The sequence below is a fragment of the Streptomyces sp. NBC_01465 genome, assembly GCF_036227325.1.
Classification (GTDB): Bacteria; Actinomycetota; Actinomycetes; order Streptomycetales; family Streptomycetaceae; genus Streptomyces.
In genome coordinates this window covers 4754007-4809857 of sequence record NZ_CP109467.1, presented here as the reverse complement: position 1 = coordinate 4809857, position 55851 = coordinate 4754007, and the positions used below count along the sequence as shown (strand labels likewise).

Genomic DNA, 55851 nt, shown 5'->3' with positions numbered 1-55851 from the left:
CCCCGCTGCTTGACCTCCAGATGCAGCTCGAACGGCGTGACGACGGTGACGCCGAACACCGTGCCCAGTCCGGCGCGTGCCGTGGCGGTTCCCGTCGTGGTGGTCGTACCTTCCGGGGCGTCGGCCGCCACGGTGAGAGGGACGCGGTAGTCACCGGCGCCTCCCTGAGGGCGCGTGCAGGTGACCTGCTGTCCGTCCTGTGTGCAGTCGGGGGAGTTCTCCCGCACGCCTCGCGGCAGTTCGAACGCGAACGCGGGCGGGCCGACCACCCAGGCGCTGCCCCCGAAGGCGAGCGCGGACCCGAAGTCGGGTGTTTCGCCTGCCTCCGGCGCCTTGATCACCAGGGTGGGAGAGCCGGATGCGGCCAGGGACTGGGCGGTCCTGGGCCTCTCGGCGGCCGTGTACACATGCGTGTCGCGGCCGGCCGGGGTCACGGCGGTCACTGTGGACGTACTGCCCGCGGACCCTTCCGGCACGACGACCTGAGCCGTCACGACACGCTCCGAGGCATGCGGATCGCCCTGGAAGGGCGTGCACTTCAGCACCGCGCCCGTGACCGCGCAGTGGAAGAACGGCCCCGGGGAGACTTCTCCCCAGGACGCCGCCCCCGACAGCGTGTAGCTGTACGTGTCCTCAGCCGTGCCCCCGCTTCCGGCGAGCTGCGAGTACCGGGCGATGCTGCCCTCCGTCACGCTCACGTCGTACTGGGCTGCGGGGGCCGGGCCGGGGACGGCGCCGAGCAGAGGGACGGCGCCGAGCAGGGGGACGACCGCTGCCACGCTCAGCGCGAGGTTGCGGAGTGGACGGACATTCATGGACGACACCTCAACATTTGCGTGCGAGAAATCTAAATCTCACAGATATCAGGCATATCTCCTCAACCTGGAGCAACCGCCTTGGCGCCACGCCTGCCGAGGCGTGGGCCCGGTCATCCGCGAGGCCGACCGACGTCGGGGACGGGGTGACGGAGGTGGTCCGGAGCGAGAGGTCCAGCGGTCACGCCGACGGCGGCCGCACCCCGGGGGCGAGGCGTTCCCCGGCGGCGAGTTCGCGCCAGTAGCGGTAGACCGCGCCCTGGAGGATGTCGAGTCTCCCGGCAGCGATCAGGCAGGCTGCCGGGCGGGCGCCGCCCGCGTCCGCGTCGAAGGCCAGGACGACCGGTGGCGTCTCACCCAACTGGTCGGCGAGCAGCCGCACTTCGTCGGGTGCGGGGTCGCGGAAGACGGGGTCCTGGAAGGCGGCTGGACAGCTGACCCAGACGGGGTCGGTGAGCACCAGTTCCAGGTGATGGGCGTACGAGAGATCGTGCCCGGCGCCCAGGCACAACCGGCCCGCGTTCCACTCCACAACATCCCAGTCCCACCAGGACCCCTCGGGGAGGTGGATCATCACGTGCCGTCCTCGCAATGCGATCGGTGCCGGGTGGGGCCCGGGGGCCCGGTGGTGGGCTTCGGGTGCCCGACAGTCTGCGGGTTTCGTCTCGCGCCTCCGGCGCACTGAATCTGGCTACAGCAAACAGGTGGGGGGCGGGCGCGGGTTGCCGGTCGCGCGGGTCGGTTCGGTGCTGGTGTCACAAGATCTACGACGCTGCGCGTCGTAGGCCTCGCCCTGGGGGCGAGTCCGGCTGGCCGCTGCCGCGCGGTGGTTGCGGCATCGTGGACACCGCGATGCTCGTGCGGACCGGTAGGGCTGATCGGTTCGGCTGCGGGGCACTTCGGCGGGGAAGTTGCGGTTACAGCGTCCGGGATGGAGCTCCGCTCCCCGCGCCGGGGGCGGGTGTCGCACCACTTGCATGGGGCCGCCGGTCTCGGCTCGGCGCCAACGGGCCGCCGGTTGGCAGATGGCGTCCCACTGAGTGGTGTAGCCGGTCCCCGTTTCGGAATGCGCGGGTGTCTGCCCGGGGCGTGCGCCCGTTGCTGGTGACTGCTCCCTGACCAAGGGGCAGGCCATCGCGTAAGTCTCCCTGGTGAACGGCCAGTTCAACCGAGGAGGACGCGATGGCCTTGTCCCAGTCTGACCTGATGCGGCTACTGGAGTCACTACGTACGGCCGATGGAATCGAGTCGATCAGGGTGTTGTGCGAGCGGATCCTGCAAGAACTCATCGAAGCCGAAGCAACCGAAGCCATCGGGGCTGCCCCCGGTGAGCACTCGAGCGACCGTGTGGCCTGGCGCAATGGCCATCGCGACCGGCTGCTGACCTCGCAGGCCGGCGACTTGGACCTGAAGATTCCCAAGGTGCGGAGCGGGTCGTTCTTCCCCTCGTTGCTGGAACGCCGACGGCGTATCGACCGGGCCCTGTTCGCCGTGGTGATGGAGGCATACGTGCACGGTGTCTCCACCCGGTCGGTCGATGACCTGGTCAAAGCACTCGGTGCGGACAGCGGGATCTCGAAGTCCGAGGTGTCGCGGATCTGCGGCGAACTCGACGCGGAACTCACCGCGTTCAAAGAACGGCCTCTGGACCACACGGTCTTCCCCTACGTCTTCCTGGACGCGACGTACTGCAAGGCAAGGGTGAACCACCGGATCGTCTCGCAGGCGGTGGTCATCGCGACCGGGATCTCGGCGAGCGGGCACCGCGAGGTCCTTGGACTGATGGTCGGCGACAGCGAGTCAAAGCCGTTCTGGACCACGTTCCTTCGCAGCCTGCGCTCCCGCGGCCTGGACAACGTCCAGCTGGTGATTTCCGATTCGCACAGCGGTCTGGTGGCCGCGATCCGCACCGTGTTCCTCGGATCGGCCTGGCAAAGGTGCCGCGTCCACTTCGTGCGCGACGTCTTCTCGGTGATCGAAAAGGCTCCGGCGAGATGGTCGCGGCAACGATCCGCACCATCTTCGCGCAGACGACCGCCGAGACCGTCCGCGCCCAGCTCAACGTGGTGGCCGACATGCTCGGACGCCAGTTTCCCAAGGTCAAGGCCATGTTGCTGGAAGCCGCACCGGACATCACCGCGTTCGCGGACTTCCCGCCCGCGCACTGGAAGAAGATCTGGTCCACGAACCCGCTGGAGCGGCTGAACCGAGAGATCAAACGCAGGACCGATGTCGTCCAAGTCTTCCCCAACCCCGCCGCCCTCGACCGCCTCGCCGCCGCGGTCCTGGCCGAACTCCACGACGAGTGGCAGGTCTTCGACCGCCGCTACCTCTCCGAAGGCTCCATGGCCGAACTCTTCACCGACAAGCCCACACCGCAACGAAAGATCCCCACACAACCGGAACCCAACAAGCTCCACTGACTACACCACTCGGCGGGACACGACCGGTTGGCAGGTGTTCATGCCCCGCTGGTCACCGTCCGGTGGGTGGGTTGGTGGGGCGAGGGCCGTTACCCCGGGTTACTGTCGGAAACGGACAGGCGTAGCGGACATATGGGCCTGCCTGGTGTCCGCTTCCGGCCGTAACGGGGCAACTGGCCTCGACTCCGGCCACTGCGAGATACGGAGGTCCGATCCCACCGGACCTCCACATCTCGGAGTGGCAGCCATACTGCCCAAACCAGGCAAAGGGTGCACTGTGGGTGTCGCCGCCTCACCACCCACCGGGCGGTGACCAGCGGGGCATGAAGTCCCGCCGAACGAACAGTGGTTGACGCCGAGGCGGGAGCAACTGCCCCATGCAAAGGGTGCGCGAACCGGCGGCCCGCGCCGACCGCGTCCCGGACCCATCCTGGCCGGGGTGCTGTTGCGGGCGCAGCCCGCACCCGGGCACCGGCCAACCGCCCGCAGCCCCGGGCTCGCCCTCGCCACTCGCCGTTTCCGGTCCGGGCCGACCCCACCCCAGGCCCCCTCCCCACTGTGGCCAGGCCTCCCTGCCGACCGATAGCCGCCAACCCCAGCACTGGAGGGGCCGGAGTCAAGGGTGGAGCGAAGCGGAATCGGCGCAGCCGACGGCCGAAGGCCGCCCTTTACTCCGGACCCGGAAGCGCGCACACTCCCGGCGTCGGTCGACAGGGAGACCCACCAAACGAAGCCCCCGACCAGGGGAAACGGGTAGGAGCCCCACCAACCCCCGCCCCCACCCCAGGAGTTGGACGGGAGGCCGCCCCTCCGTACCCCTCTCCCCCAACCCGGTACTCCGTGCTACGTTGTACCAGTACTCGGTGCTGCTCAGTACTGGGCCGACGGGAGAGGACCGCCATGGAAGATCTGACGGAAATGCTGAAGGGCACCCTCGAAGGCTGCGTGCTTGAGATCATCGGCAGCGAAGAGACCTACGGGTACGCCATCACACGCCAGTTGAACGAGCTCGGCTTCACCGACGTCGTCGAAGGGACGATCTACACCATCCTGTTGCGGCTGGAGAAGAACGGGCTCGTCCAGGTGACCAAACGGCCGTCCGGTGTGGGCCCACCGCGCAAGTTCTTCGCCCTCAACGACGCGGGGCGCGAACAGCTCGCCGCGTTCTGGGCGAAGTGGCAGTACCTCTCATCACGAATCGACAAGCTCAAGGAGGGCGAGCGATGAGCTTCTGGGAATCCATTACGGGCAGCGACCTCTCGAGGGAATGGAAGACGTTCGAAACCCGGGCCGAGGCACTGCCGGCCGAGTACCAAGAGGTGTGGGACCAGCTCAAGGTGCAGATCTCCCCCTACGGGGACTTCACCGGCCGCAATCTGATGCCGATCCTCGACGGCGTCCTCGGCCTGCTCGAAGAGACCGCCGCGGAGGGGCAGAACGTCCACGACGTGATCGGTGACGACATCGCCGGCTTCTGCGCCGCGCTCACCGGCGGCGAAGGTGCTCGGACGTACCGCGACCGGTGGCGCGAGCAGTTGAACAAGAACGTTGCCAAGAAGCTGAGCCGGTTGGGGGGCTGACATGAGCATTCAGGACATCATTCAGGGCAAGAAGCAGTGGCGGGCCCACGTGGCACGGGTCGACGCGCTGCCACAGGACTACCAGATCGTCTACAAGGAACTGCAGAAGTACCTGTTCAAGGTCGGCCCTGTCGACCTGGCCGAAGGGAACCTGCTCTCCGAGATCGTCGACTTCTTCGAGGGCGGCGCAGCCTCCGGCAAGGGAGTCCTCGAACTCATCGGCACCGACGTCGCCGCATTCGCCGACGACCTGATCAAGGACTCGCGCACCAACGCGGACCTGCTCCAGGAGTCCATCAGCGGCAAGTAACACCCCTGCGTGATGTGGCCGGCGGCTCAGCTCAGTTCAGCTGAGCCGCCGGCCACATCCACGCCCCCGCCTCACATCTCCCGGTACGGGTCCGTCGCCAGCCGGGCGTGAAGGTGCTCGTCACGGAAGGCGCCCTTGTTGCCCGCCTCGAACATCGAGCCCCGGAGCGTGCCCTCGTACTCGTACCCCGCGCGCCCCGCGACCGCACAGGACCCCGTGTTCTCCACCGCGTGCCCCAACTCGATGCGGTGCAGGCCCCCTTGCTCGAAGGCCCAGCGCGAGCAGAGCTCCAGCGCGCGGGAAGCGACGCCCTTGCCCCGGTGTTCGGGGAGCGTCCAGTAGCCCACCGTGCAGCGCCGCATCGCGCGGAAGATCAACTGCAGGCCGACGTCACCGACGATCTCCCCCGTCGCCTCGTCGCACACCGCGAAGGCAACCGCCTCGTCGCGCTCCCGCGCATCCGTCCTCGCCGTGATCTTCTCGATCGCCCCTGCCAGGTCGGTGACCGGCTTCAGCGGGGTGTTCCAGCGGGTGAACTCGGGGTCGGTGACCCCGCGCAGGAAGGTCGGGGCGTCGTCGGCCGTCCAGGGTCGCAGCTCCAGGCCGAAGCCCTTCATGTCAGTCGTCATGAAGGCATTCAACACGGGGGCCGAAGACCGGCACCGCAAATTCCCCCTGTGCACGGACGGTGACCTGCAGTTCCATCCCGATCCGCAGTTCCGCCTCGGGCACCTCCACCACCTCCGTCATCAGGCGCGGCCCCTCCGCCAGGTCGACGACGGCGGCGACGTACGGGACCTTCTCGCCGAACGGCGGCAGGTCGTTCCGGTGCACCACCGACCAGGTGTAGAGCGTGGCCCGGCCGCTCGCCCGCTCCCACTCCACGCGCTCGCTCCAGCAGTACGGACAGAACTCGCGCGGATAGTGGTGCGCCCGCCCGCAGTCCCCGCAGCGGCGGATCAGGAGGTGCCCTTCGCGGGCCGCGGCCCAGTAGGGCTCGGTGAAGGCGTCCGCCTCGGGGAGGTCGAATCGTACGGTCGCGGGAGCGGTCACAGGAAGATCCCTATCGCGTGGTCGAGGGACCAGACCTGCCAGGACATCGCGAAGAAGGCGACCAGCGAGATCAGCGCCATCATCGCGTTCTGCCCCTGCTCGGCCCAGTCGTGGATCATCAGGACGAGGTAGAGGAGGTTGAGGAGGAGGCCGCCGATGAGGGCGATCGGCGTCAGGAATCCGACCACCAGGCCCAGGCCCAGGGCGAGTTCGGCGTAGACGACGATGTACGCCATCGCGCGCGGGCGCGGCTCCACGACCTTCTTGAAGCCCTTCCCCACCACCGGCCACTTGTGCTTGCCCGCGACGTCCGCCGCCCAGGCGATCCCCGTACCGCGCTCGAACCAGCCCTTCTTGTCCTTGTGGCGCCAGCTCTCCAGCCACCACAGACCGAGGCCGATCCGGAGGACAGCCGTCCATTCGGCGCCGCTGAGCCATATCGAGTGCATCCGGGGGTCCTCTCAGCACTTTCTGACGGTACGTCAGTTCAGCGGATCAGGGTGCTCCTGCGCAAGAGGCTGAGCGCCCTCGGACGCCGGCAGGCCGCCACCCGGCCACTCGTGATCAATTCGCAACTGCTTCTGCACTTGACCGAGACCGATCAAGCAACCAGGCGATTACTCTCCGGTTCATGAGCGACACCATCACTACCCACGACGACCGCCCCGTGTACGTCATCGGCGCGGGCCCCGGCGGCCTCGCCGTGGCCGCCGCGCTGCGCGAGCAGGGCGTACGGGCCGTCGTGCTGGAGAAGTCCGAGGACGTCGGCGCCTCCTGGCGCCGGCACTACGACCGCCTCCGGCTGCACACCACGCGCCGCCTCTCCTCCCTGCCCGGGCTGAAGATGCCGCGGTCGTTCGGGCGGTGGGTGGCGCGCGACAACGTGGTGCGGTACCTGGAGAAGTACGCCGAGTTCCACGAGCTGGAGGTCGTGACGGGGGTCGAGGTCACGCGCATCTCCCGTACGGAGGACGGCAATTGGCTGCTGCACGCCACCGGCGGGCGCGAGCTGACGGGGCGGGCGGTGGTCGTCGCCACCGGGTACAACCACACCCCGCGCATACCGGAGTGGGAGGGCGGCGACTCGTACGCAGGCGAGCTCATCCACGCCGGGGAGTACAAGAATCCCGAGCCGTACGCGGGCAAGGACGTGCTGGTCGTCGGCATCGGGAACACGGGCGCCGAGATCGCCGTCGACCTGATCGAGGGCGGAGCGGCCCGGGTCAGGCTCGCGGTCCGTACCGTGCCGCACATCCTGCGGCGCTCGACGGCCGGGTGGCCGGCGCAGGCGACGGGCATTCTCGTACGGCGACTGCCGACCGGGCTGGTGGACCGGGCGGCCGCGCCCATGGCCCGGATCTCCGTACCGGACCTGTCGGAGAAGGGCCTGCCGCGCCCCGACACGGGGCTCTACTCGCGCGTGCGGGCGGGGGCCATCCCTGTGCAGGACGTCGGCCTGATCGACGCGGTCCAGAAGGGCCGCGTGGAGATCGTCGCCGCCGTCGAGTCCTTCGAGGAGGGGAAGGTCGTGCTGGCCGACGGCGACCGCATCTCCCCGGAGGTGGTGATCGCGGCGACCGGCTACCGGCGGGCGCTCGAGGGCCTGGTCGGGGAGCTGGACGTGCTGGACGAGCGGGGACGGCCCGTGGTCCACGGCGGGCGGACGCCGAAGCATGCGCCGGGACTGTACTTCACGGGATTCACCAACCCGATCAGCGGAATGTTCCGCGAACTGGCCATCGATGCGCGCAAGATCGCAGCGGCGGTCGCCAAGCACTGACACCTGTTCGACCGCACGGCACGCACCCCATCCATTGATCCATTGCTTCAACGGAGGATGCACGTGGCACGTGAAAGAAAGCTCTCCCGGCGTTCGATACTCGGCGGGGCGGCTGCGACCGCGGCCGCCGCCGGGGTCCCCGCATTCGCCGCCTCCCCCGCCGCCGCTGCCGATCGCACCGCGTCCGTCGACGCCGTCGTGGTCGGCGGTGGGCTCGCGGGGCTGACCGCGGCCCGGGACATCGCCGCCGGAGGGAAGTCCGTACTGGTTCTGGAAGCGCGGGACCGGGTCGGCGGGCGCGTACTCAACTTGCGGTTGCCGAACGGGGGTTACAGCGAGGGCGGGGGCGAGTTCATCGGGCCCACGCAGGACCGGATCAAGGCGCTTGCGGACTCGCTGGGGGTCGCGACCTTCCCGACGTACAACACCGGCAAGAACGTCCTCTTCAAGGACGGCAAGCGCACGCCGTACGCGACCGACGGGCTGCTCGGCTCCGTGCCGCCCATCGACCTGGCGGGGCTCGCCAATGCCGCCGCCGTGCAGGCGCTGCTCGACGACATGGCCAAGAAGGTGCCGGTGGGCGCCCCTTGGACCGCCGCGAAGGCCGCCGAGTGGGATGCGCAGACCTTCGAGAGCTGGCTGCGGGCCAATGCCGTGATCCCGTCGGCGAAGTTTCTGTTCGACGTGGCGTGCACATCGATCTTCTCGGCCGAGCCTCGTGAACTGTCGCTGCTGTACGTGCTGTTCTACATCGCGGCCGCCGGGAACGAGTCCACGCCCGGCACCTTCGAGCGGCTCACCGAAACCGCGGACGGCGCACAGGCCAACCGTTTCGTCGGCGGTTCGCAGCAGGTGCCGCTGAAGCTGGCCGCCTCGCTCGGCGACAAGGTGGTGCTGAGCGCTCCCGTACGGCGCATCACCCAGGCCGGCGGCCGGCTGACCGTGACCGCCGACGGCATCAGCGTCTCCGCGAGCCGCGTCGTCGTCGCCCTGCCGCCGCCGCTCGCCGCGCGTATCGACTTCGACCCGCTGCTGCCCGCCCTGCGCGACCAGCTCTCGCAGCATCTGCCGATGGGGGCGATCGGGAAGGCGATCGCCGTGTACGACACCCCGTTCTGGCGGGCCGACGGGCTGAACGGGCAGGTCGTGAGCGACACGGGCGCGGTGCGGTCGACGTTCGACAACTCGCCGCAGGACGGGTCGTTCGGCGCGCTGATGGGCTTCATCGAGTCCGATGAAATGCGGGCGCTGGACGGGGCGAGCGAGGCGGAGGTGAAGGCGGCGGTCCTCAAGGACTACGTCGCGTACTTCGGCGCCAAGGCCGCGACGCCAACCGGTTTTGTACTGCAGAGGTGGGACAACGAGCGCTTCTCGCGCGGCGGTCCTGTCGCCTTCGGGCCGCCCGGATTCCTGACCCAGTACGGGGCCGCGCTGCGGACCCCGTCGGGGGCGATCCACTGGGCGGGGACGGAGACGTCGACGTACTGGAACGGATACATGGACGGGGCTGTGCGGTCCGGTGAGCGTGTGGCCAAGGAGGTCTTGGCGGCGCTCTGAGGCGGGTAGGTGGGCCGGGGCCGGGGGTGTTTATTCGCCTCCGGCCCCAGCCTTTGCCTGCACGACTGTTCCTGACGGGCCGTCAGTTCAGTAATCTGACTGAACGTCAGGAACTTTCGGCCATCGCACAGGAGTGGGCGGCAACGATGCTCGGATCGACTCACGGCACCCTCACCACCGACTTCCGCGCCCGCGTGGTGGCCTGCGGAGAACAGCCCCCCGTCGCGGTGCACGGGATCGCCGCAGCGGAGGGGGACGTCGACGTCAGCGGGCGCTCGCTGTACGCGGCCGTACCCGACCTCGACCGGTTCTTCCGGCCCGAATCGGTGGCCGTCGTCGGCGCATCGGACGCCGAGGGGCGGCCGAACACCGGCATCACGCGGCAGCTCATCGCATGGGCCGAGCGGGTGGGCGCGCGGCTTCACCCCGTACACCCGACGCGCGAGACGGTCTTCGGGCTGCCGTGCGTGCCGAGCGTGGCGGATCTGCCGGAGCAGGTGGATCTGGCGGTGCTGCTCGTCGGCGACCCGTTGCCGGTGATCGAGCAACTCGCCGAGTCCAAGGTGAAGTTCGCGGTCGCCTTCGCGTCCGGATTCGCCGAGACGGGCGAGGAGGGCGCGGCCGCGCAGGCGCGGCTGGCGACGGCGGTGGAGGGGTCGGGGATCCGGCTGCTCGGCCCGAACACCAACCTGAATGCTTTTGAGCGCTTCCGGGACGACCTGGAGGGGCCGGCCATCGCGCTGATCACCCAGTCCGGTCACCAGGGGCGCCCGGTCTTCGCCATGCAGGAGCTGGGGGTACGGCTCTCGCACTGGGCGCCGACCGGCAACGAGGCGGACCTGGAGACGTCGGACTTCATCTCGTACTTCGCCGGGAAGGAGGAGGTCGGGGCCATCGCCTGCTACGTGGAGGGGCTGAAGGACGGCCGCTCCTTCCTGCTCGCCGCGGACCGCGCGGCACGGGCCAAGGTGCCGGTGGTCGCGGTCAAGGTGGGGCGTACGGAGGCGGGCGCGCGGATGGCCGCCTCGCACACGGGGAAGCTCACGGGCGCCGATGACGTGGTCGACGCGGCGATGCGGCAGTTCGGGGTGGTGCGGGTCAACGGACTCGACGAACTCCAGGACACAGCAGCCTTGTTGGCGCGGGCGAAGAAGCCGGTGGGGGGTGCGGAGGGTGTCGTCGTCTACTCGATCTCGGGCGGAACGGGCGCGCACTTCTCGGACCTGGCGTCGGGGGCGGGACTGAAGCTTCCGGTGCTGTCGGACGCGAAGCAGGCGGAACTCCATGAGTGGATACCGGGCTACCTGAACGTGGCCAACCCCGTGGACTGCGGGGGGCATCCGGTCGGGGACTGGCGCGGGCGGAAGATCATCGACGCGATTCTGGCGGACCCCGAGGTGGGGGTGCTGATCTGTCCGATCACGGGCCCGTTCCCGCCGATGAGCGACCGGCTCGCGCAGGATCTCGTGGACGCGGCCGAGCAGACGGACAAGCTGGTGTGTGTGGTGTGGGGGTCTCCGGTGGGGACGGAGGACGCGTACCGGAAGGTGTTGCTGGGATCGAGTCGGGTGGCGACGTTCCGTACGTTCGGCAACTGCATCACGGCGGTGAAGGCCTGGGCCGACCACCACCGCTTCACGGCCTTGTACAGCTCCCCCTTCGACGAGGCGCCGCGCGTCCCGTCCCCGTCCTTCCGGAAGGCGCAGGCGCTGATGCGCCCGCACCAGCAGCTGAGCGAGCACGCGGCGAAGCAACTGCTGCGGGCGTACGGGATCCGGGTGCCGAGGGAGCAGCTGGTGACGAGCGCGGCGGCGGCGGTACGGGCGGCGGGGCAGGTCGGCTACCCCGTGGTGATGAAGGCGTCGGGAGCGCGGCTTGCGCACAAGACGGAGCTGGGTCTGGTGAAGGTCGGGCTGACGTCGGCGAGCCAAGTGCGGGACGCTTACCGGGAGTTGACGGACATCGCGCGCTACGAGGGTGTGGATCTGGACGGGATCCTGGTCTGCCAGATGGTGGAGCGGGGCGTGGAGATGGTGGTGGGCGTGACGCAGGACGCGCTGTTCGGGCCGACGGTGACGGTGGGGCTCGGGGGCGTACTGGTCGAGGTGATGGGGGATGCGGCGGTGCGGGTGCCGCCGTTCGGGGAGGACCAGGCGCGGGCGATGTTGGGTGAGTTGCGGGGGAAGGTGCTGCTGGAGGGGGTGCGGGGTGCGCCGCCGGCGGACGTGGACGCGCTGGTCGAGGTGGTGCTGAGGATCCAGCGGATGGCGCTCGAACTGGGCGACGAGCTGGCGGAGTTGGACATCAATCCGCTGATGGTGCTGCCGAGGGGGCAGGGGGCGGTGGCGCTGGACGCGCTTGCGGTCTGCCGGTAAAGCCATCCCCGAGAGAGGTCACCCATGCCTGACGTACCCGAAGTCCTGCACACGACCGAGAACGCGGTCACGCACATCACGCTCAACCGCCCCGAGGCGATGAACGCCCTCACCTGGGACCAGCGCGAACACATCATCGGCCTCCTGGCGGAGGCATCGGCGGATCCAGCAGTCCGGGCCGTGGTCATCACGGCCACCGGCAAGGGCTTCTGCGCGGGCGCGGACCTGCGCGGGGCGCCGTCGACGGGTGACCGGGTGGCGGGGGACGTGGCCCGTACGATCCGACGCGGCGCCCAGCGGTTCATCGCGTCGATCCTGGACTGCGAGAAGCCGGTGATAGCGGCGGTGAACGGGACGGCGGCGGGCATAGGCGCGCACCTGGCCCTGGCCTGCGACCTGGTGATCGCCGCGGAATCGGCGCGCTTCATCGAGGTGTTCGTACGGCGGGGCCTGGTGCCGGACGGCGGCGGCGCGTACCTGCTGCCGCGCCTGATCGGCCCGCAGCGGGCGAAGGAGCTGATGTTCTTCGGGGACGCACTGCCGGCGACGGAGGCGGAACGGCTGGGCCTGGTGAACCGGGTCGTACCGGACGAGGACCTGGCGAAGACGGCGCGCGAGTGGGCGGAGCGCCTGGCACAGGGCCCGACGAGGGCGCTCACGCTCACGAAGCAGCTGGTGAACGCGTCGCTGGACTCGGACAGGTCGACGGCGTTCGCGGCGGAGGCGACGGCGCAGGAGATCAACATGACGACGGCGGACGCGAACGAGGGAGTGGCGAGCTTCGTGGAGCGCCGCACACCCAAATACCGGGGTCTCTGAACTCCCCTGCACCCCTTCCAATCTGACGCCCCGTCAGCTCTAATGGGAGATGTGATGGGACACGCAGGGATGGCGGAAGCGACCATCCGATACCTCAGGTCAGCAGGCGCCCCGGCGACGACGGGCCCGGTGGACCCACTCCCCCGCCCGGACCTCCGAGCGGTGGGAGACGACGAACGCCTACCGGTGGACCCGTCCGAATTCCGCCGGGTACTGGGCCACTTCGCGAGCGGCGTCACGGTGATCACGGCGTACGACGAAGAGGGCCCGACGGGCTTCGCGTGCCAGTCCTTCGCGTCCCTGTCCCTGGACCCGCCCCTGGTGGCGTTCATGGTGGGCCGTACGTCCACGACATGGCCCCGCATAGCCCGCGCGGGCGCGTTCTGCGTGAACATCCTGGGCGCGGACCAGGGCCCCCTGTGCCGCGGCTTCGCGGTGAGCGGCGCGGACAAGTTCGCGGGGGTGGACCACACCCCGGCCCCGGTGACGGGCGCCCCGCGCCTGGCCGGCGTACCGGCGTGGATCGACTGCCGGATCCAGACGGTGCACACGGGGGGCGACCACCTGATCGTGGTGGGTCGGGTGGAGGCGCTGGGCGGCACGGAGGACGAGGAGTCGGGGCCGCTGCTGTTCCACCGGGGCAGGTTCGGAGCGTTCTCGGAGTAGTGCCGGCATGCACTCGTCCGGGTGACCCCGTCCCGCTCGGGCTCGGCGCCGGCGCCGGACCGGGACCCTGTACCCCATGAGTGCGCACAGCAGTTGGGCGGAGATGCGACGCGTGGCGCTCGCCGACCCCGAAGCCCGGGACAGCTACGAAGCCGCGCGGCAACAGTACGAAGACGCGGACGCCGTCCGCGAAGAGCGCGCCGCGCCTCCGGAATCGGACCAACCGGCTCAGGACACGTAAGCGGCGCTCGCAGTGAAGACCGAAACCCAGATCAGGGTACCGACGAGCAGCGTCCGCCCGAGTGTGGGGCCCGGGCGCGCCTCGCGCACGCAATGCGCCGCCTCCCGCGCCAGCAGCCTTGTGCGCACAGCACGGCGGCCAGGCGGTAGGGACGATCCCCACCCGGGTCACGCCGCCGCGGCCACCACCAGCTGAGCCGCCGGCTTGCGGCGGATGACCAGGGCCATCAGGGCCGCCGCCGCGCACAGCGCGCCCGAGGTGTACCAGACCACGTCGTAGTTGCCGAAGACGTCCCGCGCCACCCCTCCCAGGTACGCGACCACCGCCGCGCCCACCTGGTGCGACGCCAGGACCCAGCCGAAGACGATCGCGCTGTCGTCGCCGAACTGTTCGCGGCAGAGCGCGATCGTGGGCGGGACGGTGGCGACCCAGTCGAGTCCGTAGAAGACGATGAAGAAGACCATCGGCGGGTGGACGGTCGGCGCGAGCAGGATCGGGAGGAAGAGCAGCGAGATGCCGCGCAGGGCGTAGTAGACGGCGAGCAGGCGGCGCGCGTCGAAGCGGTCGGTGAACCAGCCCGAGGCGATCGTCCCGATGACGTCGAAGACCCCGATCACCGCGAGGAGCGAGGCCGCGGCGGTGATGGGCATGTGGTGGTCGTGGGCGGCGGGGACGAAGTGGGTCTTGACCAGGCCGTTGGTCGAAGCACCGCAGATCGCGAAGGTCCCGGCCAGGAGCCAGAACGTGCCGGTCCTCGAGGCCTTGACGAGCACGCCGATCGCACGGCGGGCGGCGCCCGTCACGGGCGGGGGCTTGGGGACGAAGACCTCGGAGCCGTACGGGGTGGTGCCCACGTCCGCCGGGTGGTCGCGCAGCAGCAGCCAGACGAAGGGGACGACCGCGAGGGCGGCGAGGGAGACGGTGACCGCGGCAGGACGCCAGCCGTGGTGCTCGACCAGCCAGGACAGTACGGGCAGGAAGATCAGCTGCCCCGAGGCGCCGGCGGCGGTGAGGATGCCGGTGACGAGACCCTTCTTCTCCACGAACCAGCGGTTGGTGACGGTGGCGGCGAAGGCGAGCGCCATGGAGCCGCTGCCTAGGCCGACCAACACGCCCCAGAACAGGACCAGTTGCCAGGCGGCGGTCATCCACACGGTGAGCCCGGACCCGATGGCGATGACGGTCAGCGCGACGGCGACGACCTTGCGGATGCCGAAGCGGTCCATGAGGGCGGCGGCGAAGGGGGCGGTCAGTCCGTAGAGGGCGAGGTTGACGGAGACGGCGAAGCCGATGGTGCCGCGCGACCACTTGAACTCGTCGTGCAGAGGCTCGATGAGCAGCCCGGGGAGCGAGGCGAAGGCGGCGGCCCCGATGATCGTCACGAAGGTCACCACCGCGACGAACCAGGCACGGTGGATACGGGGCCGGGGTGCGCGGGGCAGGCCGGTGCCGGCGGCGGGGAGGTCGGTTGTCTGCGTCACGTCAATCAGCATCGGGGACGGCGGCGCCACGCGGTGAGTGGCCCGAAGGACAGCTGTCGTTAGGATCGGGCCACGGGGTGCGGAAACCCCATGGCCGGCAGCCAGGCCGTCCCCGTATCGTCGGCGGCTCCCCCGACCAGCAGCGACGAGAGCGACCCCGATGACCACCCGCCAAGCAACGACAACCCTGTGGCGCCCGACCGGCCCCAAGGAGCTGGACCTGGTCAAGGAGCTGAACTGGCGCGCATGGCCGCCCCGTCTGCCCGAGCAGCCGATCTTCTACCCGGTCATGAACGAGGACTACGCGATCAGGATCGCGCGGGACTGGAACGTGAGGTTCGACGGAGCCGGGTACGTGACCCGCTTCGAGGTCGAGACGGAGTTCCTGCGCCGCTATCCGGTGCAGCAGGCCGGGGGCCGCACGATCCTCGAACTGTGGGTCCCCGCGGAGGAGTTGGACGACTTCAACGACCACATCGTCGGCGATATCGAGCTGGTCCACGAGTTCCGCTGAGCGCGGTCCCCTCACCCCTTCCGCCGAAGATTCCGCACAGCCGGCACCGCGAACAGCACCCCGCACACCCCCACGTTGATCACCGCCCCCGCGATCAACACCTGCTTCATGCCCACCGCCTCCGCCACCGGGCCCGCCAGGGCGCGGCCCACCGCCAGCATGATCAGGGAGCCCGCCACGTCGTACGCGTGGATCCTGTTCAGCGCCTCCTGGGGGACGTGCGTCTGGACCGTCGTCGACCACATCACCAGCCAGTACGCGAACGCCGCGCCCCCGATGAAGAACCCCGCCGCCATCACCCCGAGCGGCACGTCGTACGCCAGCACCAGCACATTCGCGACGATCCCGAAGAGGGCGAACGTCCCCGAGTACAGAGGGCGTTGAGGGCGCAGGCGCATCGCCAGCAGCCCGCCGACCGCGTTGCCCGCCCCGTTCAGCGTCATCATCACGCCGAACATCGTCGAGCCGTGCCGCTCGGTCACCACCACCGCCTCCAGGGGGACCAGGGGGCCGAGCACCGTCACTCCGTACACCGTCCAGACCAGGATCACGCCCCAGAGCCAGCTCCGCGCCCTGAACTCCCGCCAGCCGCCCGCGATGTCGGCGAGGAACGACTCGCCCCGGACCTGGGCCACCGGCGCCAGGCGGATCATGAAGAGGCAGATGCCGCTCACCGCGAACGTGCCCGCGTTGACCCCGAAGACGACCCCCGGGCCGCCGAATCCGACCAGCGCGCCCGCCGCCGCCGGGCCCGCCATCGTGGTCAGGGACTCGGCCACGTTCAGCATCGCGTTGCCGCGCTGCACGTCCGGGACCATCTGCGGCAGCATGCTCGCGACCCCCGGCTGGAAGAGTGCCGCCGCGAGGCCGTTGAGCGCGCTCAGCGCGAAGACCAGCCACAGCGGGGGCGCGCCCGCCGCGAAGATCAGTGCCAGTACGACCGTTGCACCCAGCCGCACCGCGTCCGCCAGGACCATCATCCGGCGCGGGGTGAAACGATCCGCCAGCACCCCGCCCACGATCACGAACCCGGAGAAGCACACCATCCAGGCGCCCAGCGCGAACGAGACCGACGACGCCCCGTGGCCCGCGTCCAGGAGCCCGGCCGCGAGCGCCACCGGCACCATCCCGTCGCCGAAGCGGGCGATGGTGCGGGCCGTGAAGAAGTAGCGGAAGTTACGGTTCCAGAGTGTTTGCCCCGCTTCCTCCACCGGCTCGGCTATCGGTTCGGGAATGGTCTGGCTCGGCGCGCGCTTATCGGTCACGATGGCGATGAATATCAAGGACTGGTCTGGACCACCAGCCCATTCCACATACCGGGAGGAGTCACCCATGCGCCGACACCGCGTCGTCGTCCTCGCCCTCGACGGCCTCCTCCCCTTCGAACTCGGCATCCCCCAAAGGATCTTCGGGCTGGCACGGGACACAGACGGCAACCGACTCTACGAAGTCGTCACCTGCTCCGTCCGCCCGCCCGGCCCCGTCCAGACCGACGCCGACTTCGCCGTCCTCGTCGAGCACGGCCCCGAAGCCCTGGCCACCGCCGACACGGTCGTCGTCCCGGCCTCGTACGAACTCGGCCCCGTCCACGAGGAAGGCAGGCTCACCCCCGAGCTCGCCGCCGCCCTCGCCCACATCCGCCCCGGCACCCGCCTGGTCTCCATCTGCACCGGCGGCTACGTCCTCGCCGCCGCAGGGCACCTCGACGGCCGGCCCGCGACCACCCACTGGGCCTCGGCCGACCACTTCCAGCGGCTCTTCCCGACCGTACGGGTCGACCCCGACGTCCTGTTCATCGACGACGGCGACGTCCTCACCTCCGCCGGGGTCGCCGCCGGGATCGACCTCTGCATCCACATCGTGCGCCGCGACTTCGGTACGGCGGTCGCCAACGACGTCGCCCGGCGCACGGTCGTGCCCCCGCACCGGGACGGAGGCCAGGCCCAGTTCATCCAACGCCCGGTCCCCGAGCCCCAGTTGGCCACGACCACAGCCGCCCGCGCCTGGGCCCTCGCCCGCCTCCACGAGCCCATCCAGCTCCGCGACATGGCCGAACAGGAGGCGATGTCGGTCCGCACCTTCACCCGCCGCTTCCGCGAGGAGGCCGGCATCAGCCCCGGCCAGTGGCTGACCCAGCAACGCGTGGAACGCGCCCGCCACCTCCTGGAGTCCTCGGACCTCACCATCGACCAGGTCGCCAGGGACTCCGGCTTCGGCACCGCCCAGTCGATGCGCGCCCACCTGCAGTCCGCGCTGGGCGTCCCGCCGACGGTATACCGCCGCACTTTCCGTACGGCGGGAAGCCCCGCAGCCTGACCTCACACAGCGTGACCGCCCTCGCGGTCGCTGCGCGAACGGCTGCCCGGAACCTCCGCCCGAAGTAAAGATTGAACTTCGGAGGCAAAGGATCCACTTCAGTCCCGACAGCCCTCAACTGGCTTCTGCGCAGCATGCGCACAGCACCTGCCCCCAAGGCGCCACTGGTCAGGAAACTCCCACACCCAGGAAATCCGACATAACAACAGATTCCATTACGGTGCACGCCCAGTAAAGATCACACCATGGATCTGAGGTTCCTTTGAGGGTCTCGAGAAGGCGTCACCCTGAGCAACAAAGCCGCCCTTGAAACTCCATTGAGCCCACTGTTAGGTTCCTTCACAGGAAACACGCCCCAGTCGCATTCATCGGGCATCGACCCGAGGGCTGCGTTTTGCAGGGACGGGAAATGTGCACGTTTCCCCAACCTTCTACGCGATCCGCGAGGGGGACCGGCGTGATTTCCGTCGGAAGGGCTGACCACTCTTCCGGACTCTCCGCAGAAAGTGCTGACCACTCTTTCTGGCTTCACCTCATTGATTGCACATAAGTCGTTGAGCTGTGTGCAAAACGCACCGTTTCGCGAGCGAATCGATTCGAACGGTCTCTTCATGTCCTCGCGGGGACCTCCCCTGCCCGGACACACTCCAACACACCTCAATTCCATACAGAAGGCGAGCAAAGTGAACGCCAAGCGTCTCATCACAGGGGCGGTCATCACCGCCATAGCCGCGACCGGGGCCGCCGGTCTCGGGGCGCCCAGTGCGTCGGCCACCTCGCTGCCTCAGCAGAAGGCAGCTGCCCAGCAGTCGGTCGCCACCGCGACCGTCGTCAACGACGGTGTGCAGCCGCAGTTCTGGCACGCCGTCGCCCAGAGCGTCGTCGCAGCAACCGCCATCAAGGCCACCGAGGCCGCGGTGAAGGTCACGACGAAGGTCAGGTCCTCATCCAGCGACTCGTCGTCCTCGTCGAGCGGCGGACCCGCCACCAGCCCGAACGGACTGCACGGGATCATCCCGGGCGACGCCCAGTACGACGCCAACTGAACGGCCCACCGGAGCCGACTGATCTGCCGGCTCCGGTAAGTAGGTCACGCACCACCTGAAAGCGTGCCCGGCGGTCTCCCCCGCCGTCGGGCACGCCGTCGCCCCGACTACAGGAAGACCCCCACTCAGAATGGAGGCGCCCCCATGAAGCCCTTCGGGCGATCCCCCAACAGCACAGGTGGCGGCCCGGCATCAGCACCCGAGTACGCGATATCGCCACGCCTGCGGATACTCACCGCTCTTGCGCTGATACCGGTAGCGCTGTACACGGTCGCCTGCCTCGCCTTCAACGCACCCGACTCACCGGTCAAGTCCCGCGTGCAGGGCCTGACCAACAGGGCCATGCAGCCCTACTTCTGGCAGGACTGGCAACTGTTCGGACCCACACCGGGCAGCAACAACGATCTGATCTACATGACCGTACGCATGAAGTCCGCAGGGTCGAACAAGATCGTGGAGACGACTCCCGTGGAGATCGAGGACGCGATCGACCGCACCCCGCGCAAGTTCCCGCTCAATCCGACCAAACTCCCCGGTCTTCCACTGGCATTCGATGCGGCAGCCAACCGCTACGCCGGCGCAGTGACGAACTTCAAGAAGCTTCCCGAGGCCGATCGCAAGTCAGCACAGGACCTTCTGGACAAGCAGTACGCACCGGAGTTCAAAGAACTCCAGCGATTTCTTTCCTCGCAGGCCGAGTCGATGTATCCGGACGCGCAGGTCATGTCGGTCCGGGCCACGTTCAAGGTCAAGGCGATGACCCCCTTCTCTGCACGATACGCAAACCCGAAGCCCAAGGAATCAGCGAAGGCCATTCTGGAGACGTCATGGATGAATTACGTTCCGGGGGTGGCCGGGTGATCCGCGGATGGACGGAGGCGGGCCTCGCGCGGGTGGATGCCGGACTGCTGCGCATGGCGAGCCAGAAGAATCGCCTGATTGGAATCGCGCTCCTGCGCATCGTAATCGGTCTTGCCACGGTCATGTACTGTCTTGCCGACTATGGAAACCGGCGATTCCTATGGGGACCCGATTCCTACAACTCGATCGAGACCGCGAAGGCAGCGCTGTCGCATGGGAGTTTCTCACTTTTCCTCGTCAGCCACTCCACAGTGTGGTTCGAGATCGTGTTCCACGCCACCATCCTGGTATCGGCCGTCTACATGGTGTACGGCGGCAGAGCGCTCACCTTCGTACAGGCCGTACTCATGTGGTCCTTGCACAACCGGAATCAGGATGTGCTCGAAGGCGGTGACAACCTCGCCCAGATCCTCATCATCTTCATGGTCTTCACGGTGTCCAACGCATACTTCGCCCCAGGTGCGAAGCAGCGCCGTTCCCGGTTGCTGGATCACACCGCCCCTTCCCTGCCGACAGTCCTGCACAACCTGGCGGCCTATTTGATCGTCTTCCAGACGGCCGTCCTCTATCTCGCTGCCGGCTATTGGAAGATCACGGGCAAAATGTGGCAGGACGGCGTCGCCATGTACTACATCAGCCGGCTCACCGGCTTTCAGATATGGCCTGCCTACGCCCACCTGATGAGCAACGCGTATGTCACCACCGCCGTCAGCTACTTCACCATCTTCTTCGAGCTGGCCCTCCCCTTCGCGATCCTGTCCGCGCGCGGCTGGGTACGCAAGGCCAACACCTTGGCGCTGGAGAGCATGCACCTGGGCATCATGGTCTTCATGGGACTCGTGTGTTTCGGCCTGTTGATGATCGGCGCAGACTGCACCTGTCTGCGTGACGAGGACTACCGGTCACTCAAAACGCGGGTCACTGCCCTCACTTCGCGCTTCGCCTCACCAGTACGTCCGACCGCACTGGCCGGAACCGCCACAGGCGTGGACACCGCCCTGGGGACAGGCGGACCTCACACCGGTGAAGCCGATGCGCGATCCTGACCACACCGAAGCAGCGCGCGCGCTGGAACGATTCCTGCGCGCCGATCCCGAGCAGTGGGACCGGGCGGCGCCTCTCGTCCTGGCAGCTGTCGGCGAGGAGCGGCTCCGCGCGATCGTGACGGCCACCAAGCACCAGGTGGGGAAGGTCGACAAGGTCGTCGACACCCCCGACGGACTGGTGGTGAACGGACAGGACGGGCAGGTTCTGGCCTTTGCCCAGGCGGACGAGGCCGGGACTCTGGTCCACCTGCGCATCGCCCCCGGGCCGTACCGGCCGCCCCGATTCCGCATCCCGCCGGGATGGCGCGGCGCCGCAGGATGGATCATCTGGTGTCTGCTGCTGTCCGCACGCATCGGGTCGTGCTGGAGCGCCCCGTCCGTGAGCGCCTGGGCTGCCGACGTCATCGTCGTGGGCGCCGCCTATGTGGTTCTGGAGGGCCTCTTCACGCCCGCCCGGTTGCCCTGGTGGATCCGCAGGCCGGTCGAAGCGGGAGCGCTGGTTGCGTTGCTGTCCGCAGGGCGTCTCCCGCAACTCCCCGCGGGCCGGGCGCATATGGATCTCGCCGTCTCCCTGGCCCTGTTGACGGCCTGCACCGGGTACCTGCTGTGGGCGCGCCGGTACCGCTGGGGCACGCCGTTGTCCGCACCTCTCCACTTCCCGCTGCGCGAGGGGAAATGGCTCATCGTCCAGGGCGGCGGCCCGGGTCTCAATCACCATCGGTCCCAGCCGGAGCAGCGCGGGGCTCTCGACGTCATCGCGATCGGAGCGCGAGGGGCACGGCTCCGGTCCGACACGTCGCCGGACTCGTACCGGATCTACGGCGCGGAGCTGTACGCCCCCTGTGACGGGGACGTGGTGTCCGCAGTCGACGGCTACGGGGACCAGGTCCCTGGAGCCGCGCGGTACGAACCCCCGTACGGCAACCATGTGTTCATCGATACGGGCAGTGAGCTGGTGAAGATCGCGCACATGCGGCCCGGCACCGTCGCGGTGTCCACCGGCGATCGGGTCCGCACCGGTCAACTGCTGGGCCAGGTCGGCAACTCCGGCAATACCACCGAACCGCATCTGCACATCCATGCGGAGCGCGACGGCGTAGGTCTTGACCTCAGGTTTGCCGGCGTATCCGGAACCCTCCGTCGAGGACGCGCGCTGCGCATCTGACGCCTCCACGCATTCACCGACCCGCGTGCTTCTTCATGATCTGTCGTCAACGACGGCACCTCCATGTCCGTTTCCCGGAAAGGCATTCCGTGTCATCCCACCCCCCGCACTTCCGAATACGTCCAGGCGCCCTCGCCGCAATGGTCTGTACGGCGCTCCTCGGTGCCGCCCTCGCCGGGCCGTCCGCGCGCGCCGATGCTCCAACCGTCCACCGCCACGTCCTGGCCGGCTCTCGGCCCGGATATGCCACCGCATCGGCTGACGAGGGGCCGGTCCCCAGCGAACAGCGCCTCACGGCCCGGCTCCATCTCGGTTCCCGCGACCCGGCAGGACTGGCCTCCTTCCTCAAGTCAGTGACCGACCCCAGGAGCCCCGGCTACCGTCGATTCCTCACACCCGACCAGTACCGCGGACACTTCGCCCTCGGCCCCCAAGAGCACCTGGCCATCGCCACGTGGCTCACCGGTGCAGGGCTCACCGTCACCCGGGACACGCCGCACTACATCGAGGTGTCCGGACCGGCGAAGTCCATGCAAGAGGCGGTGGGAAGCTCCTTCCACCGCTACAAAACTGCCCAGGGCGACATCGTCAGCGCCCCGACGGACGACATCAGTGTTCCCGCGGCCATAGGGGCCGACGTCGTCGCCGTTTCGGGACTGTCCGTCCCCTCGGCGGCCCACCCCCTGTCCACGCGTGCCACCGCGCCGGAAAGCACCTCCACCGCATGCTCCACGCACTTCGGACAGAAGCCGGCAGCTGGTCTGCCGTCCGCGTACGGCAGACCGACCACGTACTCTCCGTGCCCCTACGTGCCCGCGCAGCTCCGCCGCGCATACGGCGCTGGCGGTCCCGGCGCGTCCGGCAAGGGCACCACCGTTGCCATCGTGGACGCCTACGGGTCCTCCACCATGCCGGCCGACGCCGATCGCTTCGCCCGGTCCACCGGAGACCTTCCCTTCCGGCCCGGCCAGTACCGCCAGCAGGTCACACCGGAGAACTGGACCGGGGAAACGGCCTGTGCACCACCCGAGACCTGGGCCGGGGAGCAGGCTCTGGACGTGGACATGGCCCATGGACTCGCACCGGACGCCAACGTTCTCTACGTCGGCGCCAACTCCTGCCTGGACGATGACCTCATGGATGCGGAGGCCTCCGTCATCGACCACCGACTGGCCGACTCCATCTCCAACTCCTGGGCAGAGATCATCCATTCGGATCCCGGCCATCTGACACCGGACCTGGTCAGCGCCTGGAACCTGCTGTTCGAGCAGGCGGCAGCCGAAGGGATCGGCGTGTACTTCGCCGCTGGAGACTGCGGCGACTCATCCCCCGGGGCAGCAGAGACAGGAGTCAACTGCGATGCCAAGACCACGACGGCTCAGGCCGACTTCCCCAGCGGATCACCGTGGGTCACCTCCGTGGGAGGCACCACACTCGCCCTGGACCGGCGCGGAGAATACGCCTGGGAGACCAGCATGGGTGACGAGTTGTCGATCCTCACCGGCGAGGGCGACCAGCAGGCCTGGGGTCCCGTGCCCGGGGTATTCGCGTTCGGCGGCGGAGGAGGTCTCAGCGACTTCCCCGAGCCGTGGTACCAGCACGGCCGTGTCCCCTCCCCCGCCGTCGGCGCGCACGCTCGCAGGTCAACTCCTGACGTGGCGATGGAAGGCGACGGGGCCCTGCCCGTCCTGGTCGGACTGACCGACGCCGGACAGTTCCAGCTCGTGGGCTTCGGCGGCACCTCCGCGGCAACCCCGGCCTTCGCCGCTGTGCAGGCCGACGCGCAGCAGGAGGCCGGTCGTCCGCTCGGATTCGCGAACCCGCTGCTGTACTTCCTCGGTAGTTCGCCGGCCTTCCGCGATGTCACTGACCAACCACCAGCCGCGGGCCACGGGCCGCTTGCCGTCGTACGGGACTACGGTCCCTCCGACGGCGATCAGCAGCGCTACATCCTCTACACATTGGGCCGGGACTACGGCCTGCACGCCGGCCCGGGCTACGACTACGCCACGGGGCTCGGTTCTCCCTCGCCCGCATATCTCCAGAGGTTCCGGCGCACTGGAAGGCATGCGCAATGACCGAGGACGCGATCGTGGTCGGCGCCGGCCCCAACGGGCTGGCCGGCGCCGTGGCCCTGGCCCAGCAGGGGCTCTCGGTCACCGTGCTGGAGGCAGCCGACACCATTGGCGGAGGCGTTCGCACGAGTGAGCTCACTCTTCCCGGACTCCTTCACGACCACTGCGCCGCCGTCCACCCCATGGCCACCGCTTCCCCCTTTCTTCGATCACTCGCACTGGAGCGGCACGGGCTTGAGTGGCGCCGAGCCGAGATCGACCTGGCGCACCCACTCGACCGAGGCCCTGCAGCAGTGCTGCAACGTTCGCTGGACGACACCGCACGCGGTCTCGGCCGAGACGGAGCCGCATGGCGGCGTCTCTTCGCTCCGCTGTCGCATCATTTCGACGCCCTGGCCGCCGAGTTGATGGGACCTCCGCTCCACCTGCCCCGACACCCCGTGGCTTTCGCCCGTTTCGGCGTCCTCGCCCCTCGCACCGCGACCGCGGTCGCGAACCGCTGGGACGCTCCCGGGACTCGAGCCCTGTTCGCCGGCGTCGCCGCGCACGCGGTGCGCCCGCTGTCGGCACCCGGAAGCGCCGCCATCGCGCTCATGCTCATAGCAGCCGGGCATCGCTTCGGCTGGCCAGTTGCACACGGCGGCTCTCAGGCTGTCGCCCATGCCCTGGCTGCCCGCCTGCATGAACTCGGCGGGACCGTTCAGACCGGGGTCAGGGTACGCACCCTGAGCGAACTGCCCCCCAGCCGTGTCACCTTGCTCGACACAACCCCGCTCGCCGCTCTCTCCCTGTGCGGCGATCGACTGCCCGTGCGTACTCAGCGCGCTTACGCCCGCTGGGCACACGGGCCGGCGGCCTTCAAAGTCGACCTGGCCGTCGAGGGTGGAGTGCCGTGGCGTGACGAGGCCTGCCGACGCGCCGGGACCGTGCATCTGGGTGGCACGTTGGAGGAAGTTGCCCATGCGGAGTGGGCCGTCGCGCACGGCCGCATGCCCGAACGCCCTTTTGTTCTTGTCTCTCAGCAGTACCTCGCCGACCCCGTACGGTCGTTCGGAAACGTCCACCCCGTCTGGGCCTACGCGCACGTACCCCACGGCTACACCGGTGACGCCACCGAAGCCGTATGGGGACAATTGGAACGCTTCGCGCCGGGAGTCCGCGAGCATGTCCTCGCTCACGCAACCATGTCCCCCGCTCAACTGGAGTCCTACAACGCCAACTACGTCGGCGGGGACATTCTCAATGGCGCCAACACCATCCGGCAGATGACGCTGCGACCGCGCGTCGCACTGGATCCCTACAGCACTGGAATACCTGGGGTCTTCCTCTGCTCTGCGGCGACCCCACCCGGCCCCGGCGTCCACGGAATGTGCGGCTACCACGCCGCTCGTTCGGCCTTGCGTCACCTTGGCCTGCCGAAGCTGCCCGCAGAGCACCCCTGAGGGGCGAGCCGCACCCGTCCCCGGCCGGCGTTGCATCACCCCAGCAGCTGCACCCCCGGCCGGTCCGACCGCACCCGCAGGCGGGCCAGCGTGCTCGCGGTCGCCGTCGGCTGCACCACCGTCGAGACGATCCGGACCTGCGCCTCCACCGACATCCGGCCGATGTCGAAGAGGTGGTAGCCGCGGTGGGCGTCGATCAGTTTCCAGTGCGGGTTGTCGGGCTTCAGCGGGTTCCAGTACGCGTCGAACGCCGCCAGGTCCTGGTCGCCGTTGCTGGAGATGGACGTCCCGACGAACTCCGCGCCGACGACCGCCGACGACGGGTCCGCGTAGTCCTTCTTCAGGTCGCTGATCATCGTCAGGTGGCGGTCGCCGGAGAGGACGAGCGGGTTGCGTACGGACTGGAAGTCGGCCAGCAGCGCGTTGCGTTCGGTCTGGTAGCCGTCCCACGCGTCGTAGAACCAGAGCTTCCCGTCGCCCTGCTGCAGATCCGTCTCGGCCATCATGATCTGCGAGGCGATCACGTTCCAGCGGGCGGGCGAGCGGTGCAGGCCGCGCAGCAGCCAGTCCTTCTGCTCGGCGCCGAGCATGGTCATCAGCGGGTCCTGCGCGCCGGCCTGTGTGGTGGCCTGGTCGCTGCGGAACTGGCGGGTGTCGAGGACGTTGAGGCGCACCAGGCGGCCGTAGTCGAAGCGCCGGTACATCTGGATGTGCGGGCCGTTGGGGATCGCGCTCGCGCGGACCGGCATGTGCTCGTAGTACGCCTGGAAGGCCGCGGTCATGCGCGCCACGAACGCGTCGTGCGGCTGCTTCGTCGGGTCCTGCGGGACCTCGCCCGCCCAGTCGTTGTCGACCTCGTGGTCGTCGAAGGTGACGACCCAGGGGGCGTGCGCGTGCATGGCCTGGAGGTCGGGGTCGGTCTTGTACTGGGCGTAGCGGTTGCGGTACTGCTCCAGGCTGTACGGCTCCCCCGTCCCCTCGTGGACGCGGACCGATGCGGCGGCGGGCGCGGACTCGTAGATGTAGTCGCCGACGAAGAGGACGAGGTCGGGGTTCTGGGCCTTCATGTCGGCGTACGGGGTGAAGAACCCGTTCTGCCAGTTCTGGCAGGAGGCCAGCGCGACGCGCAGCCCGCTGCCGGAGGAGTACGGGTGCGGGGCCGTGTGGGTGCGGCCGGTGGGCGAGATCTGGCCGTCGCAGCGGAAGCGGTACCAGTACTCGCGGCCCGGCTCCAGGCCGCGCGCGTCGGCGTGCACGCTGTGTCCGTACGCGGGGAGCGCCTGGGCGACGCCTTGGCGGACGATGCGCCGGAAGCGCGAATCGGCGGCGACCTGCCACTCAACGGCGACGGGGGAATCGGGCATCCCGCCGCCGTTCAGCGGGTCGGGCGCGAGGCGGGTCCACAGCACGACGGCGTCGGGCAGCGGGTCGCCGGAGGCCACGCCGAGCGTGAACAGGCCGTCCGGGAGGGCGGGTTGGGCGGCGGCGTACGAGGTGGTGGCGAGCGGAAGCGTCGAAACGGCCGCCACCCCGAGGGCGGCGGCCGATCCGGCCAGGAAACGGCGGCGGTCGCCGCCTCTTGCACCTCTTGCACGTATGTCGGACATCCGGGACAACTCCCTTGTTCCGTGGGCCTCTTGGTGCGCAAGAGGCTCACAGAACCACGGAGCCCTCCCGTTGAACAACGCGTGTACAGGACATGATGCCTGCCGCAATGAGTCGATTCAGTCCAGACGATTCAGTCGGTGTGCGCGACCGGGCAGCCGCCCGTCATCTGGCCGAGGAACGCGTTCGGGTCGTAGAAGTGCTCGACCTCGAGGAGCTTCAGCTCGTCGCTCACCTTGGCGATGGAGACGCCGAACATCTCGATCTTCTTGCCGTCGGGCTGGAATCCCTTGTACTCGCCCTCGAAGGAGCCCCAGTGGCGCCACTTGAAGGCGACGACCGGCGGAGGCGAGAGGACCTCGAGCACCTCCCAGTAGAAGCCCTCGGGGAAGGCGGTGTGGAAGACGTGGTGCGAGGACTCGAAGGTCTCCTCGCCGTAGAAAATGCTGTCCCCGATGAGGATGTTGTAGCTGCCGCGGTCCACGATCTCGGCCGCGTCCGCCCAGGCACCGCCATTGATCCGGGTCCGGAACTTCTCCGTGACCATGGATACCCAGGTGGCTGGATCCGCCTTGTGCGAGACCTCCATCTCGAAGACCTGCACGATCGATTCGACGATCGCCTCCAGCGACCCGGGGGCGTGCTCGGTCGTCCGCTGCCCGGGCATCACCGTGTGCGAGAGGTGATAGTCCGGGACTTCTTCGCGCCAGTCGTCGGGGGACGCGGCGGCGATGACCGCGTCGCGTCCCTGGAGCCACAGAGGAGTCGGGGCCTGAGTCATGGAGAGGATCCTCACCCAGTCAACCTTTGGCCACAAGTGCACGTTTGGTAATGGGTCTTCCCCGACTCCCTTATGGATCACATGAATTGAGGGTGCATCAGGGTCACCCGAAGGTGAGAACCCCCCTGGCCACACGCCCGTGCTCGGCGTCGTCCGCCGCCTTCGCGAAGTCCTCGATCGGATATGTCTCGGTGACCAGCTCGTCCAGGAGCAGGGCTCCGCTCCGGTACAGCTCCGCGTAGAGCGCGATGTCGTGCTGCGGGCGCGAACTCCCGTACCGGCAGCCGAGGATGGACTTGTCCAGGAACATCCCGGCAGGGAGGAACGACGCCTCGGCGGTCGGCGCCGCCATCCCGAGGAGGATCGCCTGACCGCCCCGGTCGAGCAGGTCGATCGCCTGCCGTACGAGCGCCACATGGCCCACGCACTCGAAGACATGGTCGGCGCCGGTGGGCAGCACGTCCCGTACCGCATCGGCAGAGGGAAGGAACTCCGTCGCCCCGAACTGCCGGGCCACCGCCTCCTTGGCCGGATTGTTGTCGACGGCCACGATCCGGGTCGCGCCCGCGATGCGCGCGCCCTGGATGACATTGAGCCCGATGCCGCCCGTCCCGATGACGACGACGCTCTCGCCGATGGCGACCTTGGCGCGATTCAGTACGGCACCGACCCCGGTCAGCACCCCGCAGCCGATCAGCGCGGCCGACGTCAGCGGGATGTCGGACGGGATCTTCACCGCCTGCACGGCCTTGACGATCGTGCGCTCGGCGAAGGAGGAGTTGGAGGCGAACTGGAAGAGCTTCTGCGCGCCGCGCGAGAAGGGCTGCCCCGGCATCCCGATCGCCTTGCGGCACATGGTCGGCCGCCCGCGGTCGCAGTCCGCGCACGCGCCGCAGGCGGCGAGCGTGGAGAGCGACACATGGTCCCCCGGCGCCACGTGCGTCACGCCGGCGCCGACGGCCTCGACGACTCCGGCGCCCTCGTGCCCCAGTACGCAGGGCGCGGGGAAGGGGATCGTCCCGTCGATCACCGACAGGTCGCTGTGGCAGAGGCCGGCGGCGGCGACGTCCACGAGGACCTCGCCGGGTCCCGGGTCACGTATCTCCAGATCGTCGACGACCTGGGCCTGCTTGCCGTCGAAGACGACACCCCTCATCTCGGCTCCCTCGGTAGGCCGAGCACGCGCTCGGCGATGATGTTGCGCTGGATTTCGTCCGAGCCGCCGTAGATGGTGTCGGCCCGGGTGAAGAGGAACTGGCGTTGCTGTGCGTCGAGTTGGTACGGGTGGTCCGGGCTCCAGTCGGCGGGGCCGACGGCGGCACCGGCTCCGCGGACCTGCATCGCGAGCTCCCCGAGACGCTGGTGCCAGCCGCCCCAGAGGAGCTTGGCGACGCTGGGGGCGCCAGGGTCTCCGGCGTTCCCCAGGGTGCGGAGGGCGTTCCAGCGCATGGTGCGGAGTTCGGCCCACTGGCGTACGAGACGGTCACGGAGGACGGGGTCGTGGGTGGCGCCGGTGGATACGGCGGTGGTGATGACCTCGTCCAACTCGGCTGCGAAACCGATCTGTTGGACGAGGGTCGACACGCCGCGCTCCAGCGCGAGGAGCCCCATGGCGACCTGCCAGCCGTTGCCTTCGCCACCGACGACGCTTTCGGCGCGGGCGCCGTCGAAGAAGACCTCGTTGAACTCGGCGGTGCCGGACATCTGGCGGATGGGGCGTACGTCGATGAGGCCGGCGGGCTGGTCCATGGGGACGAGGAGGAAGGAGAGGCCGTGGTGGCGGGTGCTGCCCTTCTCGGTCCGGGCCAGCACGAAGCACCAGTCGGCGTCCTGGGCGAGGGAGGTCCAGATCTTCTGGCCGGTGACGCGGAAGGTGCCGTCGCCGTCTTTTTCGGCAAGGGTCCGGACGCTTGCCAGGTCGGAGCCGGCGCCGGGTTCGCTGTAGCCCTGGCACCAGAGTTCGTCGCCGCGGGCGATGGGGGGAAGGTAGCGCTCCTTCTGGGCGTCGGTGCCGTAGGCGATGAGGGTGGGGGCGAGGAGGTTCTCGCCGATGTGGCCCATGCGGGCGGGGGCGTGGGAGCGGGCGTACTCCTCGGCCCAGACGACCTGTTGGGTGAGGGTGGCCCGTCGGTTGCCGAAGCCGTCCTCGTTCCAACCGATGCCGATCCAGCCGCCTGCGCCCAGCTCCTGTTCCCAGCGGAGGCGGAGGTCGCCGGCTTCGTGTTCGCTGCCGGGGCCGCCGATGCCAGCTGCGCCGGCGAAGTCCCCGGTGAAGTGGGCTTCGAGCCAGGCGCGGGCTTCGGCGCGAAAGGCGACGTCCTCATCCCCGAGGGCGAAGTCCATGCTGGACCTCCTTCCGCTGCGCGGAGCCATGTCCCCAACCCCGCCCCTTCCCGAAACTCGGGGCGTCGCCCCGAGGCCCCACTGGGGCTCCGCCCCAGACCCCGCTCCTCAATCGCCGGAGGGGCTTGATTTTGCTGGTGAGAGCTTTGCAGGTGCGGGTACAAACGGCCGGTATGCAATCGGCTCGCGCGCAAACAGGCCGCGCACGAACAGCCCGCACTTTTGAGCCCACCTCAGGCAAATCCAGCCCGTCGAGGGGGTCCCCCCTGCTCGAGCGAAGCCGAGAGCTTGGGGGAGATTGAGGACAAGCGGCCGAAGGTCGCTTACGGGGTGCAGGGCCGGAGCCCCGCGAGCGGGGGCCCAGGGGCTCGCCCCGGTTCGCCCCACCCCTGGCAAGGGGGTCCGGGGTGCAACCCCGGTTTCGGGAAGGGGCGGGGTGGGGGAAATGCCCCGCCCGCCCCGCCACCGGCAAGGCCGCAGGGGCGCCGCCCCCGCTGCGGACAGGGGCGGGGTCAGCCATTGGGCCGCTCCTTCGCCGCCGCCGCCCGCGCCATCTCCTCCAGCCGCGCCAGCATCGGCATCGGATCGACCCCCACCGTCCCCGGCAGGAAGTCCGCGATCCGCTCCGGAGTCCACGCACCCCCCTCCGCGTACCCCGCCCGAAGCTCCCTCGGCTGCGCCCACACCGCGATCTTCGGACCCGCGATCGTGTAGACCTGCCCGGTGATCTTCTCCTCCCGAGCCCGCTCGCTCAGCAAATAGGTCACGAGCGCCGCCACATCCTCCGGCTCCCCGATCTCCTTCAGCTCCATCGGTACGTTCGCCGACATCCGCGTCCGCGCCACCGGCGCCACCGCATTGGCAGTCACCCCGTACTTGTTCAGCCCCAGCGCCGCACTCCGCACGAGCGAGATGATCCCGCCCTTCGCCGCCGAGTAATTCGCCTGGGCAACGCTGCCCTGGTGGTTGCCGCTCGTGAACCCGATCAGCGTCCCCGTCCCCTGCTTCCGCATCACCGCAGAAGCCGCCCGGAACACCGTGAACGTCCCCTTCAAGTGGGTGGCGACGACCGGATCCCACTCCTCCTCCGACATGTTGAAGAGCATCCGCTCCCGCAGAATCCCCGCAACGCACACCACCCCGTCGATCCGCCCGTACTCGGCGAGCGCCACGTCAACCACCCGCTGCCCGCCCGCCATCGTCGAGATGTCGTCCGCGACGGCAACCGCCTCGCCCCCCGCCGCGACGATCTCCTTCACCACCGACTGCGCGATCTCGCTCTCCGGCTCCCCGCCCTCGATCGAGACCCCGTAGTCGTTGACGACGACCTTGGCCCCCTCCGCCGCCGCGGCCAGCGCAACCGCCCGCCCGATGCCCCGTCCGGCACCCGTGACGGCGACCACCTTGCCTGCCAAGAAGTTCCCCATGCCCAGCCCTTTCCACGGTTTCTGACGGACCGTTAGATTTTACGGGCACGCCGACAGCCGAGCACAAGCCCCCCGGAGGACCGATGTCGATATCACCGCCAGCGCTCCCGCCCGAGTTCCACGACATCGCCAAACGCGTGAACAACTGGGGCCGTTGGGGAAAGGACGACGAGATCGGGACGCTCAACCTCGTCACCGACGACGTCGTACGCGACGCCGCCCAGTCCATCCGCACCGGCCGCCGCATCCCTCTCGCGCTCCCGCTCCAGGCCGACGGCGTACAGACGGGGATGATCCCGGGGCGCGTCAATCCCCTCCACGCCATGGTCCAGATCAACCAGGAGCTCTTCGGGCCCGGCACCGTCGCCACCAGCGACGACGCCGTGACCATGGGGCTCCAGGCGGCCACACACTGGGACGCCCTCACCCACGCGTCCCACTCCGGCAAGATCTACAACGGCCGGCCGGCGTCCACGATCACGCCCCACACCCGCGCCGAGTTCAGCGGGATCGACAAGGCCCGCCATGTCGTCTCACGCGGCGTACTCCTCGACGTTGCCCGTGCGAAAGGCGTCGACCGTCTCGAAGGCGGGCACGCCGTCACGCCCGAAGACCTGGACGAGGCAGCGGAGTTCGCGGGGGTCACCGTCCGCGCCGGCGACATCGTCCTCGTCCGTACCGGGCAGATCCAGGTCTACTTCACCGGCGACAAGCACGGCTACGGATACCCGTCCCCGGGCCTCTCCGTCCGCACCCCCGAGTGGTTCCACGCCCGCGACGTCGCCGCGGTCGCCAACGACACCCTCACCTTCGAGATCTTCCCGCCGGAGATCGAGAACCTCTGGCTGCCCGTGCACGCCCTCGACCTGGTCGAGATGGGCATGCTCCAGGGCCAGAACTGGAATCTCGAAGAACTGTCCACAGCCTGTGCAGAAGAGAAGCGCTACAGCTTCCTGCTCTCCGCGATGCCGGAACCGTTCGTCGGCGGTACGGGAACACCCGTCGCGCCGGTGGCCGTGCTCTGAGAAAGCGAGGGGGATGGTCGGGTGGCGGCGTTCGGCTGCCGCCACCCGAGTCCGGCACTGACACTGCTCCCCTGCCCTGGAGGAGCCGGCGCCGAGACACGACCCGCACTCGCCGAGGCGTCCGAGCCCTCGGCACCCCTCGACGTCCCCTCGCAACGAATCGCACCAACCAGGGTGATGAGGCGGCCACGGCCCGTCAACGCCTGGGCAGAGCTATGCGAGTTATACCCGATTTGTGACGGCGCACGAGGGCTCGTACGCCCCGGCCCCGAATGCCTCTTCTGCGCCCCCGACCGCGGGCGCGCCGCGATCGACCTCGCACCAGATGGACTTGCCCGCACCCTCGGGCTGCCAGCCCCACCGGTCCGCGAGCCCGTCGACCAGTTCCAGGCCGCGCCCGTTGGTGTCGTCGCCCTCCGCGTGCCGCGGCCTGGGCGGCCTGTCGCTGGTGTCAGCGACCTCCACCCGCACCGTCCCCGCTTCCGCTCCACCGGGCCCCGACGGGCCGAAGAGCATGCGCAGTACGGCCGGACAGCCCGTGTGGACCACCGCATTGGTGACCAGTTCCGAGATCAGCAGGATCAGCGTCTCGGCAACCGAATCATCGACCTTTATCCCTGACCCGTCGAGCCGGGAACGCGCCCACCTACGGGCCCGCCCCACCTCCGCGGGGTCGGCCCCGACCTCCAGCTGAACTTGAAGCACCTGCACCGCTCACACCATCCGAACCGGCGGACACATCGCCTCTCGCCTCCAGGGAGTCACGGAACGTGATTCCCTTGGGAGACAGCATGGTTGACGTTCAGTCACCGCAACAAGCGCTTCAGGCATATTCCAGCGCGAAGGAGTAAGCGTGGTGCATACTGTGCGACGCTCGCTGCGGGGAGTCGAACGAAGGGGTTTTTCGCACCCCCGTACGGTGCGAGCGGCGCGCATTCCACGCCCCGGAGTCGCCGCACTGGCAACACCGGGACAGCTGCGCATCAGAGCCACTCGCATCCAACGGAGCGTACCGGAGCGAGGACCCGACTCCGGCCCGTGACGACCCGCTCACAGGACACAACCCGATATCGACGCAGGGTGACTCCTTACAAGGGCCCCCGCAGCGCTGCGGCGAAACGGTCCTCCACCTGCGCGGCAGTCGGACCCCGTCCGGCGCGCACCCACGCCCGTTTGAGGTGGAGGTGAACATCTGCTTCCCAGGTGAATCCCATTCCGCCGTACACCTGCAGACAGTCCCGGGCGTTGCGTACGGCCGCGTCGTCCGCCAGCAGCTTCGCGCCCGCCGCCTCCAGGCCCTCGCCGGTCACCGCGGCCGCGTACACGGCGGCGCGCGCCAGTTCCGTCCGTACGAGCATCTGCGCGCACAGGTGCTTCACCGCCTGGAAGGCGCCGATGGGCTGCCCGAACTGCTCGCGGGTCTTCGCGTATTGGACCGCCATCTCCGTCGTACGGCCCGCGCTGCCGAGCTGGAGCGCCGCTGTGAGGAGTACGGCGGCGTCGGGCATCTCCTGGGCGTGCGCGACCCGGTGCAGCGGCGTCAGCGGGTCCACGGAGCGGATCTCGCGGGCGGCGCTCGCGTCGCCGCGTACGTGGTCGGACTCGGCCAGCCACTCCACGACCTCCCCGTCGACGGCGGTGACGACGCTCTCGCCCGTGTCGGCGCCCTTCACCACCCCCGCGGCCAGGTGCGTCGCCACGAGCGGTCCGGGGAGCAACGCCCGTCCCGCCTCCTCGAAGACGAGCACCGCCTCCGGCAGTCCGAGGCCCACCCCGCCGTCCGCCTCCGGCAGACAGAGCCCGAAGAGGCCCGCGTCGCCGAGCTCCTTCCACAGGCCGCGGTCGAGGCTCCCGCGGTCGACCGCCTCCCGCAGCGCCTCGCGCCCGAAGCGCCCGGCGAGCAGGTCCCGGAAGCCGTCTCTCAAGGCCCGCTGATCGTCGCTGAGTTGAAAGTCCACGGGTCGCGCTCACCGTCCCTTCGGGAGGCCGAGGATGCGCTCGGCGACGATGTTCTGCTGGATCTGGGAGGTGCCGGCGGCGATCGTGTACGAGAGCGAGGACAGCCGGTCCGCGGTCCACTCCCGGTCGAGGTCGAGCGAGTCCGGGCCGAGGACCTCGGCGGCCGTCTCGTACAGCTCCTGACGGGCGTGCGAGTAGCGGAGCTTGAAGACGGAGCCGCCGATCCCGGGGACGCCGCCCGAGCGCTGCGCCTCACTGACGTTCCACTGGGTGAGCCGCCAGAGCGCGCCGAACTCGGCGCTGAGGCGGCCCAGGCGGCGGCGCAGCGCGTCGTCGTCCCAGCGGCCGTTCTCCCGTGCTGCGTCGGCGAGTTGGCCGAGTGTGCGGCGGCACTGGACGACCTCGCCGACGAAGGCGGTGCCGCGCTCGTACGAGAGGGTCACCATCGTCACCCGCCAGCCGTCGTTCTCCTCGCCGACCCGGTTCGCGACCGGGATGCGTACCTCGTCGAGGAACATCTCGGCGAACTCGGCCGATCCGGCGAGGGTTCGCAGCGGGCGGACCGTGATCCCGGGGGTGTCCATGGGCATCGCGAGCCAGGTGATCCCACGGTGCTTGGGGGCGGTCGGGTCGGTCCGTACGAGCAGCTCGCACCAGTCGGCGACCTCCGCGTGCGAGGTCCAGATCTTGGAGCCCGTGACGACGTAGTGGTCGCCGTCGCGGACCGCTTTCGTACGGAGGGATGCCAGGTCGGAGCCCGCGTCCGGCTCGCTGAACCCCTGGCACCAGGCCTCCTCGCCGCGTACGACGGGCGGCAGCCAGCGCTCGCGCTGGGCGGCCGTGCCTTCGGCGGCGATCGTGGGGCCCGCGTGGAGCAGGCCGACGAAGTTGGCGCCCACGTAAGGGGCTCCGGCCTTCTCGGTCTCCTCCAGGTAGATGAGGTGCTGGGTGGGGGTCGAGCCCCAGTGGACCTCGCCGTACCCGGCGTCGTAGAGCCTGCGCTGCCAGCCCAGGTCGTACGTGCGGCGCGCGGGCCAGTCGAGCGGGTCGGGCTTCGGCGGGAGCGTGGGGAGGGTCCGGGCCAGCCACGCCCTCAGCCGGAGCCGGAAGTCTTCCTCCTCCTCGGTGTAGGTGAGGTCCATCAGCGGCGGCGGTCCCGGTCGAAGTCGAGGTCCAGCATGCGGATCGCGTTGCCGCGCATCAGCTTGTAGATCGTCTCGTCGTCGAGGCCCTTGACGTGGTCGAGGGCGACTTCCTTGGTGTTCGGGAAGGTCGAGTCGACGTGCGGATAGTCGGTCTCGAAGGTGGCGTTGTCGCGGCCGACGACGTCGATCGAGGCGACGCCGTGCTTGTCGCGGAAGAAGCAGCAGAAGATCTGCCGGTAGTAGTACGTCGAAGGCGGCTCGGGGATCAGATCGCGCACCCCGCCCCACGCCCGGTGCTCCTCCCAGACGTCGTCGGCGCGCTCCAGGGCGTACGGAATCCACCCCATCTGCCCCTCGCTGTAGGCGAGTTTGAGCCTCGGGAACTTGACGAGGACCCCGCTGAAGAGGAAGTCCATCATCGACGCCATGGCGTTGTTGAAGCTGAGCGCGGCCTGGACGGCGGGCGGGGCGTCCGGGGACGCGGCCGGCATCTGCGAGCTGGACCCGATGTGCATGTTGACGACCGTCCCGGTCTCCTGGCAGATCGCGAAGAACGGGTCCCAGTAGCCGGAGTGGATGGACGGCAGCCCGAGGTGGGTCGGGATCTCGGAGAACGTCACGGCCTTCACGCCGCGCGCCGCGTTCCGCTTGATCTCGGCGACCGCGAGGTCGATGTCCCAGAGCGGGATGATGCAGAGCGGGATGAGTCGGCCGCCGCTGCCGCCGCACCACTCCTCCACCATCCAGTCGTTGTAGGCGCGCACGCAGGCGAGCGCGACCTCCTTGTCATGGGCCTCGGCGAAGGTCTGCCCGCAGAAACGCGGGAAGGTGGGGAAGCAGAGCGAGGCCTCGACATGGTTCATGTCCATGTCCTTGAGCCGCTCGACCGGGTCCCAGCAGCCGCGGCGCATCTCGGCGCGGGTGATGCCCTCCAGGGTCATCTCGTCGCGGTCGAAGCCGACGGCGGCGATGTTCCGCTTGTACGGGAACTTCAGGTCCTCGTAGATCCACCAGTCGGTGGGCGGACCATCGGGGTCCATGGTGATCTGGTACTTGCCCGCCACGTACGCCAGTTCACCGATTCCCGCGGTGAGCGGCTGGGGTCCGCGGTCGCGGTATTTCGCCGGCAGCCACGTCTCGAAGAGATGAGCCGGCTCGATCACATGGTCGTCGACGCTGATGATCCGAGGCAGTTCGGTCATGGTGGCTGTCCCCTCCGGCATTTCTGATGGACCGTCAGAAACAGGCTAGCCCCGCGACCTCTGGACCGACAAGGCGCGGGCCTCTACGCTCTCGACACGATCTGACTACCCGTCAGCTACCTGGCGTCTACGAGGGAGTTCGGGGCATGTCCAATTCAGCAGTGGAGACCGCATACGAACTGGGCGCATCCCGCACCCTCTGGGAACTGATCGCCCGCCGCGCCGACCTCACCCCGGAGCGCCCCGTCTTCCTCCAGGGCGACCGCTCGCTGACCTTCGGCGCCCTGCGGGACCGCTGCGAGCGGGTGGCCGCGGGGCTGTACGGGATGGGGGTCCGCCCCGGCAGCGTCGTCGCCTGGCAGCTGCCGACCCGGATCGAGACCGCACTGCTCTCCTTCGCGCTGGCGAGGCTCGGCGCGACCCAGTCCCCCGTGATCCCCTTCTACCGCGACCGCGAGGTGGGCTTCGCGCTGCGCGAATCGGGGGCGGACTTCTTCGCGTCGCCCGGGACGTGGAAGGGCTTCGACCACACCGCGATGGCCGAACGCCTGGGCGCGCGCGGGGTCTTCGAGGCGTACGACGACCTCCCCGACGGCGACCCGTCGGTCCTCCCCCCGCCCCCTTCGGACGGCGAGGCGGTCCGCTGGATCTACTGGACCTCGGGCACGACCTCCGACCCCAAGGGCGTGCTCCACACGGACCGTTCACTGATCGCGGGCGGCTCCTGCCTGGCGCACGCGCTGCACCTCACCCCCGACGACGTCGGCTCGATGGCCTTCCCCTTCGCGCACATCGCGGGCCCCGACTACACGGTGATGCTGCTCCTCTACGGCTTCCCGGCGGTAATGTTCGAGCAGTTCGCGATGCCCGGCGCACTCCCCGAGTACCGCCGCCACGGCGTCACGGTGGCGGGCGGCTCGACGGCCTTCTACTCCATGTTCCTCACGGAGCAGCGCAAGGCCCCCGCGGAGGAACTGATCCCCACCCTCCGCCTCCTCGCCGGCGGCGGCGCCCCCAAGCCGCCCGAGATCTACCACGCGGTGGTCCGCGAGATGGGCATCCAGCTCACCCACGGCTACGGCATGACCGAGGTCCCCATGATCACGATGGGCGCCCCCGACGACACGACGGAGAACCTGGCCACGACGGAGGGCCGCCCGCCCGCCGGAATGGAGATCCGCATCACGGACGAGTACGGCAAGGAGCTGCCCCCGGACACGGACGGCGAGGTCAGGCTGCGCGGGGAGGCGGTCTGCCAGGGCTATCTGAACCCGGCCCAGTCGACGGACGTCTTCGACGCGGACGGGTTCCTGATCACGGGCGACGTGGGCCACCTCACGGTCTCCGGCCATCTGGTCCTCACCGGCCGCCTCAAGGACATCATCATCCGCAAGGGCGAGAACATCTCGGCGAAGGAGATAGAGGACCTCCTCCACCAGCACCCTTCGGTGGGCGACGCGGCGGTGATCGGCCTGCCGGACCCGGAGCGCGGGGAGCTGGTCTGCGCGGTGATCGAGCAGCCGGCGAACGCGGACGAGCTGACGCTGGCGGAGATGACGGCGTACCTGCGCGGCGAGGGCCTGGCCACATACAAGCTGCCCGAGCGCCTGGAGGTGGTGGACGCGCTGCCGCGCAACGACGCCCTGCGGAAGGTGCTGAAATACCGGCTGCGTGAGCGGTACTCCTGAAACGGATATAACGTACAAAGTGCCTATGTGCGGCCAAGGAGGCACTGATGTCCGAGCTCATCGTCATCGGCTACGAAGACCCATCCGTTGCGAAACAGGCCTTCAAGGCCGTTCAGCAGCTGAAGAAGGACTCCGTGGTGGACTACACGGGCCTCGCCGTCGTCTCGGTGGACGAGCAGGGCGAGACCCACGTGGACACCCCCCGCAAGGACGAGAAGGTGCCGATCGCGGCGACCGCGGGCGCCCTGTGGGGCCTGGTCATCGGCATGTTCGTGCTCGTCCCCGTCCTCGGCGTGGTGGGAGCGGCCGTCGGCGGCCTGGCCGGAAAGCTCAGCCAGATGGGCCTGGACGCCAAGTTCCGCGCGAAGGTCGACACCCTCCTGAAGCCCGGCTCGGCGGCCGTCGTGATCATGACGCCTGCGCCGGGTGACGCGATCTCGGAGGCGATGGCGAAGTTCGGCGGCGAGGTCCTGAAGACGTCGCTCCCCGAGGACCAGGAAAAGGAACTCTCGGAGCTGCTCGCGGGCGACGCCGCCTAGGGGGTGTCCGGCGGATCAGGTCGCCCTTGCTTGGCGTTGAGCCTTTCACTGCGGGTGAGCGGTGGTCTGGTGCGTGCAGCTGCAAGGCGGAGGAGGGAAGCAACGCGGAGCGTTGTTGACCGACGACAACGCCGCAGATGTGCGTGCCAGACCGGCGCGACCGCGGCATGATCCGCCGGACACCCCCTAGGGCTTATCCGATGGCGTAGTACGAGGCGAACGCGGCCAGGATCTCGTCCTCGGTGATGCGGCCGTCGCCGTCGCCGTCCAGGGCGCCCGCCACCTCCTGTGCGATCTCCGCCGGGACGCCGAGCGTGCGCAGGACGCGGTCCGCCGCCGCGGTCGTCGGGCCCGCGCCGTCCTCGTCCGCCACCGCGATCACCGCGTGGAGGAAGGGGCGGGCGATCTCCGCGAAGCGTGCGGGGTTGTCCTGGAGTCTTTTCACCGCGCCCGAGACGAATTCCGGGCGCGTGATGCGCTGGTCGCCGTCCACGTCCGCGATCCCCGCCATGCCCTGCCAGAAGGCCTCCGCCCCGGCGTACAGGGCCTGGCCCTTGTCGCACCGCGCCGTCGTGGAGAACTCCGCGAGCAGTGCCTTCGCCGCCGCGCTGAAGTCCTCGCGGTCGATCCAGCCGTTGCCGTCCTGGTCGAACGTGGCGAACCGGGACGCTGTCTTGCGCTCGTACTCTGCGCTGTCCATGCAACGGAGCGTACGACTCGTCGAGGCCTGGTGGAGGGGTTACGCCGACAGCGGCTGTGCGTCGTCCTCCGTGGCCGACGACACGTCCCCGTACACCTCGAAGAGGCGGCGGACGCCGAGGGCTCCGAGGACCTTGTTCACGTGCGAGCCCTCGGCCGCGCCCTGGGCGGGCAGGATCAGGCGCAGGCGGCCCTGGCAGGAGCGCAGCAGGCGGCGGGCGGCGATCAGGACGCCGACGCCGCTGGAGTCGCAGAACAGGACGTCGGAGAGGTCGAGGACGACGTCGTGGCAGCCTGCGGCCACCGCGTCGTGCACCCGCTGGCGGATCACGGGCGAGCTCACCATGTCCAGCTCGCCGGAGATGCGCAGAACGGCCCACTCGCCCTGCTCGGCTTCGACCACGTTCAGCACCACGCGACTGGACCTTCCCGTTCCGGTTCTTGCCCCCGCTGTGCGCAACGGCTGCCCCGCAGCCCTCTCATGAAACACCGTTGTCATGAGCCACACACCGACGGTTTCGGACAGAAGCGATCATATTTGGTCGACGAGGCTGACAGGTTCTTTATCATCGCGAGCCGTCCGCCGGGCGCACTTACCGCAAAGGCGCCTGCATTGTCAGCGCCCCCCACTACATTCGAAGAGGTAGAGGGGCACAGCTTGGGGGCCGTATGCCGAAGGACGCACCACCCCGGTGGGACCGCAGGATGCAGCAGCGACTCGCGCGCGGCGAGGCTGCCGCACTCGGCGAGCTCTACGACCGGTTCGCGTCGCTCGTGCACAGCCTTGCCCACCGCGTGCTCGACGACGACGAGGCCGCCGACCGCATCACGCGCGAGGTGTTCGGGTATGTCTGGGAAAACCCCGATGCGTACGACCCCAAGCAGGGGTCGATGAGGTCATGGGTGGCCACGCTCGCCCACCGCCAGGCCGTGCACCGCCTGCGCCAGACCGAAGCCGCCGCGCTCGCGGCGGGCGGCGAGGGCACCACCGAAGAACTGGAGCAGAAGGTACGGGAAGCCTCGACGGCCGCCCGCGCCGACTACATCGTGACGTCCATGCCCGCCCCCCTGCGGGCCGCACTCGAACTCGCCTACTTCCAGCGCAGGGACTACCGCCAGACCGCGGCCGACCTCGGCGTCACCGAGGACGAGGCACGGCGCCGGCTGCGGCTCGGGCTGCAGCTCCTCTCCACGGCCAACACCCGCCCCGTGAGCGGCTCTTCGGTCCCTCCCGGCTCGCCCGGCTACGGACGTGCGCTGTGAACGGCCCGGCGGAGGACGCCGTGCACGGCCCCGACGAGGAACTCCCGCCGCGGATACCGGCTCAGCGCGAGGCCGCGGACGCCCGCGACGAGCTGCCGGCCGCGCCCCTCGCGCTGACCCACAAGGTGCTCAAGTCCCTGCTCGGCGCCTGGGCGCTGTCCGCCTGCTCGCCCCCGGAGACCGAGGCCGTGGAGGCGCACCTCACCACCTGCGCCGCCTGCGCGGACGAGGCGCTGCGGCTGCGCGACGCGGTGGGGCTGCTGCACGCCGAGCGGAGCCTGGACCTCGACCCGCTGCTGCGGTCGCGGGTCCTGCAGGGCTGCCTGGCCGGGCGCCCGGCCCGTATCCCCGTCCCGGACTGGGCCGCTCCGTACGATGCGGAGACCGCCCGACTGGACGCCCTGCTCAATGACTTCGGGGATGCGGAGTGGCACGCCCCGGTGCGGCTGAAGTGGTTCGAGAGCGAGCAGCCGGTGTCCCGGCGGACGACGGTCGCGGGCGTCATCGCCCACCTCCTGTCCGTGGACGCGCTGGTCGCCCTGGCCCTCGGGCTCGACGACCCCCTCGGCGCCGAAGCCCCGCGCGAACCCACCGAGCGCACCGACCACTTCTGGCGCTCCTCGCACTTCCCGCCGACCCGCGCGATCCGCGAGCCGTGGCGCGACCAGGGCCACGACCTGATCCGTACGGTGTCGTTCGCGGGCCGCGGCGTGGCCGAACTGGCCGTCCCGTACGGCAACTTCAGCCTCCCGCTCCAGGATTCGCTCCTGGACCGGGCCTTCGAGTGCTGGGTGCACGCGGGCGACATCGCGGAAGCGGTGGACTACCCGTACGACCCGCCGTCGGCGGCCCACCTCCACACGATGATCGACCTGGCCGCCCGGCTGCTCCCCACGACCCTCGCCGAACGCCGCCGCGCCGGCCTGGCCGCCCCCGCCCGCCACCTCGTCTCGGCGGGCTCGCCGGGCCGCAGCCTGCGCCTGGAGATCGAAGGGGTGGGCGGCGGCGACTGGTACATCTCCCTGGACTCCCCGGCGGCGCTCGCGTCCCCCGACCACACGGTGGCCCATATCGCCCTGGACGGCGTGGAGTTCTGCCAGCTGGCCGCGGGCCACGTGCCTCCGGAGGAGGCGGCCGTGGGCCAGGACGGCGACCGCGAGGCGATCAGAGACGTACTGTTCGCGGCCGCGTCCATGAGCAGGCTGTAACTCAGGGGGTGTCCGACGGGGCCTGCCAGCTGGGCTGCACCGCCATCATCTTGGCGGTCTTCGACGCGTCGCGGTCGATCAGCCCGGCGAGGATTTGGTCTACGGCGCGCAGCACCTCCTGGTCGAGCCGCACCCCCGCGGCGGCGGCGTTCTCCGTCACCTGTTCGGGGCGCGAGGCCCCGATGACCGCGGACGAGACGCCCTCCTGCTGGAGGACCCAGGCGACGGCGAACTGCGCCATCGACACCCCGGACGCCTCCGCGAGCGGACGCAACTCCTGGACGCGCTCGATCAGTTCGGTGCCGAGCACCCGGCCGATGAACCGCGGCGCCCGGCCGCCCGCAAGGGCCCTGGAGCCGGCCGGCGGCTGCTGACCGGGGCGGTACTTTCCGGTCAGTACGCCCTGCGCCAGCGGCTGGAAGGCGAGCTGGCCGATGCCCTCCTTGCGGCAGAGCGGGAGCACTTCGGGCTCCACCACCCGCCACAGCATGCTGTACTGCGGCTGGTTGGAGACGATGCGGCTGCGCAGCCCCAGCTCGTCCGCGAGCCGCAGCGCGGCGTCGATCTGCGGGGCGGTCCACTCCGAGACGCCCAGGTAGAGCACCTTGCCCTGGCGGACCAGGTCGTCGAAGGCGACCAGGGTCTCCTCCAGCGGGGTCCGGTCGTCGAACCGGTGGGCCTGGTAGAGGTCGACGTACTCCGTGCCGAGCCGGCGCAGCGAGGCGTGCGCGGACTCCATGATGTGCTTGCGGGACAGGCCCCGGTCGTTGGGGCCTTCCCCGGTGGGCAGACAGACCTTGGTGGCGATCTCCACCGAGCTGCGCCGCACCCCGGCGAGTGCCTGGCCGAGGAGTTCCTCGGCGGCGCCCTGGGCGTACACATCGGCGGTGTCGAAGGTGGTGATGCCGGCGTCGAGCGCGGCACGCACACAGGCCAGGGCGGCGTCGCCGTCGACGGACTCGCCGTGGGTGAGCCAGTTTCCGTAGGTTATCTCGCTGATCATCAGGCCGCTGCGGCCGAGAGAACGATGTTCCATGGCGAGACCCTAAGGGATCTCGCTCAGGCGAAGACGACCGTACGACGCCCGTTCAGCAGAATCCGGTGCTCCGCATGCCATTTCACGGCCCGCGCCAGCGCCTGGCATTCCACGTCGCGGCCGACCGCCACCAGCTGGTCCGGGGTGACCTCGTGGCCCACCCGCTCGACCTCCTGCTCGATGATCGGGCCCTCGTCGAGGTCGGCCGTCACATAGTGGGCCGTCGCGCCGATCAGCTTCACGCCGCGCGCGTGCGCCTGGTGGTACGGCTTGGCGCCCTTGAAGCTCGGCAGGAAGGAGTGGTGGATGTTGATGATCCGGCCGCTCAGCGCCTTGCAGAAGTCGTCCGACAGCACCTGCATGTAGCGGGCCAGGACGACCAGCTCGACGTTCTCCTCGCGTACGAGATCGAGCACCTGCGCCTCGGCCGCTGCCTTCGTCTCCTTCGTCACCGGGATGTGGTGGAAGGGGATGCCGTACGTCCCGACCAGCTCCGCGAAGTCCGTGTGGTTGGAGACCACGGCCGCGATCTCGACCGGCAGGGCGCCCGTCCGCGAGCGGAAGAGGAGGTCGTTCAGGCAGTGGCCGAACTTCGACACCATCAGCACGATCCGCATCCGGTCGCCGTCCCCGGCCCGGTGCAGCTGCCAGTCCATCGTGAACGAGTCGCCGACCGCCGCGAAGCTCGCCCGCAGCTTCTCCAGGTCCACCGGCGCCTCCGCCGAGAAGTGGACCCGCATGAAGAAGAGACCAGTGTCACGGTCGCCGAACTGCTGACTGTCCTCGATGTTGCAGCCCGTGATGAAGAGGTACGAGGACACTGCGTGCACAATGCCCTGCTTGTCCGGGCAGGAGAGCGTGAGGACGTACTGGTCGTTCATGCCGGACAGGGTGCCACAATCCGCCGAGGTCAGGCGGCCCTGGTCAGAATGCGGAGCACCTCGAGCGTGCGCGGGGCCGCGTCCGGGTCGTCGCCGTCGGCGGCCGCCAGCCGTACGTGCGCCTCGCGGGCCGCCCGTACCGCCTCCGGCCAGCCGTGATGGTCCATATATACGGATACGGGGGCATCCGGACCGACCTGGTGCATGATGCGCAGCACCCGCAGTACGGCGGTGTCGACCAGGGCGGCCTCGCCCGAGTCGCGGAAGATCGTCCCGACGTACTTCTCGGCGGACCAGTTGTCGAGCCAGGTGTCCTCGACCAGCCGGTACACGGCGTCGGTGACATCGCCGTACCCCTCGAGGCCGGCCAGCCAGCACTCCTGGTGGAAGGCGGGGTCGGAGAGCATGTGCAGCGCCGAACGCACATTGGCGCGCCAGCGCCACCACGGCATGTCGTTGAGTGGCATGGAGCCCATGGTGGCGGTGCGGCGGGGTCGACGGGAAGGGGTTTCGGAAGAAGCTGACACGATTTCGATCGTACGTTCCCCTCTCGCGCCTCCGTGCCCGCCCCCGCTATTCACCTCGACGTCACCCAGCGTTGAGCGAAGGCCACCGCCCCGTTACCCATGAGGCGGAAATGTGCATGCCCATGACCGGTGCGCGACGCTCCACTGCCTTCCTCCTCGCTCTCACCACGGCGGTCGGAGCCTCGCTCCTCACCGGGTGCGGTGTGCTCCCTGGGATCGGGGGATCCAGGGAGCCTCTGACGGTGATGACCTGGGCGCCAGAGGGCACCCAGGCCACCAACATGGCGGGCATGCCCGCCATGGCCCTCGCCTTCTCCCGCTGGGTCAACGACAACGGCGGGATCGACGGGCACAAGATCAAGGTCCTCACCTGCAACGAGCAGAACACCAACATCGGCGCCGGCAACTGCGCCCGGCGGGCGGTCAAGGAGGGCGCGGTCGCGGTCGTCGGTTCGTACAGCCAGTTCGGCACGGCCTTCATGTCGCCGCTGGAGCTCGCTGGCATCCCGTACATCGGCGGATACGGCATCTCCGGCGAGGAGTTCACCTCCACCGACTCCTACCCCGTCAACGGCGGGCAGGCCGCACTCCTCGCCGGCAACGGCAGACAGCTCGCCCGCAACTGCAAGCGCGTCGCCCTCGTCCGCCCCGACACCATCGACGGCGACGACCTGCCCCCGCTCATCGATGCCGGCCTGGCCGCGGGCCACCGGCACGAGGCGGCCGACCTGCGGGCCGCCGACGACGCGGGCGACTACAGCTCGGTGGCCGCGCAGGCCCTGGAGCGGGTCGGCGCGGGGCCCCAAGTCCCGGCGCAGCTAGGGAAGTCGGCGGCGCGGGAGCAGGCCGCCGACGGGTGTGTCACGGCCGTGCTCGGGGAGCGTACGGAAACGTTCCTCGACTCCTTCCGGCGCGTCGAGAGCGAGGACCAGAAGGTGCGGATCTCCTCCGTCGTCGGCAGCGTCGGCCAGGCGCTCGTCGACTCCACCGGAGGCAAGAAGGGGCCCTTCGAGGGCGCGTACGTCACCGGCTGGTACCCGGAGTCCGGCGATGCGCGCTGGAACACGATGCGCGGGGTCATCGACAAGTACGCCTTCGGGGACGACCGGCTCGACGCGGACGACGCGGGCGTGCAGACGACCTGGGTCGCGTACACCGTGCTGAAGCAGGCCGTCGAGTCCGTCCACCAGGACTCCGTCTCCTCGCGCGACCTGTCCGAACGGCTCGTCCACGGGACGCCGCTCACGACGGGCGGGCTCACTCCGGCGCTGCGGTGGGACTACGGGTCGATGCTCGCGTCGGCGGACTTCCCGCGGCTGGTCAACCGCTCGATCACGTACCAAGTGGTGCGTCAGGGGCGGCTGGTAGCGCAGCAGAAGGGGTTCGTGGACGTGGGCCCGACGCTGGAGAACGCGCGCGCGTCGGGCTGAGGCCCCGGTGCCCTAGAGCTGGGTCGCGCCCCGCTTGGTCAGGCCGTACTCGGCGGCGAGCGTGTTCCAGAGGCCCGACGCCTCCTTCTTGGCGTTGCTGGCCTGACCGCTCGCCGCGTCGCCCTGGCCCGCCTGCGAAGTGCGGCGCGCGCGGCCGTCCTTGCAGCCGTGCTTCTTGGCCTTGGCGACCTGGTCGGCCCAGGCGGCGTAGTGCTCGTCGGCGGACGCGGAGGCATTCCACGCCCTGGTGAGCGAGGCCGCCAGGGCGTCGTGGCCCGCCAGCTTGTCGAGCTGGAGGGTCTTCAACTGGGTGACGAGGCCGTGCCGTTGGTTGGCGGCACCGCGCAGGTCGACGGCCGCCTGGCCGAGGTTCTGGCAGCCCCTGATGTTGCCAACGGCGTTGATCACTGCGGTACGGCTGCTGCTGCTCCCGGCGAGCAGCTTGTCGAGCTCCACGGCCTGGGCCTTGCCCTCGGCGTCGACGGCGGGCTTCTCCGAGCTCTTGGCCGGGGCGGACGAGGAGGAGGCGACGGGCTGCTTGTCGTCGTTCTTCTTGGAGTCGCCACCACTGCTCATCAGGGCGCCGACGCCGACGCCGATGACGGCGCAGCCGACGACCACGGCGGCGATGAGGGGGGTCTTGGAGGAGCGGCGGCGCGGCTCGGGGTGGTGGTCGTCGGGGTCGTAGCCGTACTGCTGGTGCTGCTGCGGGGGCTGGTACTGCTGCTGGCGGTACTGCGGCTGCGGCTGCGGCTCGAAGCGGGGCAACTGCTGGGTCTCGCCCGCCGGTTGGGGCGGACTGTCCGTACGGAAGAGGCTGTCGAACTCGGCCGGCGGCTGGCGGTCCTCGGGGGCTCCGGGGCGTATGCCGTACGGCGCGCTGTCGGGGGCGGACGGGACCGGCTGGATGAACTGGGTGGCCTCGGCGTCCTGGCCCTGCGGGGCGTACTGCTGCGGTTGCTGCGGTTGCTGCGCCTGCTGCGGTGCGTAGCCCAGGAACTGGGTGGAGTCGGACGCGGGGACCGGCGCGATGTACTGCGTCGCGTCGGCGGCACCGTGAGGGGACTCCGGGGGCAAGGGCTGGGCGTAGGGCTGGGGTTCAGGCTGCGCCTGATAGGGCTGCTGGTACGGGAGTTGCTGGGGCGGCTGCTGGTACGGCAGCTGCTGCGGCTGCGGCGAACTCTGCTCGGGGCCCCAGGGCTGACCCCACGGCTGACCGCCGGCCGGGACGGTGTGCCCGCCGGCAACGTCCGGTATCACCGGCGCACTTCCGTCCGCGGGCAGCACAACGCCCTCGTGCGCGGGCCGCACAGCGGGAAGCTGCGGCTCGTCGCCCTGTCCGTTCTGCGTCACCGGGACTCCTACTGCACGTCGACCTACGGAATCGTCGGTTCACGCTACCGGGTGACGTGGGGGCGTTGCCACGTGCGGAGGGGTGAGCGTGAGGGATGTAACGCGGGGCGCGCGTGCGGCGCTGTTAATGGGGCTGGGGTGGCATTTCCAGCCCGTCCGGCGATTGAGGACAAGCGGCCGAAGGTCGCTTACGGGGGCGCAGGGGGCGAAACCCCCTACGCCGCAGCCACCTCCAGCCGCGCCCCGAACTCCCGTACCGCCGACTCCTCCCCGTACGGCTCCAGCCTCGCCTGCAGGTCCTCCAGATAGTCCGACCCCCGGTTCGACCGCACCGTCGACAGCAGCTCCACCGCCCGCGTCCCCGTCGCGCACGCCTGCTCCACCTCGCGCTGCTGCACCTGCGCGGTCGCCAGCAGAATCAGGCCGATCGCCCGCCGCCGCACCTTCCCCTCCGGCAGCGCGGCGAGCGCCTCCTCCGCCCGGCGCGCTCCCGCCTCCCCCTGGCCCAGGTCCCGGTGGCAGTGCGCCAGTTCGTCCGCCAGGTACGCCGCATTGAAATGTCCGATCCATGATGGATCGTCCCCGCTCTCCCCCTCCCCCTCCGCCCGGTCCATCGCCGTCAGCGCCTTCCCCGCCACCACCTGCGTCGTCCGCGCGTCCCCGAGCAGCGCGTGTCCCCGCGCCTCCGCCGCGTAGAACATCGCCTCCACGCGCGCCGTGACCCGGCCCCGGGCGCCCTCCTGCGCCGCCCGTGCCAGTTGCGCGATCTCCCTCGGGTTGCCCAGCTGGGCCGCGAGGTGGCTCATCGACGCCGCCAGTACGTAGCCGCCGTAGCCCCGGTCCCCCGCCGCCTGCGCCAGCCGCAGCGCCTGGATGTAGTACCTCTGCGCAAGCCCGGGCTGGCCCGTGTCGATCGCCATGTACCCGGCCAGCTCCGTCAGCCGCGCCACCGCCGCGAACAGCTCCCGCCCCACCGCGTCGCGGTACGAACCCGCAAGGAGACCCGACACCACGCTGTTCAGGTAGTGCACCACCACCGGCCGCACATGCCCGCTCCCGAACCGGTGGTCGAGCTCCACCAGCGCCTCCGTCATCGCCCGGACCGCCTCCACGTCCGAGACCCCCACCCGCGCCCCCGACGACCGCGCCACCGCCGCGTCCGCGCCCGTGATCAGCCAGTCCCTGCTCGGTTCGACCAGCGCGGAGGCCGCCACCGTCGACCCCGACAGGAAGTCCCGGCGGCCCACGTCACTGCGCCACAGCTCACACACCTGCTCGATCGCACCGAGCACCGTCGGCGAGAACTGCAGGCCGACCCCCGACGCCAGGTTCTTCCCGTTCGCCATCCCGATCTCGTCGATCGTGACCGTACGGCCGAGCTTGCGGCCCAGCGCCTCCGAGATGATCCCCGGCGCCCGCCCGCGCGGCTGCTGGCCGCGCAGCCACCTGGCCACCGAGGTCTTGTCGTAACGGAGGTCGATGCCGCGCTCGGCGCCGACCATGTTGACCCGGCGCGCGAGACCCGCGTTCGAGCAGCCCGCCTCCTGGATCAGCGCCTGCAGACGTTCGTTGGGCTGACGTGCGACGAGAGGCCTGGCTGCCATGGGTACCCCCTGCATTGAGCACAGTGCTGATCACTGTGCTGATCACTTCCCGGCAGATGTCCGGAGAATGCGGGCAGAGGCGTACTTACGCGTACTTCCCCGCAGTTCTCCCCATGTGGCTACCCGCCCCCGCACTGCATTCGCATGCGCGCCCCCGTACGTGCATCCATGCGCCCCACGTGCCGGAACGATGCTCCACCGCCGCGCCGCCCGCGCCCGTAACCCAAGGTGGCGGCGGGAGTTGAGTTGAGCGTGGAAGAGACGATCGCAGGCTCAGCAGGCACGGCGGACACGACGGCAGCCGCCCAGATTCCCAAGCAGCGGGGCGATCAGCTCCTCGACTGCGCGGTCCGGTACGCGGAGGAGCGGCACTGGGACGTGTTCGCCGGCGCCTGGCTGGAGGCGGAGGAGGGCGTGGAGCGGTGCTCCTGCGGTGACGCGGGCTGCAAGGCGCCCGGCGCGCACCCCAACGGGCCCGACTGGGCGACGCAGGCCACGGGCAGCGCGGTGGCCGCCCGCCGGCTCTGGTCCCGGCTCCCCAAGGCATCGATCCTGCTGCCGACGGGCCGCACCTTCGACGCGATCGACGTCCCCGAGACCGCCGGGTTCCTCGCGCTGGCCCGCATGGAGCGGATGGAGCTGACGCTGGGGCCCGTGACCTGCACGCCCGACCGCCGGATGCTGTTCTTCGTGCTGCCGGGCGCGGGCGTGAAAGTGCCCGATCTCGTACGGAAGTTGGGCTGGGCGCCGTCCGCACTGGACCTCACCGTGCGCGGCGAGGGCGACTACGTGGCCGCGCCCCCGACCCGCATCGGCAACAGCGGCGCCGTGCAGTGGGCGCGCCGCCCCACCCCCGCCAACCGGTGGCTGCCGGACGCGGAGGAACTGATCAGCCCGCTCGCTTACGCCTGCGGCCAGGAGGCCCGCAACAGCCGCCCGTAGGGTTGTCCCCATCAGCGGGGACTCCGAAAGGCGCAGCACCATGCCCGACCAGGCAGCGGCGGTAGCAGTAAAAGTAAGCGGACTCTGGAAGCGGTTCGGCGAGCAGGTGGCCGTCGCGGGGATCGACCTGGAGCTGCCCGCAGGCCAGTTCATCGGTCTGGTCGGCCCGAACGGGGCGGGCAAGACCACGACCCTGTCCATGGTCACCGGGCTGCTCAGGCCCGACCAGGGGAAGATCGAGGTCGCGGGCCACGACGTGTGGACGGACCCGGTCGCGGTCAAGTCCCGCATCGGGGTGCTCCCCGAGGGCCTGCGCCTCTTCGAGCGGCTCTCGGGCCGCGAACTCCTCGCGTACAGCGGGCGGCTGCGCGGGCTGCCCGGCGCGGAGGTCGACAAGCGGGCGACGCAACTCCTGGACGTACTGGACCTGGCGGGCTCCCAGCACAAGCTGGTCGTCGACTACTCGACGGGCATGCGCAAGAAGATCGGCCTGGCGGCGGCGCTGCTGCATAACCCCGAAGTGCTGTTCCTGGACGAGCCGTTCGAGGGCGTGGACCCGGTCTCGGCGCAGACGATCCGCGGAGTCCTGGAGCGCTACACGGCGTCGGGCGCGACGGTGGTCTTCTCCAGCCATGTGATGGAACTGGTCGAGTCGCTCTGCGACTGGGTCGCGGTGATGGCGGCGGGCCGCATCAGGGCGCAGGGCCCGCTCGCAGAGGTACGGGGCGAAGCACCCTCGCTCCAGGAGGCGTTCCTGGAACTGGTCGGCGCGAACGGCCGCGACGCGGGCACGAGCCTGGACTGGCTCGGGGGCGGCGCACGATGACCGACGCGACCTCGCCACAGACTCCATTCGGGTCGGCACCCGGACAAGGGGCCGCCGTCCGGCAGGACTTCGCGCTCACGCCGATCTTCGTACGGCTCAAGCTGTCGCTCCTGCGCAACGGGCTGCGGCAGTCCTCCGGGCGCAAGGCCGCCTACATCTTCTCGATGGTCGTCGTGCTGCTCTTCGGCGCGCTGCAGCTCCTCGGGCTCATCGCGCTGCACGGCAACGAGCACGCGGGGTCCCTGACCGCCATCCTCGTCGCCGTACTGGCCCTCGGCTGGGCCTTCATGCCGCTGTTCTTCCCCAGCGGCGACGAGACCCTCGACCCCACCCGGCTCGTCATGCTGCCGCTGCGGCCCGAGCCCCTGGTCCGTGCCCTGCTCGCGGCGTCGCTCGTCGGGATCGGGCCGCTGTTCACGCTCTGCCTGGTCCTCGGGTCCGCCATCGCGGTGGCGACGTCGGCGGCCGCCGCAGTCGTCGCCGTCCTCGCCGTGCCGCTGGCCATCCTCGTCTGCGTCGCGCTCTCCCGCGCTGTCGCGGCCGGCAACGTACGGCTGCTCACCTCCCGCAAGGGGCGCGACCTCGCCGTGCTGAGCGGGCTGATCATCGCCGTCGGCATCCAGGTCGTGAACTTCGGCGCCCAACGCCTCGGCAAATCAGGCGGATTGTCGGCGCTCGACCCGGCCGGGGACGTCCTGCGCTGGGTTCCGGGGCCCTCCGCGATCGGTGCGGTCCAGTCGACGAGCGAGGGATCGTACGGGCGGGCCGCAGCCCAGCTCGTCATCTCCGCCGTCGCCCTGTACCTGCTCCTCCGCTTCTGGCAGGGGTCGCTCACCAAGCTCATGACCTCCCCCGACGGCTCGACGATCGCCGCCGCCGAACCGGTCCGCAAGGAGTCCGCGTCCGGCATGGCCCGGCTGCTCCCCCAGGGGCGCACGGGCGCCGTCATGCACCGCACGCTGCTCTACATCTGGCGCGACCCCAAGACCAAGGCCTCCTGGATCACGTCCCTCGCGATCGGGCTGATCGTGCCGATCTTCAACGCCCTCCAGGGCAGCGGCTCCATCTACTTCGCGTGCTTCGCCTCGGGGATGCTCGGCGTCCAGATGTACAACCAGTTCGGCCAGGACACCTCCGCGTTCTGGATGGTCGCCCAGACCATCTCGACCACCAAGGACGCCTACGGGGAGCTCCGGGCCCGCGCCCTGGCCCTGCTCCTGGTCGCCCTGCCGTACACCGTCCTCGTCACCTTCGTGACCGCCGCGGTCATCGGCGACTGGGGTGCGCTGCCCGAGGCGCTGGGCCTCGCGCTGGCGCTGCTCGGCGCGATGATGGCGACCGGGGCGCTGGCCTCGGCGCGCTTCCCGTACTCGATCCCGCAGGACAGCGCCCACAAGAACGTCGCCCCCGGCCAGGGCGGCATCGCCGCCATCTCCATCTTCGGCGGCATGGTCTCCGGCGCCGTGCTCTGCGCCCCGGTGATCGCGCTGCTGATCTGGCTGCACGTCACCGGCGCGCACGGCTGGCTCTGGGTGCTCCTGCCGATCGGCGCGGTGTACGGGGTACTGATCGCCTGGGCCGCCCTGCGCCTCGCGGCCCCGCAGACCTCGGCCCGGCTGCCCGAGATCCTCGCGGCGGTCAGCAAGGGGTAGCCGGGACCGGGAGCGGCTAGGAGGTCAGGACGCCGTCCAGGAAGGTCTCGACCGCCATGCGCCAGCCCTCGGGCTGGTCGTAGTGGACGAGATGGCCGGCGTCCGCGACCTCCGCGTACTGCCCGTGCGGCAGGACCCTGACCATCTCCTGGGCCTCCGCACGGCCCAGCTCCCCGTCGAGGCCGCGGACGACCAGGGTGGGGCACTGGACCTGGGCGAGTTCCTCCCAGTGCGCGTCGTACACCCACGTCTCGCGGGACTTGAGCATCTGGCGGCGCGAGAAGACGGGGCGCCAGCCGTCGGCGCGCTCGGCCATCACCTCGGCGAAGAACTCGCCGCGGGCCGGGCTGGGGCGCTCCACCCAGGGGTCGTCCTCGCCGAACCACTTGCGGACGTCGGCGAGGGTGGTGAAGGGCACGGGCCAGGACTTGAACCAGTCCTCCCACTCGCGCTGGGACGCGGCCCCGAGCGCGGAGGCCCGCATGTCGCAGATGACGACGGCCTGGACGAGGTCGGGGCGCTTCGCGGCGAGCTGCCAGGCGGTGAGCGCGCCCATGGAGTGGCCGATCAGAGTGACCGGGGCGAGGTTCAGCTGTTCGACCGCGGCCTCCGCGTCGGCGACGTACGCCTCACGCGTGAAGGGGCCCTCGGCGGGCTTCTCGCTGCGGCCGTGGCCGCGCTGGTCGAGGGCGACCGCGCGGTGGCGTTCGGTGAGCCAGCGGGCGGTGGAGGCCCAGTGCGAGGCGCGGCCCATCAGCCCGTGCAGTAATAAGACCCCCGGGGCGTGGTCGGTCTCCGAGCGCCCCTTGGGGGGCTCGGCGAACTCCCAGGCGGCGAGGCGCACGCCGTCGGCTCCGGTCACGTCGATACGCCGCACCATGTGTTCCGGCACCCCCTTCTCGTTCCCCCGGGTCGAACAGGTCGCTTCGGCCAGATCGCTTCAGCCCCGCCAGGTTATCGAACTCGCATTCGAAAACGCTCCCCTCACACGCAACACCCCTCTTTCGAGTGACAGCGCTCAAGGATTGACCGCCGCTGCCGAGGGGAGATCTTCAGCGGGGGGCGGACCGCTCGGGGATGACGGTCCGACGGGGCTGACCTTGAGAGCTCGGGGCTCCAGGTCAGCGCAGGGGAGGACAGGCCCCGGCGCCTTCGGGCGCCGGGGCCCTCCGCGCAGAGGAGCAGGTGCGGCTGCGGCACGCACATTCAGCAGCTCCCTTCCCGGCCACAACGGGGCCGAGCGGGCCTCAGGTCATATGCCTCAGCCGACAGCCTTGCACGGCTCGCGCCCGAGCGCTGCCCATACGCCGGTTCTCAACAGACCCGCGACGTACGGGTGTTACGTCCCGATCAGTGCCCGGCCCGGCGCTCCGGTCAGCGCCCGGCCCGGCACCCGGCTCAGCGCTTGGCTCAGCGCTTGGCGACGAAGACGTGCGACGCCACCTCGGCGTCGAGCTCGGCGGCCTCGCCGCTGCTCCCGACCAGCACCCCGCCGGGCGAATCCGTCACGCTCACGACCGAACCGGGCTGCACGCCCGCGCGGCGCAGCGTGTACATCAGCTGGGCGTCCGTCTGGATCGGCTCCCCGATCCGCCGCACGACCACCGTCTTGCCCTCGGCGCCCGGGTCCAGATCCGCCAGGCTGACCATGCTGTCGTCCAGGAACGGGTCGGCCTCGGCCTTCTCGCCCAGCTCCTCCAGGCCCGGGATCGGGTTTCCGTACGGCGACTCCGTCGGGTGACGCAGCAGCTCCAGGACCCGCTTCTCCACCGCCTCGCTCATCACGTGCTCCCAGCGGCAGGCCTCCGCGTGCACCTGCTCCCACTCCAGGCCGATCACGTCGACCAGCAGACACTCCGCGAGGCGGTGCTTGCGCATCACCCGCGTCGCCAACCTGCGACCCTCTTCCGTCAGCTCCAGATGCCGGTCGCTCGCGACCGCCACCAGGCCGTCGCGCTCCATCCGCGCCACGGTCTGGCTGACCGTGGGACCGCTCTGGTCCAGCCGCTCCGCGATCCGGGCGCGCATGGGCACCACACCTTCTTCCTCGAGCTCGAGGATGGTGCGGAGGTACATCTCGGTTGTGTCGATCAACCCCGACATTTGGTGCCCCTTGTTTGACTTGTGCGCTGGCCCTGGCTCAATTCTGACGCATAGCTCTGACAACCGGGCCGCGCCGGGGTCGAGCGGTATTGACAGCCCACTGGTCCAGACCGCAACGTGATCGCCATGACGAATGCGAGCGGCAGTCTGGCCGGGCAGTTCTTCGACTCCGCGATCGGGCTGTTGCAGCAGGTCCGGGACGGTGAGAGCAAGAGCGTCGCAGCCGCCGGAACCATGATGGCCGACACCGTCGAGGCGGGCGGCAGACTGTTCGCCTTCGGCGCAGGCCACTCCTCGCTCCCCGCCCAGGACGTCGTCTACCGGGCCGGCGGCCTGGCCCTGATGAACCTCCTCGTCGTCCCCGGCACCCTCGGCGTCGACGTCATGCCCGCCACCCTCGGCTCCGCCCTGGAGCGGGTCGACGGCCTCGCGGGCGCCGTCCTCGACTCCAGCCCCGCCCAGCCCGGCGACGTACTGGTGATCATCTCGCTCTCCGGGCGCAACGCGCTGCCCGTGGAGATGGCGATGAACGCACGCGCCCTGGGCCTGAAGGTGATCGGCGTGACGTCCACGGCGTACGCGACCGAGACCAAGTCCCGGCACACCTCGGGGACGTACCTCAAGGACCACTGCGACGTCGTCGTGGACAGCCGCATCCCGATCGGCGACGCGGAGCTCACGGCCGAAGGCATCGACGCCCCCTTCGCCCCCGCGTCGACCGTCGTCACCAGCGCCCTGATGCAGGCGATCCTGGCGACCACCGCCGGCGAGCTGGCCGCGCGCGGCGTCGAGGTGCCGCTGCTGCGCTCCGGGAACGTCGACGGCGGACACGAGTGGAACGGCCGCGTGCTCAAGGAGTACGGCGACCGGATCTTCTACCGGCACTGACAACGCCGCCGCGCACTCCCTCCCGACTTCCCGTACAGTTGTCCAGGAAGCCGGAAGGAAGTGACCGCTGTGCACACCGCAGCCCAGATCCTGGTCGGGCTCGTAGCCCTGATCCACCTCTACATCCTGGTCCTGGAAATGTTCCTGTGGACCACCCCCC

At 69.8% G+C, this 55851-nt stretch carries 53 protein-coding genes and 1 pseudogene (2 of these 54 running past the window's edge); 29 read left to right on the top strand and 25 right to left on the bottom strand.

Translation table 11 applies throughout. The annotated features are described in order from the left end of the window. A protein-coding gene (locus OG707_RS22780; RefSeq protein WP_329121168.1) for an FG-GAP repeat domain-containing protein crosses the window boundary here: on the bottom strand, positions 1-815 show its beginning. It extends 1051 nt beyond the left edge of the window; the window shows 815 of its 1866 coding nt (coding positions 1-815); the start codon lies at positions 813-815; the stop codon falls past the left edge of the window. A gap of 181 nt (positions 816-996) precedes the next feature. After that, positions 997-1392, bottom strand: coding sequence for a hypothetical protein (locus OG707_RS22775; RefSeq protein ID WP_329121166.1), 396 nt, complete (start codon positions 1390-1392; stop codon positions 997-999). 605 nt (positions 1393-1997) lie between these two features. On the opposite strand from OG707_RS22775, the pseudogene OG707_RS22770 reads away from it, so the two are divergent. The 4 genes and pseudogenes from OG707_RS22770 (at position 1998) to OG707_RS22755 (ending at position 5128) form a co-directional block, all read left to right on the top strand. Then, a pseudogene (locus tag OG707_RS22770) lies at positions 1998-3238 on the top strand (IS256 family transposase). 900 nt (positions 3239-4138) lie between these two features. Next, positions 4139-4465: a PadR family transcriptional regulator gene (locus tag OG707_RS22765; RefSeq protein WP_329121164.1), complete on the top strand. Its 327-nt coding sequence runs from the start codon at positions 4139-4141 to the stop codon at positions 4463-4465. Beyond that, positions 4462-4818: a DUF1048 domain-containing protein gene (locus OG707_RS22760; RefSeq protein WP_329121162.1), complete on the top strand. Its 357-nt coding sequence runs from the start codon at positions 4462-4464 to the stop codon at positions 4816-4818. The genes OG707_RS22765 and OG707_RS22760 overlap by 4 nt, the downstream gene beginning before the upstream one ends. Position 4819: 1 nt before the next feature. Continuing rightward, a complete protein-coding gene (locus OG707_RS22755) occupies positions 4820-5128 on the top strand; it encodes a DUF1048 domain-containing protein (protein WP_329121160.1) in 309 nt (102 codons plus the stop codon). 71 nt (positions 5129-5199) lie between these two features. Here OG707_RS22755 and OG707_RS22750 read toward each other — a convergent pair whose 3' ends face one another. The 3 genes from OG707_RS22750 to OG707_RS22740 are packed head-to-tail and all read right to left on the bottom strand — an operon-like array spanning position 5200 to position 6630. Continuing rightward, the gene (locus tag OG707_RS22750; protein WP_329121158.1) at positions 5200-5757 is read right to left on the bottom strand and encodes a GNAT family N-acetyltransferase; all 558 of its coding nucleotides are present in this window, start codon (positions 5755-5757) and stop codon (positions 5200-5202) included. After that, positions 5747-6181 (bottom strand): Zn-ribbon domain-containing OB-fold protein, encoded by a 435-nt coding sequence (locus OG707_RS22745; protein WP_329121156.1) that lies wholly within the window; start codon positions 6179-6181, stop codon positions 5747-5749. The genes OG707_RS22750 and OG707_RS22745 overlap by 11 nt, the downstream gene beginning before the upstream one ends. Next, positions 6178-6630 (bottom strand): DoxX family protein, encoded by a 453-nt coding sequence (locus OG707_RS22740; RefSeq protein WP_329121154.1) that lies wholly within the window; start codon positions 6628-6630, stop codon positions 6178-6180. The genes OG707_RS22745 and OG707_RS22740 overlap by 4 nt, the downstream gene beginning before the upstream one ends. A gap of 182 nt (positions 6631-6812) precedes the next feature. On the opposite strand from OG707_RS22740, the gene OG707_RS22735 reads away from it, so the two are divergent. The 6 genes from OG707_RS22735 (at position 6813) to OG707_RS22710 (ending at position 13619) form a co-directional block, all read left to right on the top strand. Then, the gene (locus OG707_RS22735; protein ID WP_329121152.1) at positions 6813-7961 is read left to right on the top strand and encodes a flavin-containing monooxygenase; all 1149 of its coding nucleotides are present in this window, start codon (positions 6813-6815) and stop codon (positions 7959-7961) included. Positions 7962-8024: 63 nt separating this feature from the next. Further along, complete coding sequence (locus OG707_RS22730) at positions 8025-9518, top strand: flavin monoamine oxidase family protein (protein ID WP_329121150.1); 1494 nt, start codon at positions 8025-8027, stop codon at positions 9516-9518. A 146-nt stretch (positions 9519-9664) separates the two neighbouring features. Beyond that, positions 9665-11893, top strand: a complete 2229-nt coding sequence (locus OG707_RS22725; RefSeq protein ID WP_329121148.1) for an acetate--CoA ligase family protein — start codon at positions 9665-9667, stop codon at positions 11891-11893. 24 nt (positions 11894-11917) lie between these two features. Then, positions 11918-12712: an enoyl-CoA hydratase/isomerase family protein gene (locus OG707_RS22720; RefSeq protein WP_329121145.1), complete on the top strand. Its 795-nt coding sequence runs from the start codon at positions 11918-11920 to the stop codon at positions 12710-12712. A gap of 42 nt (positions 12713-12754) precedes the next feature. Continuing rightward, positions 12755-13378 carry a flavin reductase family protein gene (locus OG707_RS22715; protein ID WP_443071368.1) on the top strand — a complete coding sequence of 208 codons (624 nt, stop codon included), beginning with the start codon at positions 12755-12757 and terminating at the stop codon, positions 13376-13378. Between the two features lie 76 nt (positions 13379-13454). Further along, positions 13455-13619 carry a hypothetical protein gene (locus tag OG707_RS22710; protein WP_329121143.1) on the top strand — a complete coding sequence of 55 codons (165 nt, stop codon included), beginning with the start codon at positions 13455-13457 and terminating at the stop codon, positions 13617-13619. A gap of 167 nt (positions 13620-13786) precedes the next feature. On the opposite strand, the gene OG707_RS22705 is transcribed toward OG707_RS22710, so the two are convergent. Further along, positions 13787-15112 (bottom strand): MFS transporter, encoded by a 1326-nt coding sequence (locus tag OG707_RS22705; RefSeq protein WP_329121141.1) that lies wholly within the window; start codon positions 15110-15112, stop codon positions 13787-13789. Positions 15113-15260: 148 nt separating this feature from the next. On the opposite strand from OG707_RS22705, the gene OG707_RS22700 reads away from it, so the two are divergent. Beyond that, the gene (locus OG707_RS22700; protein WP_329121139.1) at positions 15261-15614 is read left to right on the top strand and encodes a hypothetical protein; all 354 of its coding nucleotides are present in this window, start codon (positions 15261-15263) and stop codon (positions 15612-15614) included. Positions 15615-15625: 11 nt separating this feature from the next. Here OG707_RS22700 and OG707_RS22695 read toward each other — a convergent pair whose 3' ends face one another. After that, positions 15626-16888 (bottom strand): MFS transporter, encoded by a 1263-nt coding sequence (locus OG707_RS22695; RefSeq protein ID WP_443071492.1) that lies wholly within the window; start codon positions 16886-16888, stop codon positions 15626-15628. A gap of 58 nt (positions 16889-16946) precedes the next feature. Between OG707_RS22695 and OG707_RS22690 the strand changes: the two genes are divergently transcribed. The 7 genes from OG707_RS22690 to OG707_RS22660 all read left to right on the top strand — a co-directional run bounded on the left by OG707_RS22690 (position 16947) and on the right by OG707_RS22660 (position 25565). Then, the gene (locus OG707_RS22690) at positions 16947-17930 is read left to right on the top strand and encodes a GlxA family transcriptional regulator (protein WP_329121135.1); all 984 of its coding nucleotides are present in this window, start codon (positions 16947-16949) and stop codon (positions 17928-17930) included. A 683-nt stretch (positions 17931-18613) separates the two neighbouring features. Next, positions 18614-18976 carry a hypothetical protein gene (locus OG707_RS22685; protein WP_329121133.1) on the top strand — a complete coding sequence of 121 codons (363 nt, stop codon included), beginning with the start codon at positions 18614-18616 and terminating at the stop codon, positions 18974-18976. A 144-nt stretch (positions 18977-19120) separates the two neighbouring features. Continuing rightward, positions 19121-19837 carry a DUF5819 family protein gene (locus tag OG707_RS22680; protein ID WP_329121131.1) on the top strand — a complete coding sequence of 239 codons (717 nt, stop codon included), beginning with the start codon at positions 19121-19123 and terminating at the stop codon, positions 19835-19837. Further along, the gene (locus OG707_RS22675; RefSeq protein WP_329121129.1) at positions 19804-20883 is read left to right on the top strand and encodes a hypothetical protein; all 1080 of its coding nucleotides are present in this window, start codon (positions 19804-19806) and stop codon (positions 20881-20883) included. The genes OG707_RS22680 and OG707_RS22675 overlap by 34 nt, the downstream gene beginning before the upstream one ends. Continuing rightward, positions 20870-22048, top strand: a complete 1179-nt coding sequence (locus OG707_RS22670) for a M23 family metallopeptidase (protein ID WP_329121127.1) — start codon at positions 20870-20872, stop codon at positions 22046-22048. The genes OG707_RS22675 and OG707_RS22670 overlap by 14 nt, the downstream gene beginning before the upstream one ends. A 140-nt stretch (positions 22049-22188) precedes the next feature. Then, a complete protein-coding gene (locus OG707_RS22665; protein ID WP_329121125.1) occupies positions 22189-24126 on the top strand; it encodes a S53 family peptidase in 1938 nt (645 codons plus the stop codon). Further along, on the top strand, positions 24123-25565 hold the full coding sequence (locus OG707_RS22660) for a phytoene desaturase family protein (protein ID WP_329121123.1): 1443 nt from the start codon (positions 24123-24125) through the stop codon (positions 25563-25565). Before OG707_RS22665 ends, OG707_RS22660 begins: the two co-directional genes overlap by 4 nt. Positions 25566-25600: 35 nt before the next feature. Here OG707_RS22660 and OG707_RS22655 read toward each other — a convergent pair whose 3' ends face one another. From OG707_RS22655 to OG707_RS22635, 5 genes are all read right to left on the bottom strand, one after another. Further along, positions 25601-27172, bottom strand: coding sequence for an alkaline phosphatase D family protein (locus OG707_RS22655; RefSeq protein WP_329121121.1), 1572 nt, complete (start codon positions 27170-27172; stop codon positions 25601-25603). A gap of 131 nt (positions 27173-27303) precedes the next feature. Beyond that, on the bottom strand, positions 27304-27951 hold the full coding sequence (locus tag OG707_RS22650; RefSeq protein ID WP_329121119.1) for an ester cyclase: 648 nt from the start codon (positions 27949-27951) through the stop codon (positions 27304-27306). A gap of 103 nt (positions 27952-28054) precedes the next feature. Beyond that, entirely contained in the window at positions 28055-29107 is a 1053-nt protein-coding gene (locus OG707_RS22645) for a Zn-dependent alcohol dehydrogenase (protein WP_329121116.1), read from the bottom strand. Next, positions 29104-30294, bottom strand: coding sequence for an acyl-CoA dehydrogenase family protein (locus OG707_RS22640; RefSeq protein ID WP_329121114.1), 1191 nt, complete (start codon positions 30292-30294; stop codon positions 29104-29106). The genes OG707_RS22645 and OG707_RS22640 overlap by 4 nt, the downstream gene beginning before the upstream one ends. A gap of 512 nt (positions 30295-30806) precedes the next feature. Continuing rightward, the gene (locus tag OG707_RS22635) at positions 30807-31721 is read right to left on the bottom strand and encodes an SDR family NAD(P)-dependent oxidoreductase (RefSeq protein WP_329121112.1); all 915 of its coding nucleotides are present in this window, start codon (positions 31719-31721) and stop codon (positions 30807-30809) included. A gap of 83 nt (positions 31722-31804) precedes the next feature. On the opposite strand from OG707_RS22635, the gene OG707_RS22630 reads away from it, so the two are divergent. Next, positions 31805-32746 carry a cyclase family protein gene (locus tag OG707_RS22630; protein ID WP_329121111.1) on the top strand — a complete coding sequence of 314 codons (942 nt, stop codon included), beginning with the start codon at positions 31805-31807 and terminating at the stop codon, positions 32744-32746. Between the two features lie 222 nt (positions 32747-32968). Here OG707_RS22630 and OG707_RS22625 read toward each other — a convergent pair whose 3' ends face one another. The 4 genes from OG707_RS22625 to OG707_RS22610 all read right to left on the bottom strand — a co-directional run bounded on the left by OG707_RS22625 (position 32969) and on the right by OG707_RS22610 (position 37052). Beyond that, positions 32969-33457: an ATP-binding protein gene (locus OG707_RS22625; protein WP_329121109.1), complete on the bottom strand. Its 489-nt coding sequence runs from the start codon at positions 33455-33457 to the stop codon at positions 32969-32971. 377 nt (positions 33458-33834) lie between these two features. Continuing rightward, entirely contained in the window at positions 33835-34704 is an 870-nt protein-coding gene (locus OG707_RS22620) for an acyl-CoA dehydrogenase family protein (RefSeq protein WP_329121107.1), read from the bottom strand. Positions 34705-34713: 9 nt separating this feature from the next. Next, positions 34714-35847: an acyl-CoA dehydrogenase family protein gene (locus OG707_RS22615; RefSeq protein WP_329121105.1), complete on the bottom strand. Its 1134-nt coding sequence runs from the start codon at positions 35845-35847 to the stop codon at positions 34714-34716. Continuing rightward, on the bottom strand, positions 35847-37052 hold the full coding sequence (locus tag OG707_RS22610; protein WP_329121103.1) for an amidohydrolase family protein: 1206 nt from the start codon (positions 37050-37052) through the stop codon (positions 35847-35849). Before OG707_RS22610 ends, OG707_RS22615 begins: the two co-directional genes overlap by 1 nt. Positions 37053-37198: 146 nt before the next feature. On the opposite strand from OG707_RS22610, the gene OG707_RS22605 reads away from it, so the two are divergent. Further along, positions 37199-38740, top strand: coding sequence for a class I adenylate-forming enzyme family protein (locus OG707_RS22605; protein WP_329121101.1), 1542 nt, complete (start codon positions 37199-37201; stop codon positions 38738-38740). A gap of 47 nt (positions 38741-38787) precedes the next feature. Further along, complete coding sequence (locus tag OG707_RS22600) at positions 38788-39279, top strand: DUF1269 domain-containing protein (RefSeq protein ID WP_329121098.1); 492 nt, start codon at positions 38788-38790, stop codon at positions 39277-39279. 193 nt (positions 39280-39472) lie between these two features. On the opposite strand, the gene OG707_RS22595 is transcribed toward OG707_RS22600, so the two are convergent. Then, on the bottom strand, positions 39473-39979 hold the full coding sequence (locus OG707_RS22595) for an EF-hand domain-containing protein (RefSeq protein ID WP_329121096.1): 507 nt from the start codon (positions 39977-39979) through the stop codon (positions 39473-39475). A 39-nt stretch (positions 39980-40018) separates the two neighbouring features. Further along, positions 40019-40393: an STAS domain-containing protein gene (locus tag OG707_RS22590; protein WP_329121094.1), complete on the bottom strand. Its 375-nt coding sequence runs from the start codon at positions 40391-40393 to the stop codon at positions 40019-40021. A gap of 254 nt (positions 40394-40647) precedes the next feature. Here OG707_RS22590 and OG707_RS22585 point away from each other — a divergent pair, with 254 nt between their 5' ends. Then, positions 40648-41241, top strand: coding sequence for a sigma-70 family RNA polymerase sigma factor (locus tag OG707_RS22585; protein ID WP_329121092.1), 594 nt, complete (start codon positions 40648-40650; stop codon positions 41239-41241). A 53-nt stretch (positions 41242-41294) separates the two neighbouring features. Beyond that, positions 41295-42449: a zf-HC2 domain-containing protein gene (locus OG707_RS22580; protein ID WP_329127921.1), complete on the top strand. Its 1155-nt coding sequence runs from the start codon at positions 41295-41297 to the stop codon at positions 42447-42449. A 1-nt stretch (position 42450) separates the two neighbouring features. Here OG707_RS22580 and OG707_RS22575 read toward each other — a convergent pair whose 3' ends face one another. Genes OG707_RS22575 through OG707_RS22565 form a run of 3 tightly spaced genes read right to left on the bottom strand, consistent with a single transcriptional unit; the run spans position 42451 to position 44842 of the window. Continuing rightward, a complete protein-coding gene (locus OG707_RS22575; RefSeq protein WP_329121090.1) occupies positions 42451-43485 on the bottom strand; it encodes an aldo/keto reductase family protein in 1035 nt (344 codons plus the stop codon). Between the two features lie 23 nt (positions 43486-43508). Continuing rightward, positions 43509-44366: a formyltetrahydrofolate deformylase gene (purU, locus tag OG707_RS22570; RefSeq protein WP_329121088.1), complete on the bottom strand. Its 858-nt coding sequence runs from the start codon at positions 44364-44366 to the stop codon at positions 43509-43511. Positions 44367-44395: 29 nt separating this feature from the next. After that, a complete protein-coding gene (locus tag OG707_RS22565) occupies positions 44396-44842 on the bottom strand; it encodes an SCO4402 family protein (RefSeq protein ID WP_329127919.1) in 447 nt (148 codons plus the stop codon). 173 nt (positions 44843-45015) lie between these two features. Here OG707_RS22565 and OG707_RS22560 point away from each other — a divergent pair, with 173 nt between their 5' ends. After that, entirely contained in the window at positions 45016-46323 is a 1308-nt protein-coding gene (locus OG707_RS22560) for an ABC transporter substrate-binding protein (RefSeq protein WP_329121086.1), read from the top strand. A 12-nt stretch (positions 46324-46335) separates the two neighbouring features. On the opposite strand, the gene OG707_RS22555 is transcribed toward OG707_RS22560, so the two are convergent. Both OG707_RS22555 and OG707_RS22550 read right to left on the bottom strand, forming a co-directional pair. Beyond that, positions 46336-47676 (bottom strand): hypothetical protein, encoded by a 1341-nt coding sequence (locus OG707_RS22555; RefSeq protein WP_329121084.1) that lies wholly within the window; start codon positions 47674-47676, stop codon positions 46336-46338. A 215-nt stretch (positions 47677-47891) separates the two neighbouring features. Continuing rightward, positions 47892-49280 carry a transcriptional regulator gene (locus OG707_RS22550; RefSeq protein ID WP_329121082.1) on the bottom strand — a complete coding sequence of 463 codons (1389 nt, stop codon included), beginning with the start codon at positions 49278-49280 and terminating at the stop codon, positions 47892-47894. Positions 49281-49532: 252 nt separating this feature from the next. Here OG707_RS22550 and OG707_RS22545 point away from each other — a divergent pair, with 252 nt between their 5' ends. From OG707_RS22545 to OG707_RS22535, 3 genes are read left to right on the top strand one after another with little or no spacing between them, the layout of a single operon-like run. Further along, on the top strand, positions 49533-50222 hold the full coding sequence (locus tag OG707_RS22545) for a bifunctional DNA primase/polymerase (protein ID WP_329121080.1): 690 nt from the start codon (positions 49533-49535) through the stop codon (positions 50220-50222). Positions 50223-50262: 40 nt separating this feature from the next. After that, complete coding sequence (locus OG707_RS22540) at positions 50263-51048, top strand: ABC transporter ATP-binding protein (RefSeq protein ID WP_329121078.1); 786 nt, start codon at positions 50263-50265, stop codon at positions 51046-51048. Further along, complete coding sequence (locus tag OG707_RS22535) at positions 51045-52700, top strand: transporter (protein WP_329121076.1); 1656 nt, start codon at positions 51045-51047, stop codon at positions 52698-52700. The genes OG707_RS22540 and OG707_RS22535 overlap by 4 nt, the downstream gene beginning before the upstream one ends. Positions 52701-52716: 16 nt before the next feature. Here OG707_RS22535 and OG707_RS22530 read toward each other — a convergent pair whose 3' ends face one another. Both OG707_RS22530 and OG707_RS22525 read right to left on the bottom strand, forming a co-directional pair. Then, positions 52717-53580 (bottom strand): alpha/beta fold hydrolase, encoded by an 864-nt coding sequence (locus OG707_RS22530; protein ID WP_329121074.1) that lies wholly within the window; start codon positions 53578-53580, stop codon positions 52717-52719. 530 nt (positions 53581-54110) lie between these two features. After that, positions 54111-54803, bottom strand: a complete 693-nt coding sequence (locus OG707_RS22525; RefSeq protein WP_329121072.1) for a metal-dependent transcriptional regulator — start codon at positions 54801-54803, stop codon at positions 54111-54113. 126 nt (positions 54804-54929) lie between these two features. On the opposite strand from OG707_RS22525, the gene OG707_RS22520 reads away from it, so the two are divergent. Both OG707_RS22520 and OG707_RS22515 read left to right on the top strand, forming a co-directional pair. Beyond that, complete coding sequence (locus OG707_RS22520) at positions 54930-55691, top strand: SIS domain-containing protein (RefSeq protein WP_329121070.1); 762 nt, start codon at positions 54930-54932, stop codon at positions 55689-55691. 69 nt (positions 55692-55760) lie between these two features. After that, positions 55761-55851, top strand: partial view of a DUF1304 domain-containing protein gene (locus OG707_RS22515; protein WP_329127917.1) — the start only. Its footprint extends 272 nt past the window's final position; only the first 91 of its 363 coding nucleotides appear in the window; it begins with the start codon at positions 55761-55763; the stop codon falls past the right edge of the window.

What these genes read in the sequence shown, in the direction of transcription:
- OG707_RS22765 (WP_329121164.1), top strand. Translation starts at nt 4,139, where the DNA reads ATGGAAGATCTGACGGAAATGCTGAAGGGCACCCTCGAAGGCTGCGTG.
- OG707_RS22760 (WP_329121162.1), top strand. Translation starts at nt 4,462, where the DNA reads ATGAGCTTCTGGGAATCCATTACGGGCAGCGACCTCTCGAGGGAATGG.
- OG707_RS22755 (WP_329121160.1), top strand. Translation starts at nt 4,820, where the DNA reads ATGAGCATTCAGGACATCATTCAGGGCAAGAAGCAGTGGCGGGCCCAC.
- OG707_RS22750 (WP_329121158.1), bottom strand. Translation starts at nt 5,757, where the DNA reads ATGACGACTGACATGAAGGGCTTCGGCCTGGAGCTGCGACCCTGGACG.
- OG707_RS22740 (WP_329121154.1), bottom strand. Translation starts at nt 6,630, where the DNA reads ATGCACTCGATATGGCTCAGCGGCGCCGAATGGACGGCTGTCCTCCGG.
- OG707_RS22735 (WP_329121152.1), top strand. Translation starts at nt 6,813, where the DNA reads ATGAGCGACACCATCACTACCCACGACGACCGCCCCGTGTACGTCATC.
- OG707_RS22725 (WP_329121148.1), top strand. Translation starts at nt 9,665, where the DNA reads ATGCTCGGATCGACTCACGGCACCCTCACCACCGACTTCCGCGCCCGC.
- OG707_RS22720 (WP_329121145.1), top strand. Translation starts at nt 11,918, where the DNA reads ATGCCTGACGTACCCGAAGTCCTGCACACGACCGAGAACGCGGTCACG.
- OG707_RS22715 (WP_443071368.1), top strand. Translation starts at nt 12,755, where the DNA reads ATGGGAGATGTGATGGGACACGCAGGGATGGCGGAAGCGACCATCCGA.
- OG707_RS22710 (WP_329121143.1), top strand. Translation starts at nt 13,455, where the DNA reads ATGAGTGCGCACAGCAGTTGGGCGGAGATGCGACGCGTGGCGCTCGCC.
- OG707_RS22705 (WP_329121141.1), bottom strand. Translation starts at nt 15,112, where the DNA reads ATGCTGATTGACGTGACGCAGACAACCGACCTCCCCGCCGCCGGCACC.
- OG707_RS22700 (WP_329121139.1), top strand. Translation starts at nt 15,261, where the DNA reads ATGACCACCCGCCAAGCAACGACAACCCTGTGGCGCCCGACCGGCCCC.
- OG707_RS22690 (WP_329121135.1), top strand. Translation starts at nt 16,947, where the DNA reads ATGCGCCGACACCGCGTCGTCGTCCTCGCCCTCGACGGCCTCCTCCCC.
- OG707_RS22680 (WP_329121131.1), top strand. Translation starts at nt 19,121, where the DNA reads ATGAAGCCCTTCGGGCGATCCCCCAACAGCACAGGTGGCGGCCCGGCA.
- OG707_RS22675 (WP_329121129.1), top strand. Translation starts at nt 19,804, where the DNA reads ATGGATGAATTACGTTCCGGGGGTGGCCGGGTGATCCGCGGATGGACG.
- OG707_RS22670 (WP_329121127.1), top strand. Translation starts at nt 20,870, where the DNA reads ATGCGCGATCCTGACCACACCGAAGCAGCGCGCGCGCTGGAACGATTC.
- OG707_RS22665 (WP_329121125.1), top strand. Translation starts at nt 22,189, where the DNA reads ATGGTCTGTACGGCGCTCCTCGGTGCCGCCCTCGCCGGGCCGTCCGCG.
- OG707_RS22660 (WP_329121123.1), top strand. Translation starts at nt 24,123, where the DNA reads ATGACCGAGGACGCGATCGTGGTCGGCGCCGGCCCCAACGGGCTGGCC.
- OG707_RS22655 (WP_329121121.1), bottom strand. Translation starts at nt 27,172, where the DNA reads ATGTCCGACATACGTGCAAGAGGTGCAAGAGGCGGCGACCGCCGCCGT.
- OG707_RS22650 (WP_329121119.1), bottom strand. Translation starts at nt 27,951, where the DNA reads ATGACTCAGGCCCCGACTCCTCTGTGGCTCCAGGGACGCGACGCGGTC.
- OG707_RS22645 (WP_329121116.1), bottom strand. Translation starts at nt 29,107, where the DNA reads ATGAGGGGTGTCGTCTTCGACGGCAAGCAGGCCCAGGTCGTCGACGAT.
- OG707_RS22640 (WP_329121114.1), bottom strand. Translation starts at nt 30,294, where the DNA reads ATGGACTTCGCCCTCGGGGATGAGGACGTCGCCTTTCGCGCCGAAGCC.
- OG707_RS22635 (WP_329121112.1), bottom strand. Translation starts at nt 31,721, where the DNA reads ATGGGGAACTTCTTGGCAGGCAAGGTGGTCGCCGTCACGGGTGCCGGA.
- OG707_RS22630 (WP_329121111.1), top strand. Translation starts at nt 31,805, where the DNA reads ATGTCGATATCACCGCCAGCGCTCCCGCCCGAGTTCCACGACATCGCC.
- OG707_RS22615 (WP_329121105.1), bottom strand. Translation starts at nt 35,847, where the DNA reads ATGGACCTCACCTACACCGAGGAGGAGGAAGACTTCCGGCTCCGGCTG.
- OG707_RS22610 (WP_329121103.1), bottom strand. Translation starts at nt 37,052, where the DNA reads ATGACCGAACTGCCTCGGATCATCAGCGTCGACGACCATGTGATCGAG.
- OG707_RS22605 (WP_329121101.1), top strand. Translation starts at nt 37,199, where the DNA reads ATGTCCAATTCAGCAGTGGAGACCGCATACGAACTGGGCGCATCCCGC.
- OG707_RS22600 (WP_329121098.1), top strand. Translation starts at nt 38,788, where the DNA reads ATGTCCGAGCTCATCGTCATCGGCTACGAAGACCCATCCGTTGCGAAA.
- OG707_RS22595 (WP_329121096.1), bottom strand. Translation starts at nt 39,979, where the DNA reads ATGGACAGCGCAGAGTACGAGCGCAAGACAGCGTCCCGGTTCGCCACG.
- OG707_RS22585 (WP_329121092.1), top strand. Translation starts at nt 40,648, where the DNA reads ATGCCGAAGGACGCACCACCCCGGTGGGACCGCAGGATGCAGCAGCGA.
- OG707_RS22575 (WP_329121090.1), bottom strand. Translation starts at nt 43,485, where the DNA reads ATGGAACATCGTTCTCTCGGCCGCAGCGGCCTGATGATCAGCGAGATA.
- purU (WP_329121088.1), bottom strand. Translation starts at nt 44,366, where the DNA reads ATGAACGACCAGTACGTCCTCACGCTCTCCTGCCCGGACAAGCAGGGC.
- OG707_RS22565 (WP_329127919.1), bottom strand. Translation starts at nt 44,842, where the DNA reads ATGGGCTCCATGCCACTCAACGACATGCCGTGGTGGCGCTGGCGCGCC.
- OG707_RS22560 (WP_329121086.1), top strand. Translation starts at nt 45,016, where the DNA reads ATGACCGGTGCGCGACGCTCCACTGCCTTCCTCCTCGCTCTCACCACG.
- OG707_RS22550 (WP_329121082.1), bottom strand. Translation starts at nt 49,280, where the DNA reads ATGGCAGCCAGGCCTCTCGTCGCACGTCAGCCCAACGAACGTCTGCAG.
- OG707_RS22540 (WP_329121078.1), top strand. Translation starts at nt 50,263, where the DNA reads ATGCCCGACCAGGCAGCGGCGGTAGCAGTAAAAGTAAGCGGACTCTGG.
- OG707_RS22535 (WP_329121076.1), top strand. Translation starts at nt 51,045, where the DNA reads ATGACCGACGCGACCTCGCCACAGACTCCATTCGGGTCGGCACCCGGA.
- OG707_RS22530 (WP_329121074.1), bottom strand. Translation starts at nt 53,580, where the DNA reads ATGGTGCGGCGTATCGACGTGACCGGAGCCGACGGCGTGCGCCTCGCC.
- OG707_RS22525 (WP_329121072.1), bottom strand. Translation starts at nt 54,803, where the DNA reads ATGTCGGGGTTGATCGACACAACCGAGATGTACCTCCGCACCATCCTC.
- OG707_RS22520 (WP_329121070.1), top strand. Translation starts at nt 54,930, where the DNA reads ATGACGAATGCGAGCGGCAGTCTGGCCGGGCAGTTCTTCGACTCCGCG.